Raw genomic sequence first — 49,012 nt, 5'->3', positions numbered from 1 at the left:
ATTTTTAATTATATCAGATGTCACTAGCTGACCCTATACTTGGTACTATTGATCAAGACATTGTTGACATGGGAAATGTCGACCGGAAAAAGTATGCTCAAAAAATTAATCTAATAAAACAGTTATACGAAAATGGCCCGTCTTCTATACTAGAACTATTTACAAAACTAGGCATAAGCCATCCCACGTGCCAAAATCTGGTAGCGGAACTTGCCGATCTTGACCTGATTGAAAAAAAAGGAAAGGGTTTATCTGTCGGTGGAAGAAAACCGGATCTCTATGGATTGAAGGATGGCTCTTACTATGTCGTGAGCATAGACATGGAGCGTTTCCACGTACGGGCAGCCATTTTCGACAACAACAACAATAATGTTAGCGGCATTAGGCAACTACCGCTTTCCATTTCCAAAGATATATCCGTCCTAAATACGATTCGAGATTTTATTGATGCGCTGATCCGGGATTCAGACATTGATACCAGCAAAATACTTGGAATCGGAATGAGTATGCCCGGCTTGATCAGCAGTGAGGAATACATCAATTATACTTATCTTTCGGAAGGGAGGTTTAACCTGAAAGAGAATCTCGAACAGGTGTTTCCTTATCCGGTATTTATTGAAAACGACGTTAAATCGGCTACTATTGCCGAATCTCGTCACGGATTGGCCAAAGACCGAAAAGACGCACTGGTTGTCCTATTGGATTGGGGAATTGGTTTGGGCATTATCATGGATGGAAAGGTCAGAAAAGGAGCCAAAGGATTTTCCGGTGAGATCGGCCACATGCCTTTTGTAGATGACGGCGCCTTGTGCTATTGCGGCAAGCGAGGCTGCCTGGAGACCGTAGCTTCCGGAATCGCACTTGCCAGAATGGTAAAAGAAGGAATTAAGTCGGGACAGCACTCTCTACTAAACCGCTTATCCGGACAGGAAATCAATGAAATAGAGCCGCATATCGTTATCGAAGCCGCTAATCAAGGTGATCAATTTGCAATAAGCATGTTGTCCAAACTAGGAAACAGCTTGGGCAAAGGTATTGCCACCCTTATACAACTGTTCAATCCGGAGGTAATCATACTCGGTGGGAAAATTGCAGAGGCCAAGCAGTACATTACCATTCCCATTATCCAATCAATCAACACTTATAGTATGGCGAAGATTCGAGAAGACACGAAAGTCACGCTCTCGGAGTTACGGCGCGATGCAAGTTTAATGGGAAACATCAGCATTGTCATCGACGGCATACTGGAAGCACAGATGAGGAAAGCAAGTATCTAAACTTGTCCTCAGCATGTTTTATATTCAATCCCTAGATTGTCACACAATTGTTGGTATTTTGCAGGTATACTATCGCTGATAATCATATCTACTTTGGACAACGAAGAAATTTTACCCAAACTCTTTCGGTCAAACTTGGAAGCGTCTGCCAAAACGATGACCTTGTGGGCGGACTCCATCATCCTGCGATTTAATAAGGCTTCTTGTGCATTTGTTGTGGTAATTCCAAATTCTGCATCAATACCATCTACACCAATAAATAACTTAGAGCAAAAAAAGTCACCCAATAAATCTTCGGCATAACGCCCGGTAATAGAAGAAGATGTCTTTCTTACAGGCCCACCCAATTGGATAATATCGACATTTTCATGTTTGATGAGTTCCATTGTCACGTTGATCGCCGATGTAATCACCGTTAATCGCTCTTGCGGCACGATCTCCATGGCAAAATACTGCATAGTAGTACCGGAAGCGATAATAATGGAATCGTTTGGTTCCACCAACTTAGCTGCTGCTATCCCTATACATTTCTTAGCATCCGAATGTAAGAGCGCCTTTTCGTTTATAGAACGGTCTTTTTGATACGGGTTCACATTGGTTGCTCCGCCATGGGTACGGAACACGATGCCTTCATCTTCTAAAAATTGTAAGTCCTTGCGAATAGTGACAGAAGAAACTTTCAGTTCTTCACATAAATCAACTACAGAAACATGTCCATTTTTTTCAATCTGCTTGATTATAAACTGATGGCGTTCTACATTATTCATAGCCCCAAGATACACATTCCATCTGAATAGTAAATCAAAATATTATAAAAACTTCAAAAAGTTTCGTTTGTTTACGTTTTTTCTTATTTTTACAGCAAAAGAAAAATATTAACGAAACGAATCAAAATGATTTTCACACGAACCGAAGCCATACATACAGTAGAAAACAATAACACATGGGATATTGTCATCATCGGTGGCGGGGCAACTGGACTAGGCATTGCAGTCGATGCCGCCTCCCGAGGTTACAAAACACTTTTAGTAGAAAAGTACGATTTTGCTAAAGGTACTTCCAGCAAGAGCACTAAACTGGTTCACGGCGGTGTACGTTATTTAGCCAATGGCGATGTCAAACTCGTGTATTCGGCACTAAAAGAACGCGGTCTGATTTTCCAGAACGCGCCACATGTTTCTTTTGTTCAGAGCTTTGTTATTCCCTCCTACAGCTTATTTAGCAAATTAAAATTTCTCATCGGCCTTAAGCTATATGATTGGATGGCGGGGAGCCTACGTATTGGCAAATCCTCCTTGTTAAGCAAACAGGAAGTAGTAGAAAAACTCCCGAAAGTAAAAACCAAGGGGCTGCGCGGCGGCATACAGTATTTTGACGGACAATTTGACGACGCTCGTCTTGCCATAAACCTTGCCCAAACAGCCACCGAGTATGGCGCTGTTACGCTCAACTACGCCGAAGCAACCGCCTTCCAGAAAGACGCTAACGGAAAAGTAAACGGGCTTTCGTTCGTGGACAAAGAAAGCGGAATAACGCATGATGTACAGACGAAGGTGGTTATCAATGCTACCGGAATTTTTGTGGACGATATTCTTAAACTGGACACGCCCACACATAAAAACCTTGTACGACCTAGCCAAGGCGCACATATTGTCATCGATCAAAAGTTCTTGGGTAATCAAGATGCTCTCATGATACCGGAAACCAGTGACGGGCGTGTTCTTTTCGGTGTTCCCTGGCATGGAAAAGTCTTATTGGGAACGACAGACACACCACTAAACGAGCATCAAATTGAGCCCCGACCGCTGGAAGAAGAAATTGAATTTATCCTTTCTACCGCCGACGAATACCTGGAAAATGCGCCTACCCGCGCAGACATACGTAGTGTATTCGCCGGTTTAAGACCGCTTGCCGCCCCTACAAACGGTGACGGTAACAGTACGAAAGAAATTTCCAGAGACCATAAACTCATCAAAAGTGAATCCGGACTCATTACCATAACCGGAGGCAAATGGACGACCTACAGGAAAATGGGTGAAGAAACGGTAGATTTAGCTATTAAAACAGCGAATCTTACCGAAAGTCCCTGCAAGACCAATCACCTACCACTACATGGATACACGGCTGACAAACATCCAGGACATTGGCAAGTATATGGTTCGGACATGGTGGCTATCCAAAAGTTAATGGATAATAACCCATCCTTTGCCGAAAGAATTCATCAGGATTATCCTTTTACGGTTGCCGAAGTTATTTGGGCCTGTAAAAATGAGATGGTGGTAAAAGTAGAAGATTTTATGGCCAGACGTGTTCGATTGCTGCTATTGGATGCGCAAGCTTCCTTAGAAGCCGCTCCACTAGTCGCCAAAATTATGTCTGAAGAATTAGGTAAAGACGACGAATGGATAAATAGAGAGTTGGCAGATTATGAACTCTTGGTAAAAAATTATACATTGTATCCCGAAGTAAGCAACCACAGTAATCCCACGTTGGGATAAAGCCTTAAACATGTTATTCGGATGAAAAAAGAATTTATTTTAGCGCTAGACCAAGGTACGACAAGTTCCAGAGCGATCCTTTTCAATAAAAAAGGTGAAATTGAAAATATCGCTCAAAAGGAATTTACACAAATATTTCCTCAGTCGGGTTGGGTTGAACATGATGCGCAGGAAATATGGTCGTCACAGCTTAGTGTATTAACCGAAGTTATTGCAAAAGCTAATATAAAATTGGAGGCCATTAAAGCCATTGGCATAACCAATCAACGTGAAACAACGGTTGTTTGGAATCGAAAAACCGGCGAGCCTATACATCATGCTATTGTTTGGCAAGACAGACGTACCGCAGCCTATTGCCAGTCAATTGTAGAAAAGGGCTTGGCCAACACTATACAAGAAAAAACCGGCCTCTTAATCGATGCTTATTTTTCAGCTTCCAAAATCAATTGGATTCTTACGCATGTCAAAGGAGCACGCAAATTGGCCGAAAAGGGTGAGTTAGCTTTTGGGACAATAGATTCTTGGCTTGTCTATAACCTGACCGACGGCAACAAACATATTACAGACGTCACCAATGCATCCCGTACACTGCTCTTCAACATGCACACGTTAGCGTGGGACGAAGAGCTCCTGGATATCTTTGATATTCCTGCATCCATGTTGCCTACCGTATGCGATAGTTCGGAAATATATGGAGAAACGAGCACGACTTTAGGTGCTCGACCGATCCCTATTGCTGGTATTGCCGGCGATCAGCAGGCCGCTTTATTTGGCCAGCTTTGTACGCAAAAAGGCATGGTAAAGAATACGTACGGAACAGGTTGCTTTTTGCTGATGAATATTGGAAATAAACCCGTTATCTCCACCCACAAATTGGTGACGACTATCGCGTGGAAAATTGGCAAAGAGGTCAACTATGCTCTGGAAGGAAGTATCTTCATCGGCGGAGCAGTTGTTCAATGGTTACGCGATGAATTGGGCATTATCAAAAAAGCGAGTGAGATCGAGCAATTAGCCATGAGCGTAGAAAGTACGGACGGTGTATACTTAGTTCCGGCATTTTCAGGCTTAGGTGCACCACATTGGAATCCTAACACCAGAGGAACATTACTGGGACTATCCCGTGGCTCGAATGATGCCCATATTGCACGCGCGGCATTGGAAAGTATTGCCTATCAAACATACGATATACTCAAAGCAATGGAATTGGATTCCAAATCTAAAATCCGCGAGCTTCGGGTGGATGGGGGCGCCACACAAAATAGTTTCCTCATGCAGTTTCAGGCCGACATTTTAAAAACCAATGTTATTCGTCCGGCTATTACGGAAACAACTGCGATGGGCGCAGCATTTCTGGCAGGGTTAGCAGTCGGTTTTTGGAAGGACATTGATCAATTGCAATCTTTGTGGCAAGAGGAAAGAACATTTGTTGCCGACAAGAAAAAGAAATATCAACCGCTACTTCAGGAGTGGAAAAGAGCGACAGATACCGCGAAGTTCTGGGCAGACTATAAATAAGATAATCCTTTTTTAATCTCATTACTATGACACCTTTTTTAGCAGAGTTGATTGGTACAGCTTCCATGATTTTATTAGGTGGAGGCGTTGTGGCAAATGTCGTATTAAAAGACACCAAAGGCAATAGCAGTGGCTGGATGGTCATCACAACAGCTTGGGCAATGGCCGTATTTGTGGGCGTGACTATTGCGGGTCCTCATAGTGGTGCACATTTGAATTGGGCAGTTACCATAGCCAACCTTGCCCTCGGAAAACTTGATTTAGCGACTTCTTTATCCTATATGGCGGCACAGCTTATAGGTGCAATGACCGGTGCTTTTTTGGTATGGTTAATATATAAAGATCATTTTTCTCAAACGGAAGATGCCGGAGCAAAGCAAGCAGTATTTTGCACCGCACCGGCAATCCGAAACCTGCCCATCAATCTCGTCAGTGAAATTGTAGGTACGTTCGTTCTTATATTTACCATTTTGCATTTCACGGATGCATCACTTGGGGGAGAAGAAACCACGCCTATCGGTTTAGGTTCTATAGGCGCGATTCCAGTTGCTTTTCTGGTATGGGTAATTGGTCTTTCGTTAGGTGGTACAACGGGCTACGCTATAAATCCTGCGCGCGACTTAGGTCCACGTATCATGCATGCTATCCTTCCTATTCGAAATAAAGCATCTTTTGATATGGCTTATGCCTGGGTACCGATCGTTGGCCCTATCCTCGGTGCGCTTATAGCCTGCACCCTTTATCTAGCTCTTTACTAACATACTGATACCAATTTCTATATTGCGAAGAATGACTATAAAGAAAAAACATTTTAAGACAACCCTCGCCATGGGCGCCCTAATTTTATGCAGTGCTTGTGGTTCTTTGTCTTCATTCCCCACATTCTCTTATGAGGGGCATCGAGGTGCACGAGGGCTTTATCCGGAGAACTCCATTGGTGCTATGAAAACAGCGATTGATCTGCCAAAAGTTACTACACTGGAAATGGATTGTCACCTTACAAAAGACAATAAGGTTGTGGTGTATCACGACCATTATTTAAACCCAAAATTTGTTCAATATACGAACGGTAAGCCTCTTTCTGGAAAAGACAACAAAGGAATCATCTACCATTACAATTATGCCGATTTAGCCCAATTTGATATTGGAAGTAAATTCTACGAAGACTTTCCCGACCAGAAGAAAGTGCCAACAAGCATTTCGTTATTGTCCGACCTTATCGATGAGGCCGAAAATTACGCGAAAGAAAAAAGAAATACACCGATGTATTACAACATCGAAACAAAGAGTAAAGAGGGAAAAGACGGTGAATACCATCCTGATCCTCAGGAATTTTCTGATCGGCTACTGCAAGTCATCATCGACAAAGGGATAGCTTCTAGAACAGTTATACAATCCTTTGATAAACGTACCATCCAATATATCAATCGGGTCTATCCCCAGGTAAAAACATCTTATCTGATTGGAGAGAGAAACAAAAAATCAATAACGGAACTCGTAGACGAATTAGGATACAGTCCTTTCATCATTAGCCCACATTATTCGTTGGTTACACCCAACTTCGTCAAAGACGCCCGTAAAACCGGTATCAAGATTATTCCGTGGACGGTGAATGATAAAAAAGAAATAGAAAAAATGGAAACTCTTCAAGTGGACGGCATTATTAGCGATTACCCTAACTTATTTTAACAAGAACCAAGAATCTATGTTTAATATTTTCAAGCCAGCGATACACAAACCGCAATTACCAGCCGATAAAGTAGATGCCGAATATAAAAAGTTACGCCTGCAAGTATTCATCGGCATATTTATAGGATATGCTGCATATTATTTCGTTCGCAAGAATTTTTCATTTGCTGTCAAAGACCTACAGGATTCGTTAGGCTATAGCAAGGCTGAATTGGGTTTTGCCATGTCAGCCATATCGATTGCTTATGGTCTGAGCAAATTTCTCATGGGCAATGTTTCCGATCGAAGTAATGCCCGGTATTTTCTGGCAACAGGGTTGGTCCTTTCTGCCTTAACCATGATATTTATGGGCTTCTCGCCCTTTGCCACGTCGTCTATAGGAATCATATTCGCTCTTCTATTTATCAACGGTTGGGTACAAGGTATGGGCTGGCCGGCATGTGGCCGTGTGGTGGTACACTGGTATTCTATTAAGGAACGGGGTACCGCCATGTCGATCTGGAACCTTGCACATAATGTAGGTGGTTTTTTAGTGGGTCCGTTGGCTATACTTGGTGTTGAATTGTTTATGGATTGGCAGGCACGTCTTTATTTTCCGGGTTTAGCGGCAATACTAGTAGCTTTCGTGTCGATTTTGCTCGTACGCGATACCCCTCAATCGTGTGGTCTTCCACCTATTGAGGAATATAACAACGATTACCCCAAAACGTATGACAAATCGCAGGAAAAAGAATTTAGTGCAAAGGATATCTTTTTTAAATATGTTTTTAACAATAAAATGTTGTGGTTTATAGCTATTGCCAATGCTTTTGTCTATTTGGTTCGTAACGGAATTATCAACTGGGCACCGACCTATCTGCAAGAGGCCAAACATTTCACGGCATCCGAAGCGACCTGGTCCGCTTCCATTTATGAACTTGCAGCTATACCCGGCACCATCCTGTGCGGATTAATGAGCGATAAGCTCTTCAAAGGACGCCGTGCCCCTGTCACGATAATCTATATGGCGATCACTTTACTGGCGGTATTTCTTTATTGGGTAACTCCCGGAGAAACAACTTGGCTTGTAAATGGTTCTTTATGGGCTATCGGCTTCCTAATTTATGGACCGGTAATGCTCATTGGCGTACAAGCATTGGATCTGGTACCCAAAAAAGCCGCAGGTACCGCAGCGGGACTAACTGGGTTGTTCGGCTATTTTATTGGCGATCTGTTGGCGAATGCAGCACTTGGAGCTGTCGTAGACCACAGTGGCTGGAACGCCAGTTTTGAAATCATATTATTATCTTGTGTATTGGCAATTTTGTTCACCGCCTTTACCTGGAACAGGGAGAAAGTTCTTCTACAGCGATAGTTAAGAAGGATGTATCTTCCGAAACAAACAGCTCGATAAAACGTTTTATCGAGCTGTTTGTTTATTCTATATTGTAGTCCAAATAGAAAGTGTCATGGCAAAAAGTATTTTCCGTCTTTTGAACAAACTGAATAAAGTGGTATTACCTAAATTATCAGGAAAAGACCCCGGTAAATTGACTAAATGGGAACAGGCCTTGCTGGCTTATCGCTATTATGTTCTTACGCGCTCTTTGGATTGATATTTTTGATAGAAACAAACCTTTTTCCTTATCTTTAACCTTATGTCATGGATATACTTGGACAACAACGCCACTACGAAAATAGATCCCCAGGTTTTAGATGCTATGCTTCCCTTCCTACAGGAATCTTACGGGAATGCCTCCAGCGTTCAGCATCGTATCGGGCGTGAAGCCAACCAAGCCGTAGCTTTAGCGCGCCAACAAATTGCACAAAAATTCGATGTGAAAGACAGTGAGATTTTCTTTAACTCCGGGGCAACGGAAGGAATCAACACGGTACTTCGAGGAATAGCCTATGCTTACGTCCGAAAAGGAAAACACATAATTACCTGCCAAACTGAACATAAGACGGTCTTGACAACCTGTTCCCAATTAGAGCGGAACGGTATCGAAATCACCTACCTACCCGTCAGTCAAAGCGGGGAATTAGATTTACAGTTACTCCGAGATAGTATACGACCAGATACCATACTGGTATGTATCATGGCCGCAAATAACGAATCAGGTGTGGTACACCCTATCTCTGCTATTGCACATATCTGCCAGGAAAAGGACGTCTTGTTTTTCTGCGATGCTACACAGCTGGTTGCGAAACAAGAAGTAAACTTAAAACAAATACCTATTGACATCCTCACCTTTAGTGCACATAAATTCCACGGCCCTAAAGGTGTGGGGGCATTATATGTACGTCGCAAACGTAAGCCTATACAGATACCGCCGTTAATATCCGGTGGCCAGCAGGAAAATGGCTTCCGTGGAGGGACATTGGATGTTCCAAGTATCGTAGGATGTGGAAAAGCGTTAGAAATAGCCAATTCCCATCCGGAGATCCGCCAATACCGTGATTATTTAGAGGATCAGATTAGGCTTAAAATTCCGGAAGTCATTATTCATGGCGAACAGGTTTCACGATTAAACAATACCAGTTTCATCGCCTTTCGACACATCAAAGCCGCTGAACTCATGACCGCCCTCCCCCATATCGCACTTTCTTCAGGATCTGCCTGTACCTCCGGTCTTTTGGATCCATCCCATGTATTAAAAGCGATGGGTGTCCGTGATGATGACGCTTTCGCTAGTATCCGTTTTAGTTTTAGTAAATTCACCACAAGAACGGACGTGGAACAAACGGTAAACGATCTTGCTCAAACCGTTCAGCGCCTCCGCTCCTCTTCTCCCATTTGGCAGCTTTTTAAAGAGGGGGTCATTGATTGATGCTTTTCGCGATGTGTTTATCAATTTTTGACATTCGTTCAACCACTAAAAATTGGAAGTAAAAAAAAGAATAACGATTTTTGTAAACTCAAGAAAGGAAAACGATGAACGAATTGGTAACAATCACAGATAAAGCAAAGCTGCGCATCGAGCAGATTATGCAGAAAGAAAATTACGACCCCAGCTACTTTGTGCGTGTTTCAGTGGAAAGTGGCGGATGTTCTGGTCTTTCCTACAAACTATCGTTTGACAATGAAGAAAAAAAAGGAGACCAGTTTTGTGAAGATAAAGGTATTAAGATTTGTTTAGACATAAAATCTTACCTTTACTTAGCAGGAACAGAGCTGGATTACTCGGATGGACTTACAGGTAAAGGGTTTGAATTTCATAACCCTAATGCATCCCGTACCTGTGCATGCGGGGAGAGTTTCTCCGTATAGCCCTATTCTACAGCACCTTATTAAAAGGGAATTGTACGAACAATTCCCTTTTTTAGTAAAATTTTCAAAACATCATTTGTTTTGTTAATAAAACCTTTATTTTTGCTTATAAAATTTAAAAAAATATCAATCTTCAATAACTGGATTATGATATTTTGAGCGCTAACATTTTTATGGGACGTAACTTACTAAAAACGGAACAAGCTATTACGTTTGTTAAGGACATTTTTTCGCAGAAACTAATTCAGGCATTAAATCTCATTCCTGTTTCCTCGCCTTTGGTCGTATTGGACGGTACGGGGATAAATGATGATCTCAATGGCATCGAACGCCCCGTAGGGTTTCCTATTAAATCATTAAATGAACAGCGTGCTGTAGTCGTACATTCCTTAGCTAAATGGAAAAGGGTGCGATTAAAAGAATTGGAAATACATTCCGGAGAAGGCATATTGACCGATATGCGTGCTTTACGCCCAGATGAAGACTATAGCCCCATCCATTCTATCTATGTAGACCAATGGGACTGGGAAAAACATATCGACAGCCAAAATCGCACGTTAACTTATTTAAAAGATACCGTATTAAAGATCTATCAAGCGCTTTATGAAACAGAACGCAAAGTAGCGCAACGATATCCTGAAAAACAGGCTGTACTTCCTAAGGATATTCATTTCATTGCTTCCGAAGAACTCTTGGCGAAATACCCAGATTTAACCCCAAAGGAACGGGAAAATGCAATTGTCCGTGAATATGGTGCTGTCTTTATCTATGGTATCGGAGGCGAGCTTAGTAACGGATTTCCCCATGACGGGCGTGCAGCCGATTACGATGACTGGAGCACCGATAATGAAAATGGACACAGCGGTTTAAATGGCGATATATTGGTATGGAATCCTATCTTACATACGGCGTTTGAACTTTCTTCCATGGGGATTCGGGTCGATAAAAAAGCACTGCTGCACCAACTGGAACTCAGAAGTAGCTTAGAACGAGCAAAACTCCCCTTTCATACCATGTTATTAAACGATCAGCTTCCCCCATCTATCGGTGGCGGTATCGGTCAATCACGTGTTTGTATGTTTATGCTTAAAAAAGCGCATATCGGCGAAGTACAAGTAAGTATATGGGATCATGAACAACGAGACCTGTTGGCATTACAAAATATTAATTTATTGTAAAACAGCCTTAAGCTGTAGGTATCAAGCACTTTCATTATCCTAACTGGGAGAGCCCATTGGCTTGCGGTTTATAGCCTATGGCTAATAATTATTATATTTGCGGTATTATTTGAAATAGAATAGAAAACGATATGATTATACAACCCCGTGTAAGAGGCTTTATCTGCTTAACCTCGCACCCAGAAGGAACTGCACAACATGTTAAGCAACAGATAGACCATGTGAAATCCAAGGGCAAAATAGAAAACGGTCCTAAAAAAGTTTTGGTAATCGGTGCATCTACCGGTTTTGGTTTGGCTTCACGTATTACGGCTGCCTTTGGTACCGACGCTGCCACGATTGGCGTATTCTTTGAAAAACCAGCCGCACCAGGTAAGCCAGGTACAGCCGGTTGGTATAATACGGCTGCTTTTGAAAACGAGGCGCATGCTGCTGGACTTTATGCAAAAAGCATCAATGGTGATGCCTTTTCAGATGAAATAAAAAGGCAAACTATCGATCTGATTAAGGAAGATCTTGGACAAGTGGATTTGGTTGTATATTCATTGGCTTCTCCGCGCCGGACGCATCCTAAAACCGGTGTAGCCTATACTTCTGTCTTGAAACCTATCGGACAAGTTTTTACCGATAAAACGGTAGATTTCCACTCTGGTGTTGTTTCAGACATTTCCATCCAACCTGTCGAAAGTGAAGAAGACATCAATAAAACCATTGCGGTTATGGGGGGGGAAGATTGGAAGTTTTGGATAGAGCAGCTGAAAGATGCAGGTGTATTGGCAGACGGCGTAAAGACAGTTGCTTATTCCTATATAGGACCAGAGCTTACTTATCCGATTTATCGAAACGGTACCATCGGCAGGGCAAAAGATGATCTGGAAGGTACTGTGCCAGTTCTCAACGATCTATTGGAAGGTATAGGCGGTATTAGTTATGTTTCCGTTAATAAAGCATTGGTAACACAATCAAGTTCTGCTATTCCCGTTGTCCCACTCTACATCTCTTTACTCTATAAAGTTATGAAAGAGAAAGGTATACACGAAGGTACGATCGAACAAATGCAGCGATTATTTGCGGAGCGTCTCTATGCTAACGGAGAAATTCCATTAGATGAAAAAGGTCGTATCCGGGTGGACGATTGGGAAATGCGGGAAGATGTACAAACGGAAGTCGCGAAATTATGGAAACAGATTACAACAGAAAATCTGGAACAAATCTCCGATATAGCCGGCTACCGCAAAGATTTCTTTAACTTATTCGGTTTCAGTTTTGACACTGTAGATTACGATAAAGACACCAACGAAGTCGTCAAAATACTCAGTATAAAAGAATAGATAGCATCTACTATAAAGCTGGATAAAGGCAGTAAGGATAATAATTCTTACTGCCTTTTTTATTCTTCTCTTTTTCCGTTTTTTTATTTTGTAATAGAAGAAATAAATTAAGAATTAATCAGCAAAATTTCATCAAAATAATTGCAATAACATCTTAATACACAAGCAACAAAATAAAGAAAAAAAAATTTTATCTATTTGATATTTCCAATATAAATAGCCAACTTTACAAAGTATAGGATAATAATAGATAAAAAGAAAAACATACCATGGCGAGAAAGAAAAATAAAGCTATTGAAGCGTCAGAAGTTGCTCCTGCAAAAAAGCCCCGCAAAATTGTAGCTGGCCCCATACGGGATAAAGAACGAACCAAGCGTAGGTTAATAGCAACAGTAGGCAAAGTGTTGCAGAAATACACATATTCAGGGCTTACCATTACCAATATAGCGAAAGAGTCTGGTTTAAACCCGAAACTCATATATCTCTATTTTGGAAATTTAGATGGATTGATAGAGGAATATATTCTGGAAAAAGATTTTTGGGCAGGAAAGCTTAAAACGCAAATTGCGGAGTTTGCAGAAAATCCAAAACCTATCAATGCACAGGATACCGGTGATTTATTCCAATTACAGTTCGATTCGTTCCTAAAGGACAAGTCCATGCAACGTATTATTCATTGGGAAATGGGTGTAAAAAACAAATTATTACGAAAAATCGCTGAAGACCGAGAAGAAGTCGGTAAAAGTGCTCTTGATCTCATAGCAAACCAGTTTTCGGATACAGATATCGATATCCAAGCCACCCTCGCCATTATTCTCGGCGGAATTTACTATTTGACTTTACATGCTAAAAACAATGGAAGTACGGTAAGCGGTATCGACATTAACGAAGACGAAGGTCGGGAGCGCATCGAAAAGACCATTGAAAGATTGATCTTTCGGGATTTTGAAGATGCCAAAAAGAAAAAAACAACCAAGGGAAAAAAATAAAGGCGTAATTTTGCCGTATGTCTATATTAAACAAACAATTCAATACGGCGCATGATACAGCTCCGTTTTCACAAATAAAAAATGAAGATTATATTCCAGCATTTGACCTAGCTATTGAAAAGACGAAAGCGGAAATCGATGCAATCATTAACAACCCGGATATCCCTACTTTTGAGAACACCATAGCTGCGATAGCATATTCCGGCATGGAACTAGACCGTATCTCCAATATATTTTTCAACCTACATGCTGCAGAAACCAACGATGAGCTCGACAAGATAGCGCAAGAAGTAGCTCCAAAACTGGCTGAGCTTGCCAACGACATCACATTAAATCCATTATTATTCGAACGGATAAAAACTGTATATGAGCAGAAAGACAAGCTTTCATTAGATGGGGAACAGCAAACTTTATTACAAAAATCTTATCGCGATTTCGTTAGAAACGGTGCCTTGTTGGATAAAGAGAAAAAAGAAACGCTGCGCCAGATAGATACTGAACTCGCTGTATTAAAGCTAAAATTTGGAGAAAATGTATTGGCAGAAACGAACACCTATCAACTGCACATTACGGATGAGCAGGATTTAGCCGGTCTGCCGGAAGGAACGATCGAAGCGGCTCGAGGACTCGCCGAAGCGCAGGACAAAGCGGGTTGGATATTTACGTTGGACTTTCCAAGCTACATCCCCTTCCTAACGTATGCGGATAACCGAATGCTTCGTCGAGAAATTGCGATCGCCGCCGGACGAAAAGCGTTTCAAAATAACGAATATAACAACGAGGAAAATATCCTTAAAATTGTACGATTACGTTTTCAACGTGCCCAATTGCTCGGTTACGATGCCCATGCCCATTTTGTATTGGAAGAGCGTATGGCACAACATCCTTTAAAGGTGGAGACATTTTTAAATGACTTATTGCACAAAGCAAAACCAGCTGCAGAACGAGAGTTTCAGGAATTAAGCATTTTTGCGAATAAACTACACGGAATAGAGCAACTCGAAAAATGGGATACAGCGTATTATAGTGAGAAGTTAAAGCAGGAAAAATTTGATTTAGACGACGAGCTGCTGAAACCTTACTTTCAACTCGAAAAAGTACTTGACGGTGTTTTTACCATTGCCCAGAGACTTTACGACTTGTACTTCCACGAAGTGCAGCATATCGACAAATACCACGACGAGGTACGCACATTTGAAGTCAACGATAGCAACAACAATTTGATTGCCGTATTTTATGCTGATTTCTTTCCGAGAAAGGGTAAGCGTAATGGCGCGTGGATGACATCTTTTAAACCACAATACCGTAAAGAGGATAAGGATGAGCGACCACACATATCCATTGTATGCAATTTTACGCGCCCGACAGCTACCAAACCGTCTCTACTGACCTTTAACGAAGTGACCACCCTCTTTCACGAATTTGGCCATGCCCTGCATGGTATGTTGGCCGACACCACCTACCCTAACCTATCAGGGACTTCTGTTTTTTGGGATTTTGTAGAGCTACCCAGTCAAATCATGGAAAACTGGTGCAACGAAAAAGAGGCGCTCGAGCTTTTCGCCAAACATTATCAAACAGGAGAAACCATCCCGATGGAGCTTATTGATAAGATCAAAGCATCAGCTTCGTTTATGGAAGGGATGGCTACTTTACGCCAACTGGGCTTCGGATTATTGGATATAGGTTGGCATGCACAAGACCCAAGGCATATCGACAATGTAAAATCATTTGAAAATAGTTGCTTTGTCTCTACCCAGCTACTACCCGATGTTAAGGAAAACGCGATGAGTCCTTCGTTTTCACATATTTTTAATGGTGGATACTCTTCGGGATACTACAGCTATAAATGGGCGGAAGTATTGGATGCTGATGCCTATGCTTATTTTCAAGAAAAAGGAATTTTTGACAAGACCGTTGCCGACAAATTCAAGGAAAATATTCTTTCTAAAGGAGGTATCGAACATCCAATGACCCTATACAAACGTTTCCGTGGAAAAGAACCTAGCGTAGATGCCTTGTTGAAACGTGCAGGGTTAATCAAATAATCACTACGCCTAGGCGATGCATTCACAACATTAAAAAGCTCGATTCTGTTCAATAGAATCGAGCTTTTTTCTTTCGACGCAAACATGACATCTCTACTGTGCGGTATTGTTTTCGATGCTTGCTACGTTATTCCGTTTAGGATACCGCAACGACACTAAATAAACGGTCAATACCGCGAGCGGGAAAGAAATCAATGCCGGATTTTCCAATTGGTGTACTGCATTCGTTGGGTCTAACCCATACTTATCCCACATCGTGGGTGAAGTAAGAATAATTAACAAGGAGGATACAATGCCCACAATAATGGATGCAGCTATTCCTGTTTCTGAAGTTTTCTTCCAGAAAAGTAAGAATAAAATGGCCGGTAAATTTGCTGATGCAGCAATAGCAAATGCCCATCCCACCAGAAAAGAAACGTTTATTCCTTTAAATGCCATTCCTAACAAGATAGCAAAAATGCCAACGGCAAAGGCGGCAATTTTTCCAACTTGAACCTTCCTATGGTCGCTCAAATTTTTCTTTAGATACACATCAATAAAATCATGTGCTATTGCTCCCGAGGACGCGACAATCAATCCGGCTACTGTACCCAATACCGTGGCAAACGCCACTGCCGAGATAATGGAAAATAGAACCGCACCAAATGCGCGCGCCAATAAAGGGGCAGCCATATTGCTTGATTCCACATCTAAAACACCATTCACCGCAGCCCCAAGCCCCATAAATAAGGTAAGGATATAAAAACCGCCGATGGCAGCTATAGCCAGAATCGTAGATTTGCGTGCATCACGCGGTGTTTTGACCGTATAATAGCGAATCAAGATATGAGGTAGCGCAGCTGTTCCCAAGAACAGTGCTAACATCAAGGAAATGAAATCCAGTTTGCTCCATAAATTCGCATCACGACCAATCTTGTATTTGAGACCAGGAAGCATAAAGGCTTCTCCGGTTGTGGGTTCCTGATAATAAAGTGACACCTGGTCTGTCCCATCCGCAAATTTTACTTGCATAAACCGAACAATCTCACTTTCTTGTAGCGTCGATAGGAATTCGAACGGACCAACGGGCCCTGTTTGTGGCACTTCCTCCCCATTGACCACAATCTTGCTCATATGTCCGACTTGATAAAAACGGCGGTTTTCCTTAGGCTCCCCATTGTACAATGCCTGCCCATCAACCTGTTGTGTAACGGTTAGTGTCTCTCTCAATAAAGGCCCGCTCTGATCCTGCGTCCAATCAAACCATCGTTCAACCCCATTTTGCGAAAGTTTGACAAACGTTTTATTTCCCACGTTTTGCTGCACAACGACGTCCCAGTCAGATACCGCTATCACTTTGTCATTTTCCACTTGTGGTGTTAGCTCCATGAAAGTATAGTGGCTACTACTGCCTTTGAAGTCCGGCGTTAGCGTCAATCCGTTTTTCAAAATGAAAAATGTAAGCACCACCGAAAGCACAATCAGTAAGCCGCCCTTTAAAAACTGCACATAGGTCGTTGAAGCCATACCGGCACTAGCTACGATGACGATGACGATTGCTCCAACCAATAGCACACCGGCCCAGTGCGGCATACCAAGAAGTGGCATCACCAAATCACCAGCCCCCACCATTTGGGGAATGAGATAGAAGATCGATACGATCAAAGTACTGACAGATGCTGACAGCGTTATTGCCCGCGAATTAAACTTGGCATTCAGGGCATCGGTAAAAGTATATTTCCCTAAGCGTTTGAATGGTTCCGCAATAAGAAATAAAGCGACAATCCAACCTCCGAGGAAACCGATAGCGTACAAAAAGCCATCAAACCCCGATATGGCAATCATCCCACAAATCCCCAGAAAAGATGCTGCCGATAAATAATCGCCTGCAAAAGCAATTCCATTGACCCCCCAATGAATCTGTCCGCCCGCAGCGTAATAAGAAGAAGACGAACTGGTCTTCCTTCCGAAATAAAAGGAAAGCCCTACGACCAGTCCAACAAAAATAAAGAAGAATATAAGTGCGGTGTACGAAATTTCATAAATCATACAGCCCCCCCCTCTTCATTAGTTTGTTCAGCTTCCACTTCATCTTCGTATTTTGTGCAGTAATAATTGTATACCACCCCTAGAATAACGGCAAATACAATAAGTCCAATCCCATATGCTAGAGCCAAATTAAGCCCACCGAGTACTTGAACAGCCAATAATTCGTACTGGAATACGCCAATTAGTACAAAACCGGCGTAACAAATAAGGTAAATGAAAAATAAGCGTATGCCTAGGGCAGATTTTCGCTTAGTCAGACTTTCTTTTTCTGTAGACGAGTTGTTAACGTGCATAATAATTTTTGGAACGGTTTATGAATTGAAACATCGGCTGCAGAATTATACTATGCAGCCGACACACATAAACAAATGTAACCAAAAACAGGAACAGTTTATATATTTTTTGAAATTTTAAGTTTAGCGTTAATTATTACCCTCTGAAGGATAGTAGGCTTTGATAAAATCATCTAGATATTCAGCGCCAATGGATAGTGGTGTATCGTAATCCAGCAAATAAAACTGTCGCATTGCGCGTGAAAATTTCATAACTCTGTGGATATTGACGACGTAACTACGATGCGCTTGGATAAATATATTGCAGGGCAATACGGATAGCAATTCTCGGAGTGTCGTACGGGCTCTTATCTTTCGCTTATCTGATAAATGGAAACAGACATAATTTTTGTCACTTTTAACCAAGCCGACCTCTGCAAAGACGATTTTTGCATCAAATCCCTCCCTTACATCTTTCACAAACATAAAATCTTTCACGGAGATTTCCGAATGGGCAGCTTTCCACATTACCCGGTTTATCGCCTCTGCCAAACGGGCATAATCGACAGGTTTTGGAATGCAATCGTCTACTTGTATTCCAAAAGCATCCATGGCACGCTCCGCATATGCTGTTACCAAAATCACCGCTGGGCGGGGCTGAATAGATTTGACTAAGGAAATGCCGTCGAACCCATCCATAACAATGTCTGAAATCAAAAGGTCTACGGGATTGTTGCGCATATATTGGAGTGCACGGATACTATCCGTCTCAGTTCCAACAACGATCACACGACTATCCGTTTGCAAATAGCTGTATAATACACGTAGCATGACGGGATCGTCATCCAAAAGAAACACACGTAATCTAGCGCTAGGCTGATCCATGTTCACTTTGTTTAATTGTTAATTCCACAAAGAAATACCCTAAACGCTTGCCATAGCGCAAGCTATATCGCTGTTGTGCTAAAAGATCTAAACGCTCTTGAACACTGGACAACCCAATACCACTACTGCGCCTAAACCGTCGTTTACCTTCAAATTTGTTGATGGCAACGAATGTAAACATATCGTCTTGACAGTCTATTTTTATTTTGATGGAACGCCTGCTCCCCTTAACGGAAGCATACTTTAAGACATTATCCATGAAACTCAATAATAAAACAGGTGGTACTTTATGCCCTTCCACCGTTCCTTTTTTCACATATTCCACCACATCATTACTCCCGTACTGGAGTCGGATGACATCGATCAGACTTTCTACTTGATTGATTTCCTCCCGCAAACTTATCATCGAAAGTCGAGCCTGGGTTTTCTCATAGCTATAACGCTGAACACTTCCCAGTCTACCCAATGATCGTGCAAATTCCCAATTTCCTTTCAGCGCAAGCTGGTTTGCTATTGCCGAGAGGACATTGTATTGAAAATGACCATCCAATACAAAGCGCAGTTGTTGCTCTTTTAGCTCACTATTCTCGCTTTTCTGTTGCTTGAGAATAGCGATGGATCGAATTCCCCATATAATTAACCTAAATAAAAAAACATGTCCTAGCAATTTACAATACTCCACAATTAATGTAGAAAAAAGATCACCCCACGTTAGTCTGTAATCACTGTTATAGAATACAATGTCGTATAGCGGAAATAACTTATAAATCATCAAATAAGTTATGCTTACCAATGTCGGGTAAAATAAGAGCAGTATCAAAAAGCAAAATTTCCAAGCACGTCGCGTTGCGCAGTATCCGAGAATAAACCAAACAGTATAAAAAAGTGGAATGTAGAGCAAAAGGAAACTCGCGGCTGCGAGGTATGTATTCCCTTCAAATTCGCTTGTTTGATTACGTGAAGCTGTTAACCAATAGTAGGCAATCCACCCTAAAAGATGGATGAGGACATGAAAAGGAACTTTAAGTTCAGTAATTTTCTTCATCGCGGTTGAATATGGTAGTGCTTCTACCGCTAAAATTACTAAAAAAATTTAATTCTTCATCTGTCTTGTTAAACGTTTCCATTTACGCATACACAAAAAAGACAATTTTCCGATCTCCTGACAGGTATATCGAGGGCTGATCATCATATAATACCGAGTTCCGACACGGCAGGGCCAGTATGACTGATATCGTCTCCTTTTGTTGCTCCATTCCCGTCTTCCAGGCATCGTATGGACATATAACCATCCCTCCCACATCTCAGGTTTAGGGGAAATAACTTCCTGTAAATGTCCATATAGCGTCCGAAATACCCGCGATGTATAGTGTTCCAGCGGTTCTTCGCTATCTGGAGAGATAGTGGGATAGCTGTGATACAATGTTTCGTTCTCATCGTCCAAAGAGGAAAGGATAGGATAAATCGGAATATTCCGTTTATGGGATAGTACAGCGAGGCCTTTACGTACAAGAAGATTACAATTGAAAAATGGCACTTCCTCGTTATCTGATTCATCCTTAGTAGGTGCAGCGCCATGATTTCCATCCATATAAACTACGATATGGTAGCCGTCCCGCAACGCTACCAACATCTTTATGAGACAGTTACCTGCATCCGCATCAATCAGTTGTAATGCGCCAACGTCTTCCATTTTCGCATGTTGTGCGAATAGATATTCGCCCTGTTCGGCTAAAATCTCACTAGACATAACCACCGCCACGTTTGCCCCCTGCATGTACATCACACGACTAAGTTGACGATACGAACCGGTATGGAAGGTGGCAACAATACCGGGTCGATTCTTTATCTCATGGATGTATGACGTCAGACCAGCTAAAACTTCTTGTTTGACCGGCAGTACTTCCGATAACTGATCATCTGAGGCACGATACCTAGACGCCACTAATCGGTGATAAATATCAGGATAACTGACCGTATCTATCTGTGGGCAGAATCTATACAGATTAGCGGCAAATAAGGCGTAAAGCCAAGATGTTGCCACATCGTTCTCGCTTGCAGTGTTTCTTTCCAAATAATCCATTATCATACAAGTTCTTATTGAAATATCCGAAATTTAGAATCCAAAAAAAGAAAGCCTGCCCTCCGCTATGCCAAGCCAGGCTTTCTATCTCTAATTTAGATTGTTCTGAAAAAACATTTGGGTTCTTTCCTAGAGGAAGCTTCAAGATCCCAAAATGCCACCATCGTAGGTAAAGCTACCTGTGTGCGACGCACTGTAAGCCCTTTTGCTTTGCGTAACCATACTTTTAAAATCTTCATGTTTTTCAAATTAAAGTGTTAATTATTAAGATTTCATAGTGGTCAGTTCCCTTGGCCATACCCCGTCCGGATCGGAGCTCCATGAAATACACCAAAAAATTAAGTAAATCTTTTGAAGATAAAGACATATAGGGATAATGTTGATAATTTTAGTGATGAAAGTATGAAAGAATGCGATAAAATAATTTATACCTGTAAAAAAGTCTTTAGTCACTAATTTGAGAACATTTACCCCAATAGATTTTGTTAGGCTCCCCCTGAGGAGTTTTTTTTGATATCACAGATATTTTCACCCCAAAATATTAGCCATACAACCCCAAAAATCTATCTTCTCCAGTTTTATTTGGTGGTAAAAATGTAAATATGCAATTTGGCTTTACTATAAAAAGAACGCCATTCAGTATGTTTCTGATGCCAAGACAAATAAAAGACTGAATTATGATTGCGGAGGCATCTTATAGAAACATCGCATGAGGAAGCAAAAAAAGTCAAGGTGTCGTTATGGGCGTGGCACACCTGACTGCTTCCTTTTCATTTTACGAATTACGAATCGTAATCGCTTCGAGACATATACTACCCCTGTAAGTTTATTTCTCCCAAATTTGGAACATCTTTTAAGTCAAACGGAGTTGCTTGGTAAACATAGTAATTCAACCAATTATTGAACAATAAGTTCGCATGGCTTGTCCAGCGCACCAACGGGGGATTATTAGGATTATTATCTACATAATAGTCCAGTGGCATCACAATATTTAGTCCCTTTTCCAAATCCCTTTTATATTCATCATCTAATGTGAGCGGAGCATATTCAGAATGGCCGGTAAAATAGAACTCGCGTCCTCCTCTGGAAGAGAGAATAGCAAGACCAGCGTCGCCTGATTCAGACAAAATAGAAACTTCTTGTTTATCTGCTACCGATGTTTTCAAAATAGTGGTGTGACGACTGTGTGGAATAAAAAATTCATCATCAAATCCCCTGAAAAGTGGATGACGTTTCTCCATAACCGTATGTTTGAACACACCGAACAATTTTTTTTCTAATGGGGATTTCTCGACACCGTAGAAATGATAGAGTGCTGCTTGAGAGGCCCAACAGATATACAAAGTGGAGGTAACATGGGTTTTCGCCCAATCAAATATGCTCTTGATCTCCTCCCAATAGGATACGGCCTCAAAATCCATCATCTCAACAGGTGCTCCGGTGATGATCATTCCATCATAAAAATCATCACGCACTTCATTGAATCCCTTGTAAAACATCTCCAAATGTTCCTCGGGCGTGTTTTTTGAAATATGGGTATCCAGACGCACAAATTCTATTTCGACTTGTAACGGGTTATTGGATAACAGCCTTATGAAATCAGTTTCTGTCGTTATTTTAAGTGGCATCAGATTAAGAATAAGGACACGTAAAGGGCGAATGTCCTGTGCGGCCGCCCTTAAATCGCTCATCACAAATATATTCTCTTTCTCCAAAAGTTGAATAGCTGGAAGATTATCTGGTATCTTGACTGGCATACTATTTCCCTCGCTTAAGTTGATCTAAAAACTGACTGCAAAAATATAAAGAATTAATCGGAAGAAAAAACATCCGATCGTAAACACCTTTCAAACTCTCTGGAGGAATTATACGTCCGCATACGCACACCTTTTGTTCATATCCGAACAATCTAAAAAACAAATAGAACCACAAACAGCTCATAATGAACCATTTTATTTTTTGGCAATACGATTGGATAGTACGAACAAAAAGATATGAACAAAAAAATAATCACGATAATCGGTAAAAATTTCACCGAACATTATACCGGCTTTACCGAGAAATATCAAATACTGGTCTAATTAGCATTTCGCTTTATGCAGTATGAAACTACTTTTGAGTCATCACAACAGATAAAAAGACAAATGATAAAAAAATAAATATTAACAACATTAAAAACTTACTACAATGAAAACGACAATCGCAACCATCGCAACAGCATTTATCATGATGATATCATTCAGTTCTTTTGCGGCAGAAAAAGTTAACCCGTTGAAAGATCTTAATTCCATGAATATCATCGCTACTTATCTAGAGGCTGCCACTGCCGGCAGTATCGAATTCAATAAGTTTCTGTTTTCGGAAGATTTTGAGTACCGAAACACAGCCAACAATGTATGTTACAATAAAAAAAAGTACACTAATTTTTTAAAGGCAAACAAAGGTTTGAAATTCAATTGTGAAACGACTTACGAAATGCTGGATGAAAGTGGCAAAGCATGCGTCGCCAAAGCCATTATGAAATTCGACAACTTTACACGCGTAGATTATATTACGCTAAACCACAGCCAAGACGGGTGGAAAGTAAGTAAAGTGGTAACGACTTACCCATAGGAACCGGGTATTTGTTTCAATGTTTAGTTTAGTGAAAAGCCTACGAAATGTAGGCTTTTTTATCCATTTTAAAACGGAGCATCGTCAGGCATATCGTTCATTCGCGAAGGCATCGTAATACCTCCGCCGCCGAAACCTGCGGCTCCGCCAAATGCATCAGATGGGTTCATTGCAGAAAAGTTATCCGCTCCACCTCCAAAAGAATCCGCACCTCCAAAATCCTCTTCCAAATCCACGAACTTAACGTATTTACCGATAAAGCGTAACGGCACAATACCTGTTTCACCATTCCGGTGCTTCGCGATAATCACCTCACCTACACCAGCCGTCGGACGCCCTTCTTCGTCTTCGGTAAGCCCATAATATTCTGGTCGATAAAGGAACAATACCATATCGGCATCTTGCTCAATAGACCCAGACTCCCGCAAATCAGATAGCATTGGTCGTTTACTATTTCCCGGCCGGGATTCCACAGCACGACTCAATTGGGAAAGAGCCAATACGGGAATATTCAGCTCTTTCGCGACGGATTTCAATGCACGCGAAATACTACCTATCTCCTGCTCTCGGTTTCCACCACCTTTGCCCTCACTCTTTCCATGCATTAATTGCAAATAATCCACAATAACCATTTGAATATCGTGTTGCGCTTTCAAACGACGACATTTTGCCCGAAACTCAAAAACATTTAATGCAGGCGTATCATCAATGATAAGGGGTGCTTCCGTTAGTCTCCCTATCCGCGAATGTAATTGCTGCCATTCGTGGTCAGCCAAATTTCCTTTTTTTAATTTTTCTTGTTCAATTTCCGTTTCTCCGGCTATCAAACGATTAACCAGCTGTACAGATGACATCTCGAGCGAAAATACGGCCACCGGACGTTGATGGTCTACCGCAGCATTTCGTGCGACCGATAATACAAAGGCCGTTTTCCCCATCGCAGGACGTGCCGCAATAATAACCAAGTCAGACGGCTGCCAGCCAGACGTCATACGGTCTAACGCGGTCAGTCCAGAAGGAATACCCGTCAATCCATCTGTACGGTCACGAAGCGCCTCCAAATTCGTAATTGCTTCGCGCATAATATCGTCCATCTTCCGCGAATCACGGCGCAAATTATTCTGTGCGATATCAAACAGTGATTTCTCGGCATGATCCAATAAATCAAATATATCCGTCGTTTCGTCGTAAGAGTTATTTATAATTTCTGTCGATACCTTAATAAGCTCCCGTTGGATGTATTTTTGGGAAATAATACGCGCGTGATATTCTATATTCGCAGCGGAAACAACCCTATCCGTTAGTTGGGTAATATAATAAGCTCCTCCCACCATTTCCAACGCGCCCATTTTTCTGAGCTCAGCGGTTACCGTCAACAAGTCAATAGGCGATGTGTGTTGAAACAAATTAAAAATGGCCTCGTATATCTTTTGATGTGCTTCTTTATAGAATGAATCTGGTTTAAGAATGTCGATTACCTCGCTAAGTGCATTCTTCTCTAGCATCAAAGCCCCCAGAACAGCTTCTTCCAAATCTAAAGCCTGTGGAGGTAATTTACCCAATCCACTGACTAAATTATTAAGGCTAGTTCGTTTCTTAGCAAAATTAGTTCTGCCCCCCGCATTGTTCGAAAATTCATTCTCTATCGCCATTCCAAAAAATTTCTTCTGTTTATTGTTAGTGCTGATCGTAACGAATAACAAAAATATAAAAAATAAACAGGAACAATCCAACTATTTGTACACACCCCGAAGTGCTGCAAAAAAGATCAGTTATAACTCCTTTACGGATACGGGTTTTCATACACACGTTTTCCACACATCTTGTTAATAACGTGTGGAAATCAAAAAAAGTCTCTTTTAGACCAATAGGTTGTACGAATGTTAATAAATCTAGACGGTGTTGAAAACTGTTATAACAGCTATTACTTATTATATGAAAAATGGTGTCCTAACCTATCGAGATTAAAAACGGTTCTAGCAGGATAAAATTCAATATCGTATCTTTGCTTTATGGCAAATGATACCCGCACGATAAAACCTTACAAAACAGAGGAAGGTGGAAAGAAAGAACAGGTAGCGAATATGTTCAACAACATATCTAAAACATATGATATGTTGAACAGGATGATGACCATGGGGATCGACACGATTTGGCGTAAAAAAGCGATTCGTTCGTTACATAGCATCCATCCACAGCTTATTTTGGATGTGGCGACGGGTACCGGCGATTTTGCTTTGGAGTCCATCCGGATACTGAATCCTAAAAAGATTATCGGCGTGGATATTTCTGCGGGTATGCTCGACGTGGCTCGTGAAAAGATTGAGAAAAAAGGGCTACAGGAGCAGTTTGAAGTACAGCTTGGCGATTCAGAAAAACTGCAATTCGATGATCATACATTTGATGCAGTTACGGTGGCTTTCGGCGTGCGTAACTTTGAAAATCTAGAACAGGGTCTTGCTGATATTCGGCGTGTATTAAAACCGGGTGGTAAGGCTGTCATCTTGGAATTATCCAATCCGACCACATTTCCCATAAAACAATTGTATCATTTTCATTTTCATAGGTTGACACCGGCATTGGGTAAACTGATATCCAAAGATTCGAGCGCTTATTCTTATCTTCCGGAATCTGTGGCAAATTTTCCGGACGGCGAGCAGTTTGCTGCTATTACACGGAAAGTAGGTTTCAGGGAAACAAAAGTAAGACCCCAAACGTTCGGGTTCTGCACCATCTACGAATGCACGAAATGATAATTTCAACAACAATGAGAACAGTACTTATAACAGGAGCAAGTTCAGGAATTGGCGAAGCTTGTGCAGAGGTTCTGGCAAGTGAATTGAAATACAGGTTGTTGCTTTGCGCTCGTCGTTTGGAAAGATTGGAAGAATTGAAGAAGAAAATTCAATCTGCCTATCCCACTTGCGAAGTGTTTTGCTTTCAACTTGATGTACGTAATAACAAAGACATAGAAACGACATGGGGCAATCTTCCAGCGGAATGGCGAAACATTGATATCTTGATAAACAATGCCGGGCTTAGCCAGGGGCTGGAGCCTATACAAAATGGGAATATAGGCGATTGGGACAGGATGATAGACACGAATATCAAGGGATTACTCTATGTTACTAAACATACCATCCCATTGATGGAGCAAAGTAAAGCACCGCATATTATCAATCTAGGCTCTATTGCTGGAAAGGATGTCTATCCTAACGGAAATGTCTATTGCGCGACCAAGCATGCCGTGGATGCATTGACAAAAGCTATGCGGATCGATTTGCTGGAAAAAGGTATTAAAGTAACTTCTATCGATCCGGGGATGGTCGAAACGGAGTTTTCGGAAGTCCGTTTCAAAGGTGATAATGAACGTGCGAAAAGTGTATACCGTGGATTGACTCCACTCTCTGGGAAAGATATAGCAGAGATTATCGCATTTGTACTTTCAAGACCGGCTCACGTCAACATCAATGATCTTTTGGTTATGCCCACCGCACAGGCTAACGGAACGGTTATTGTTCGAGGTTCATAAAATCCCGTCAAAATTTATAATTCATCATTTATAATTCATAAAACATGTCATTAGAGCAAAAAATCAACCAGGATATTAAAGCGGCCATGATTGCCAAGGACAACGCTAAATTACGTGGCTTACGCGCCATCAAAGCGGCTATATTATTAGCAAAAACAGAAAAGACCCAAGTGGAAGAGCTTAGTGAAGATGCAGAAATTAAGGTGTTACAAAAACTGGCGAAACAACGTAAGGAATCGGGAGATATCTACAAAAACCAGAATCGAGACGACTTGTATCAAATCGAGATAGAAGAACTGCAAGTCATCGAGGAATACCTACCTAAACAATTGGACAGAACTGCTATTGAAGAAGTTGTCAAAGGTATTATAGCGGAGGTTGGAGCAACATCCATCAAAGAAATGGGCAAGGTAATGGGTGCCGCAAACCAGAAACTTGCTGGACAAGCAGATGGAAGGACTGTATCGGAGGTAGTAAAAGGGTTGTTAAGCTAATAGCTTAACCTTTTACCCTCACTCCTTTATCTTTATCTCGCTCGTATGTGTTCATATGTCGCTCTTTTTTGGCCGGATAAATGTCTTCCAAAGTAATCATGATGCCCGTTTCTTCTACCTCTCCAAATTCATCATTCAATGCGGTACCGAACGTACGCATGGTAGGAGATAAATTCATATAGGTATTAATAAGCGGTGGGATATTTTCACCTAGTTCCCGAATTTTCGTATTGAGCAACTTGTATCCTTCTTTATAGGCCAAATCATCAAACAGACCAACAAATGGCGTAATATCTGTTTTATATTTTAAGTGGAGTTGTTCAAAAGGAACGACTAACTGATCTTTGTCTGGAAAATAATATTCCATAAAATAAATCAACAGATCGCGCGCGGTTTCATTGTAATGCGGATACATGGTCACTTTTCCGAACAAATACTTCACATCGGGATTAATGACAACCAATGCACCTAAACCATCCCACAAGTTATCCAAAGAAAATAGTCCTTTTCTGTTATCTATAGATGGTTGAAACCGAGGTTGTACCCAAGAGCGCCCAAGTTCCAGCGTATAAGGCAAAAACTCTTTTTTAAATTTATCCGAAAAATGGAAGTAATGTGCAGTAGAGAGATGAAGATTCCCCTCCTTATCCATTGCATCCAAACATTTAATAACGCGGTATCCCGCAATGATTTCCTCCTCTTCTGGATTCCACGCGATAAGTTGGTCGTAGTTATGTTCGCATGTATCGTTCTCGTCAATATCGAGCGGCAGCCCTGTACCACCTCCTGCTCCGCGAAAAGTGACCTCCCGTAGGCGGCCGATTTCACGCATAATATGGGGAGCTGTATGATAGTTGATTAAATAAACCTCATTATTTCCATTATTGGTATAGCGCACGAAAGCATCTTCTGTCAATTCCGCTTTAATTAACGCTCTATCTACCGGTGGTATAATCTCCTGCATATATTATTTTTTGTCTCCCATTCTGTATACTATCTCTCTCACATGATGAGCCCATTCGCGTTCGCTCTTCGATCGGTCAAATTCCTGATAAGAAATTCGTTTTCCTACACGAATGGTTACCGTATGGTTTCGTTGTGAAAACATCTCGTCCGGCAAATATAACATCTCTATGTTTACTTTTAATCCTAATTTTTGTCTTAGTCTAGCTAAATTATAGAAAAAATTAGAATTTTTACCATCAATGTACACAGGTACAACGTCTCTTTTATATTTTTTTGCTTTTGAAATAAAGCTCTTCTTCCACTCTAGATCCGCAATCTTTCCCCGTATTTTTCGTGAAACCAGACCTGCAGGGAATACCAATAATGCATTATCGGATGCATAAGCCTGGTCGATTGCCATAATTCCGCTCTTTGCCTGCCCTCCTACTTTGTTGACTGGCACAAAAAGAGGTTCCAAATTCCGTATATTCATCAGTATGTCATTCACCAAAAACTTGACATCACGCCGATGTCGGCCTATTGCCTGCATGATGGCAATGCCATCCAATCCTCCCAAGGGATGGTTAGAAGCAAATATGACACTGTCTTCGATGGGAATATTCTCTGCTCCCTCCAAAACTACTTCTACGCCCAAATCGTCTATCAAGGCATTAACGAAATCCAATCCGTATAAATCCCGGAATCTGGTCATAATATCGTTAATCTCGTCTTCATGGAGGACACGCTCCAGATACCTTATCAAGGGGCCGGGAATCCATTTGGCCACCTTCGGACTTTTCTTTCGAATTACTTCACGAACCTGAATAAACTTTACCTGCTCTTCTTCTCTGGCCATTTGCTTTTTAATAAGTTCCGTGTTTCCATAATTATTGGTGTAAAAATAATAAATTTAAATTTTAATGATGTAAAAAGTTATTTACATGAATAGTATACGGAATAAAGGTAATATTGTTAATTTAGCATATAATTAAACGGGGAAATAGAAAACGGTTTAAGGTTTTCTTTGTTTAATTTTTAAAACAGCTCATCATGTATATAGGTGAAATTCTAGCTAAGAACTATTTTAACGTCCAATCCGACGATAGCATTGCGTTCGCATTAGATAAAATGAATGAGCTCCATACGACACAACTTCCTATTGTTGACGGACGGGACTTACTGGGAATCCTGACAGAAGACCATTTGCTTTCCGCACATGATGAAACACAAACGGTAAGTAGCTTAATGGTGTCGTTGCGTTTTGTATATCTATACGAATATCAGCATATCTACGATGCACTCCAATATATGGACGCGCATCAATTGGACATTCTGCCCGTTTTGGATAAAGAAAATGGTTATATCGGTGTTGTCACAACGATCGACCTATTATCCGCCATTAACGAGACGCTGGGTAATAAAGATCCCGGGGCCATCATTGTACTGGAATTGGGAAAAAATGACGTATCGTTTTCGCATATCGCCCATATCTTTGAATCAGAAAATGTGCGCATACTCAATACAGCTGTCCGTGATATTCCAGATACCACCAAAATAGAAATGACCATCAAGGTCGACAAACAAAATATTTCAACTGTGATCGCTTCTTTATGGCGTTTTGATTATGTTGTCAAAGCTACATTCAACGATGGTAGTCAAGACTCCGACATCAAAGAACGCTATGATATCTTAATGAATTACCTAAATTTATAAAACTCACCTTAATTTTAGCATCTTTGCGTAAGTTTTGGTAAAACCGCTTTTTATGCAACAAAAATCCATCGCTATATATGGCAGGGCTTTCAATTCGTCCGTTGTTCCTCATGTCGAACAATTGTTCTCCTATTTGAAAGAAAAAGATATCACCATTTATATTTATTCTGATTTCTACGATTTTTTAAAAAAACAATTGGACTGTCCGGATACTTTTCTCCGTTATTATAACCATCGCGATCTTCCACAAGATATTTTGTTTTTATTGAGTCTCGGTGGCGATGGCACGATGCTATCCGCGGTATCACAGGTTCGGGATTCGGGTATTCCAATTGCTGGAATTAATTTTGGACGCCTCGGTTTTTTGGCTTCTATCCACAAGACAAAGATAATCCAGGCACTCGATGATATTTTTGCAGAACGTTACACATTGCAAGCCCGGGATTTGCTAGCGGTAAGTAGTGATCAACAACGGATTTTTGGAGAGGCCAATTTTGCATTGAATGACATCACGGTTTTCCGCCATGATACGTCGTCTATGATCACGATCAATGTCGCCCTTAATGGAGAACTTTTAAACTCTTATTGGGCCGATGGTATTATCATCGCCACACCTACTGGATCTACGGCGTATTCCCTAAGTTGCGGTGGTCCCATTATCATGCCAGGAAGTGGGAATTTCGTGATCACACCTGTTGCCCCCCATAATTTGAATGTACGACCGATTGTGATCTCGGCAGACAGTGAGTTGGAACTGGAGATTGAAAGTAGAACCGATAAATATATCCTCAGTTGTGACTCTCAAAATGAAACGGTAGATACGACAACCAAGCTACGCATTAAGCGCGCCCCTTTCCGCGTAAATCTCATCCGTTTATCATCGGATAGTTTTTTCAGTACATTACGTGAAAAGTTGCTGTGGGGATTGGACGTCAGAAACTATTAACAACATATTTTAACACAATTTAATGCATCCTTATTGTTCTAAAACGCCTATCTTTACACCATAAAATCCCATATAGGGAAGTCTGAGAAAAAATGAGTTTCAAACAACAGATAAATCCGAAAGCGTTACCACAGCACGTAGCTATTATCATGGATGGCAACGGAAGATGGGCTAAAGGCTTTGGAAAGTTACGTATCTTTGGTCATCAGAATGGTGTAACCGCCGTTCGGGAAGCACTGGAAGGATGTATAGAGATTGGCGTACCGTATTTAACGCTTTATGCTTTCTCATCTGAAAACTGGAATAGGCCGAAGATAGAAATCAATGCATTGATGGAGCTCCTGGTTGATACGTTAGCAAAAGAAACCAAAACTTTTATAGAAAATGATATCCGTTTAAACGCTATCGGGAATATCGAGGATTTGCCTAAAAACTGCCAAACAAAATTGGAAGACACCATCGCACTAACAAAAAATAACAACAAGTGTGTACTGACGCTCGCATTGAGTTATGGCGCCCGAACGGAAATTATTGATGCGACTAAATCTATCGCTAAACAAGTGGCAGAAGGGAAGTTGAAAGTAGACGATATTGACGAAAAAATATTCTGCAACAATCTGTACACCGTTGGTATACCCGATCCCGATCTTATGATCAGAACAAGCGGTGAGCAACGGATCAGCAATTATCTTCTTTATCAAATGGCGTATACAGAATTTTGTTTTTTACAGAAAATGTGGCCTGAATTTACACGGGAGGATCTCTTCGAAGCAATTTACAATTATCAGCAAAGGGAAAGAAGGTTTGGTAAAACAAGCGAACAGCTATAATATTATATTTATTACCTTTGCACCATCAAATTAGAGCCTAATTTAAAAGGCTGGTTATTAATTATTTCTTTTAACAAAAATTAACAAGAGATTGGTGTACTTTAGCACCGAGAAAATAGAATAAATGAAGCGCTTACTATATTTAATAACATTTACACTAGTTTTCGGAGGGCAATCCTTATTCGCTCAAATCCAAGGAAACAACCCGATTAACCTGAACGACCCTGATGACATCAGCTATTTGGACCCTAAAAATTACATTATCGGCGGCGTACGTGTTTCCGGTACAGAGTATCTGGATAATGATGTATTGATTACCATTTCTAAGCTTGTAGTGGGTCAATATATCGAAATCCCAAGTGAAGAAACGGCAAATGTTATTAAAACCTTAATGGCGCAGAACTTATTCGACGATGTACAGTTATATGCGGAGAGGTTTGAGGGAGATAATGTTTATCTGGAAATCCGTGTTCGGGAACGTCCGCGTCTTACACGTATTGAGATTGATGGTCTGAAAAAGGGAGAGAAAGAGGAAATACAAAAACGCTTGAACACCAGTTCAGGTAGGATTGTCAACGAGAACCTCCTGAAAACAACCCGTTCCACCATCCAGAAGTTTCTTCGGGAAAAGTCGTTCCTTTATCCGGAAATAGAAATTACCACAAAAAAGGACAGTGCAGAAGCAAACAATGAAATTGTCATTGCCAATGTAACCAAGAACAAAAAAATAAAAGTTCACCGTGTATATTTTGATGGAAACAAAGATTTTTCAGATCGTCAGTTACGTAAATATTTAAAAGGGGTGAAACCGCGACGTTGGTATCGTATTTTTGGACCGGGTAAATTTAAAGACGACAAATACAAAGAGGCAAAAGAAAATTTGGTTGCCAAGATGCAAGACAAAGGGTATCGGGATGCCCAAATTCTTGTTGACAGTATTTCCCGGTATGATAACAACGAGGTGGATGTGCATATCAACCTTCACGAAGGCCCTCGTTACTATATGGGGAATATTCAATGGTCTGGAAACTCCAAATATACCGACTCTGTTTTGAACCTGTTGCTGGGAATCGAAAAAGGAGATGTGTATAGCGAAGAAAAATTAACGACGAAGCTACAAGGACCTACCCGGAACAGTGATGACATTAGTTCATTGTATCAAAACGATGGTTACCTTACTTTCGGTGTACAACCCATTATTAAACGTATTTATAACGACACGGTGGATGTGGAAATTGTGATAAGTGAGGGGAAACAATTCACGATTAACAATGTCATCGTCAAGGGAAATGATGTAACCAATGATCGTGTTGTATTACGATCTATCTATTCTAAGCCTGGACAAAAATACTCACGCGAGCTGATTATGCGTAGTATCCGTGAAATCTCCCAATTGGGTATGTTTGATGAACAGAAGATCCAACCTGACATTCCGCAATCGTCTATGAACTACGAAGAGGGAACAACGGATATTGTATTCAACGTTGCTGAAAAGCCATCCGATCAGGTAGAGCTTTCGGGAGGGTACGGTGCCGGACAAGTAATTGGTACATTGGGATTAACATTCAATAACTTCTCCACGAGCAATTTCTTTAAGAAAGATGCATGGAAACCGCTGCCTCGTGGAGATGGACAAAAGTTGAGCGTCCGTGGTCAGACATCGGGGAAAAGGTACCAATCGTATAGTTTCTCTTTCTCTGAACCCTGGCTAGGTGGTAAGAAACCGATTTATTTCGGTTTAAGTGCGTATACCTCCAGTTCGGCTATGTTCGGCTTTGATCCCTGGACCGGTAGACAGGTGGTTGCAGATTCGGACCTCAGTCGTATCTGGATGACCGGGGTAACGGCTACATTGGGTAAGCGCCTGCAATGGCCTGATAACTATTTTCAAGTAAACACGTCGCTGTCTTTCCAACGTTATAAATTGCAGAATTACGCTGGTTACTTTTTATTTGACAATGGTACTTCCTACAACATGAACATCACACAGGAAATCAGCCGAAATTCGGTGGATGCACCTATCTATCCGACTTCGGGTTCCCATTTCAAATTTTCTGTACAATTGACGCCTCCGTATTCTGCTTGGAATAATATTGACTATCAAAATGATCCTAACGAGGTAAAATATAAATGGACAGAGTATCACAAATGGAAATTTGATAGCCAATGGTATACGCGCATCGTCGGAAAATTGGTATTAAAAAGCCAAGCACAATTTGGTTATTTAGGGAATTACACCAACAAAACAGAGACCTCTACTTTCGAACGATTTAAGCTTGGTGGTGATGGTATGATGGGTTTTGACTTCCTTCAGGGCTCCGAAATTATTGCCATGCGAGGTTATGCGAATGGTACTATTATCCCCGAATCAACCGGCTCACAAAACAATGGTACGGGTAGAGCCATCAACTCCGGTAGCCCTATTTATGCAAAATATCAGTTAGAGCTTCGCCACCCAGTCATGCTGAACGAGCAAGCGACCGTATTTGTTCTTGCTTTTGCGGAGGCCGGTAATACCTGGAATAAATTCAGCGAGGTCAACCCGCTTAAAATGCGTCGCTCGGCCGGAATAGGTGCACGTATTTTCTTACCTATTTTTGGTATGTTGGGTATCGATTACGGCCACGCCTTCGATCCGATTCCAGGGTTACAATCTAGCCAATGGAAACAGAATTTCACATTCAGCATATTGCAAAATATGGGAGGCTTTTAAACTTTTTGGAACTATAATTGTCCTAAAATTTAGAGAAATAAGTAGCTATTGGGATACACGTTACGTTTGAATAGAAAATATTTCAACAATAGCATAATATAGAAGAGCAAAGGAATGCTCATAAAATTTAAAAGTATATGAAAAAGGTAATATTTGTCATCAGTTTGATTGTAGCTTCAGTAACCCTAGCTTCCGCTCAGCGTTTGGCTTATGTAGATTCTGAATATATTTTAAAACATATCCCGGAATATACTGCGGCACAAAAACAATTGGATGATCTCTCCACGAAATGGCAAACGGAAGTAGATAACCAATATGAGGAGATTGAAAAGCTGTATCAAGCCTATCAAAATGATCAGGTATTGTTAAATGAAGATATGCGTCGTCGTAGAGAAGACGAAATCGTCAATAAAGAAAAACAAGTAAAAGATTTTCAACGTCAAAAATTTGGCTTCGAAGGTGATCTTTACAAAGAGAGAATCCGTTTAGTCCAGCCCATCCAAGATCGTGTTTCAAACGCAATACAGGAAATAGCAAAAAGTGACAGTTTGGATTTGATATTGGATAAAGGTAGTGAGGTAGCCATTTTATTTGCAAACCCCAGTTTGGACAAAAGTAATGACATCATTACAAAATTAGGTTTAAAACCGAATCCGAGCTTGGCGAATTGATTTTTTTATTATACTTGTGCAACAAATTGCAATTAATTATTAACGTTATATTTTATAAAACAAAAAATGTATTGGTTGATAAAAGAGAACCAAACAAAATGATTAAAATGAGAAGAATGAAAAATTTATTTAGAAGTGTAGCTTTAGTAGCGGTGGTATTTTTGGGCGTACAGCATGTGAGCGCTCAACAGAAGATTGGTCATATCAATGCTGATGAAATTTTTCAGTTAACTCCTGAATTTAAGACGGCTAATGATCAGTTGAGAACACTAAACGATACAAAGACGCAAGAATTACAGGGCATGTATGCGGAGTTTCAAAAGAAACAAACTGAGGCTAACGAAAAGTACAGAAGCCGAAGTGAAGCAAACAAAGAAACCATTGATGCAGAACTTCAGACGTTGGGACAGGAACTTCAAGACATTGAGCAACGTATACAGGATGTACAGCGTGTAGCACAAGAAGATTTACAGAAGAAGCAACAAGAGCTTTTAACTCCTATCCAAACAAAAGTAATGAACGCCATCAATTCTGTAGCGAAAGAAAAAGGATATGCTTATGTACTTGATACTTCAGCTGGAAACGTAGTTTACTTCCAAGGTGGAGACGACATATCGATGGATGTACGTACAAAATTAGGTATTAGCCCAGATGCTAAGCCCGTGACGCCAGCTGTGCCTACAGAAGGGCAACCTCAACAGTAATAATAAGAGCGTATAAAGTATAAACAAAAAAAGGAGCCTAATAGGCTCCTTTTTAAGTATCTAACAAATTGATAACGGGTTAAAAACTTTATTTTACGGTATCAACTACGGCTTTAAAAGCATCAGGATTGTTCATGGCTAAATCAGCCAACACCTTACGGTTTAGACCGATGTTTTTAGCATTTAACTTACCGATCAACTGTGAATAAGAAATCCCATGTTGACGTGCACCTGCATTGATACGCTGAATCCATAAAGCTCTGAACTCGCGTTTCTTGGTTTTACGGTCGCGGTAAGCGTACTGTAAACCTTTTTCTACTGTATTTTTAGCAATAGTATAAACTTTGCTTCTTGATCCGAAATAGCCTTTGGCCATTTTCAAGATTCTTTTTCTTCTTCTTCTCGAAGCTACTGCGTTAACCGAACGTGGCATATTATTTTAAATTTAGTTTGGTATGAGGTGTTACGTTTTGCAGCAATCTTACGACCTAATACCCGGTTAAAAAATTATTTGTTTAAATGGGAGATAAAACTTATTTACCGATGCCAAGCATACGTTTCACGTTGCCCATATCCGCATCAGAGACATAACTTGTTTGTGTCAAGTTACGTTTTTGTTTTGTTTCCTTCTTCGTCAAGATATGGCTTTTATAAGCACTCTTTCTTGCAATCTTACCTGTTCCAGTCAATTTAAAGCGTTTTTTCGCGCTGGAATTGGTTTTTACTTTTGGCATAATGAATTAAATTTTATATCAACCTGTTAGATTCTCGTATTTTATTTTTTTGGAGCAGCTTTTGGAGCAAGCGTTAAAAACATCCGCTTCCCTTCTAGTTTAGGCAACAACTCTACCTTTCCGTAATCCTCCAATGCCTGAGCAAAGCGCAACAATAAAATCTCTCCTTGTTCTTTAAAAACGATAGCACGTCCTTTAAAGTGCACATATGCGCGGACCTTCTCTCCGTTTTCTAAAAACTTTATAGCGTGTTTCAGCTTAAACTCAAAATCATGATCGCTGGTGTTTGGTCCAAAACGGATCTCCTTTACAACGGTCTGTTTAGCATTCGATTTAATCTCCTTCTGCTTCTTCTTCTGCTCGTATACAAACTTACTATAATCAATGACCCTACAAACAGGAGGATTGGCATTTGGCGAAATTTCCACTAAGTCAAGTTCCAGTTCGTCTGCCATTTCTAAAGCTTTACGAGTAGGATAAATGCCTTGTTCAACATTATCACCCACCAAACGCACCTCTGGTACTCTGATGAATTCATTAATGCGATGTTCTGGTTCTTTCTTTCTCATTGGCGGTCTAAAACCACCTGATCTTTTTAATGCCAAATGTTTAAATATTAAACGGTTATTTCTTTAATTAATAATTCCTTAAATGCCTGTGGGCTCATCGAGCCTAAATCTACAGACCCGTGTTTACGAACAGAAACTGTGCCATGTTCGACCTCTTTCTCCCCTACAATCAACATATAAGGGATTTTTTTCAATTCCGCATCACGAATCTTACGACCAACTTTCTCATCACGGAAGTCAATCAGTCCGCAAATATCGGAATTATTTAGCGAATTTAAAAGAGTTTTTGCAGTTTCTTCGTATTTTTCGGATACAGGCAAAATTATAAATTGCTCTGGCGCAAGCCATAACGGAAATTGGCCGCCACAGTGTTCTATAAGTACCGCAACAAATCGTTCCAATGAACCAAACGGCGCACGGTGTATCATAACAGGACGGTGTTTTTGGTTGTCACTTCCAGTATACTCCAGCTCAAAACGCTCCGGCAGGTTATAATCTACCTGAATGGTTCCCAACTGCCATTTACGGCCCAACGCATCCTTCACCATGAAATCTAATTTAGGCCCATAGAATGCAGCTTCCCCATATTCTATAACAGTACGAAGTCCTTTCTCTGCAGCAGCTTCAATAATAGCCGCTTCCGCAAGATCCCAATTTTCATCCGTACCAATATATTTTGTTTTATTCTCTGGATCACGCAACGAAACCTGCGCAGTATAGTCATCAAACCCTAACGCTCCGAAGACGTATAACACGAGGTCAATAACTTTCTTAAATTCCTCCTTAACTTGATCTGGACGGCAGAACAAATGTGCATCATCTTGTGTAAACCCACGTACCCGTGTCAATCCGTGCAGTTCTCCCGATTGTTCATAGCGATAAACTGTGCCAAATTCAGCATAGCGTACCGGTAGGTCTTTATACGAACGAGGTTTTGTTTTGTAAATCTCACAGTGATGCGGACAGTTCATCGGTTTCAGATAGAACTCTTCTCCTTCAACTGGGGTATGGATAGGTTGAAATGCATCTGCTCCATATTTTTCATAATGCCCCGAAGTGATATACAATTGTTTGTGACCGATATGTGGTGTCACCACCGGTTCATAACCGGCTTTTATCTGTGCTCTTTGCAAGAAATCTTGCAATTTCTGGCGCAAAGCAGTGCCTTTAGGCAACCAAAGTGGTAAGCCTGCTCCCACTTTTTCCGAAAAGGCAAACAGCTCTAATTCTTTTCCAAGCTTACGGTGGTCACGTTTCTTCGCTTCCTCAATAAATTTTAAATATTCTGTTAACTCAGATGCTTTTGGAAAACTTACACCATAAATACGGGTCAGTTGCTTGCGTGTTTCGTCCCCCCGCCAATATGCTCCGGCTACGTTTGTCAATTTAATGGCCTTGATAACGCCCGTGTGGGGAATATGTGGTCCACGGCAGAGATCCGTAAAATCACCCTGTGTATAGAAGGTAATCTTGCCATCTTCCAAGTCCTTAATTAAATCCAGTTTGTATTCGTCTCCTTTTTCGGTAAAATACGCTAAGGCCTCTGCTTTCGAAACAGATTTACGTTCAAACGTTTCCTTTTGCTTCGCCAATTCCAACATCTTGTCTTCAATCTGCTTGAAGTCATCTGAAGAAAATTCACGGTCACCAAAATCCACATCGTAATAGAATCCGGTCTCAATTGCCGGTCCTATACCAAATTTTATCCCCGGATACAACGCCTCCAATGCCTCCGCCAATAAATGGGCAGACGAATGCCAAAAGGTAGATTTCCCTTTATCGTCGTTCCATGTCAATAATTTAACAGATGCATCCTCTTCAATCGCTCGGGATGCATCCCATACTTCACCGTTTACTTCGGCACCTAACACGTTTCTGGCTAAACCTTCAGAAATCGACAGGGCTATCTGCATGGCAGTAGTCCCTTTTTCATACTGACGAACAGATCCGTCAGGTAATGTAATGTTAATCATCTACGAATATGATTTTAATTTTTTAATAAATTGAAATTTAACTACTTCCAGACCGCCAGCATACTACGCTGTAAATTATCTGTAGCGTTTCGAACGCAAAGATATTCAATATATACAAGAAACGGAAGCCGCACAGGTACATTCCCACGTCGTTTTTTTTTCGTATCTTTGCCCTCTCAAAAGGAAAAGCAATGTCAAATCAAGTTCCGGAAGACGGCACACTGCTTCCACTTATGGAAGAATTTTACACGATACAGGGCGAAGGATATCATACCGGAAAGGCAGCATACTTCATTCGTTTAGGAGGGTGTGATGTGGGATGTCATTGGTGTGATGTAAAAGAAAGCTGGGACGCTGAACTGCATCCGCTCACGTCAGCACACGCGATTATAGAAAACGCAAAAAAATTCCCAGCAAAAACCGTTGTTATAACAGGTGGAGAACCCTTACTCTATAATTTAGATTACCTCACAAAAGGCTTAAAAGAAGCGGGCATACAGACATTTATAGAAACATCAGGCGCTTATCCGTTATCTGGTTATTGGGATTGGATATGTCTATCTCCTAAAAAATTCAAAGGTCCACGTCCGGATGTATTAAATGCCGCTGGCGAACTAAAGGTCATTGTTTTTAATAAAAGTGATTTTCAATGGGCGGAAGAGCACGCGAGGTTCGTCGGCAAAAACTGTAAGCTATATTTACAACCCGAATGGTCTAAAAGTGCAGAAATGACACCGTTGATTATCGAATACGTTAAAAATAACCCACAATGGGAAATTTCTCTCCAAACACATAAGTACTTAAATATACCGTAAACACTTCATAATTTCACAACTCCACCCGTTTTAACAGATTCGTCGCAGGCAAAAGCAATTCGTAAACTGTTGATTGCATCTTCCATAGATTTGGATAAATCTAAATCCTCCCTTATAGCACGCAGAAAATGCAATTGTTCTCGATCGCATAGCTCTTGATGGCTTGGTTCATCCGTCAAATCTATCCATTCATCGGGTCTAACGAACTTGTTGTTTTCGTCTATATCCGCATAATGCACACGTAACGACTCTGTTTGGGTATGTGCTTCCACAGAATCGGATTGACCTCTCCCACCGGCTTTATTAGCGACAATAGATACGGAACCTTTAGGACCAATGACATCTTTAACAAAAAATGCCGTTTCACTTATCATGGGCCCCCACCCCGCTTCATACCAACCTACCGAGCCATCATCAAAATGGATCTGTAGCTGCCCATAGTTATAGTTATCCAATGGTATATCTTTCGTTAAACGGGCACCAATAGCAGATACTTGAATGGGACGCGCTTTGGTCATCTGGCACATCACATCTATATAATGTACGCCACAATCCACAATAGGGCTTAAACTCTTCATCAGATTTTGGTGCACATCCCACATGTACCCCTGACTCTGTTGGTTTAAATTCATACGGAACACCAACGGAGTACCCAATGTCCTCCCTATTTCTATAAATTTGATCCATGAGGGATGGTAGCGAAGAATATATCCCACCACCAGCTTCTTACCCGATTCTTTGGCTGCCTGAATCACTCGTTTGGCTCCCACCACACTGTCTGCCAACGGTTTCTCCATAAAAACATGTGCATCGGCTGCAAAGGCTTTTAACGCATATTCCTCATGTGTATCGGGATACGTCGCAATACATACTGCATCCGGTTCCGTTTGACGCAAAGCGTCATCATAGTGATCGAATGTCGGATAATTAGCCTCAAGCATGGTGTTAACGCGATGTTTACTATCTCCTCTGGACACCAATCCAACAATCTCAAACCCAGCCAATTTATGATAGGCGGCCGCGTGTGATGCCCCCATATTACCACAGCCTACAACCAATATCCTTATTTGTTTCATCCTTACGTAAACTTATAGTGGCCCGGTCTCGGAATCGTCAATTCATCTATTTGCATATCCCAGTTATAGTCCTCCGTAGGTGGTCCTAAAACTTCTTTCGAATGGATAACCTCATCGTAAGATAACGTTCTGCCTGAATAGGCCGATAATCTCGCCCAAATCGCCATCAGCGTTGAGTTGATCATGAAATCACCATCATTGATAACCTGCTTCTCTCTTATGGCTTGAAAGAGTTCGTCATGTTGTGTTTGGTACATATTGTTAAGACGTTCGGTATTACGCCAAGGTTGATCTCCTAAAATCTCATAGTTGGTGTTAATCCCCACATTGACATATCCTTTCGTTCCCATGGCTTCCACGGTATTACGTGGCGTCGTACCATTCTGTTGGCGACCAAAATGGAACGTACGGAATCCATTTTCGTATTCATACTCTACCGCAAAGTGATCGTACACATTTCCGAATTTATTCCAAGGACGGCTCTGGCGTCCACCGGTAGCGGTTACTTTTTGCGGAAGCTCATTATTCAATATCCACGACATATAATCTACACTATGTATCGTCTGTTCTACAATCATATCGCCCGAATATCGTTGGTAATAGTACCAATTCCTTAGTTGATAGGCTAAATCATTCCATTCTGGTTGTCTTTCTTTATAGCTCAACTCACCGCCGTGGCGAAAAGAAGAAATCGCTTTGATTTCTCCGATGGCACCATCTTGCACACGGGAAATAATCTCTCTGTTCGGAAAAGAATAACGAAAACAAAATCCACTTACCAAACATAATTTCTTTTCTTTTGCCAACTTGATGGCTGCTTCTACCTCATGTAGCCCCGGTATATCTACAGCAACAGGTTTTTCACAGAAGATATGTTTTCCTTCTTTTACGGCTAATGCCAAATGAGCGGGTCTAAAATTTGGTGGTGTGCACAATAATACAACATCCACTTTCGATTTAATCAGCTTTTCATAAGCATCAAAACCGAGAAAGGAAGTTTTTTCAGTTACGGCTATACGATCACCGTATTTTTGTTTTAAAGCAGATAACGTATTATTTAGGTTATCTTCAAAAATATCCGCCAATGCCGTTACGTGTACATGAGGGTCGGCTTCCAGTGCTTGAAATACTGCCCCGGTTCCTCTTCCCCCGCATCCGATCAATCCCACTCGGATGATCTTTTTCTTTGTTTCTGCAACAGTGCCGAAGATTGGGGTACTCATAGCTGCCGAGCCGATAACCAGCCCGCTATTCTTGATAAAATCTCTGCGATTAATCATCTTATATGTTACGGTTTCAAAAAAAGATTATATAAATTCACAAGCAATTTAGCAATTACCACAAAATATGCAAAATGCTATCAGAGAAGTTACACCACTCATTACGGATAATGCCGCTGTACTGGGATTATTAATGGTCGTCTTAGGTCTTGTCTTTTATACGGCAAACCTCAAAAATAAATATATAGCAAAGTTTTATTCGGTCATCCCACCGTTGTTACTTTGTTATTTTATTCCCGGCGTACTTAATTCTATCCATATTATAGATGGCGAAAACTCTCCTCTTACAAGTATCGGTAGTCGTTTTTTTCTACCAGCTTGTCTCATCCTTTTCACGTTAAGCCTAAATCTCAAAGAAATGTGGAATTTACGCAAGGGTGTGGGTTTGATGTTTTTCACAGGTATGATTGGCATCATTATAGGTGGTCCGTTGGCTGTTTGGATGACATCTCTTGTTGCACCGAGCGTCGTAGGTGGTGCGGGGCCCGATGAAGTTTGGCGAGGACTAGGAACACTTGCCGGTTCATGGATTGGAGGAAGTGCTAACCAAGCAGCACTCCGAGAAATACTCCAACCTTCACAAGAGTTATTTTCTGCCACCATTGCCGTCGACGTATTTGTTGCTTATATATGGATGGCATTTCTCTTGTATGGAGCGTCAAAACAGCAGAAATTTAATCAGTTTTTTAAAGCGGATACCACCGAAGTAGACGCCTTGACAAAAAGGATGGACGAACAGCAGAAAGCAAGTATCCGTATACCGGAAACGAAGGATTTAATGCTCATGCTGTCACTCGCCTTAGGTGGCACGGGGCTAGCATCGCTCTTAGCAAATCCCATCACATCCTATATGGAAGTCCACTTTCCGGAATTGGAAAAATTCTCGTTAACAAACAGCTTCTTTTGGCTTGTTTTATTTGCGACTATAATCGGTATTATCCTTTCTTTTACATCGGCACGCAAACTGGAAAGCGCCGGAGCATCGAAAATAGCAACTGTATTATTGTATATGCTAATTGTCACCATTGGTATGCAAATGGACGTTACCGCTATTCTGGAAAACCCGGGCTTATTTATGGTTGGAATCATTTGGATTAGTATTCATGCACTACTCCTATTATTGGTAGGAAAACTAATGAAAGCACCTTTTTTCTACTATGCTATAGGCAGCATGGCAAATGTTGGTGGCGTAGCCTCCGCCACCGTTACCTCCGCTGCTTTTCATCCTTCTCTTGTTTCTGTAGGGGTAATCCTATCGGTGTTTAGCTATGCTGTTGGCACATACGCAGGATGGTTGACGGCCATATTGATGCAATTAGCTTCTCCTGGTTAGTAAATTACAAATGACGAATAACAAACAACAAAATCAACATGAAACAAAATATTTATTATGAAGGACAAGTGCTTTGGGCTCAACTAGACCCGAACATGCATCTTAGACATTCCGCATACGCCGACTTTTGTGCACAGGCACGAAGTAATATGTTGACCAAGGCAGGACTTTCACTGGAAGAATTTGCAAAATATCATATCGGCCCTATTTTATTTCGGGAGGAGCTCATCTATTATCGAGAAATCGGGCTTGACGAACGCATATCCGTAAAAGTGGAAATGACAAAGCTTAACCTTAAAAATTTTCGATTCTCGTTTCGCCACGAGATTTATAAAGAGAATGGCATAAAGGCAGCGACAGTTGAGATAGACGGTGCTTGGTTAGATCTTCAAAAACGAAAACTAACAATCATTCCAGAAGCGTGGCATTCCATTTTTGACGCTATTCCAAAAGCGGATGACTATACCGTGTATTCCGAATGATAATAGCGATGAATCTTCTTATTTTAGAAGATTCACCGCATATAAATCTTTTCTTCTATCTTTTAATATTTTTACCGTGCCATACTCATGCAAATCCCGAAGGGCATATAAATCCACATCCGCTATCAGTACCATTTCTGTGTTGGGAGTAGCCTCTGCTTTGATACCATTGTTAGGGAAAGCAAAATCTGACGGCGTAAAGACGGCAGATTGCGAATACTGAATATCCATATTATTCACACGAGGTAAATTGCCCACACAGCCTGCTATCGCTACATAACATTCGTTTTCGATAGCTCTTGCCTGTGCACATGCCCTAACGCGCAAATAACCATTCTGGGTGTCGGTCATGTATGGCACAAAAAGTATTTGCATGCCTTGGTCGGCCATAATCCGGCTGACTTCCGGAAATTCTACGTCATAACATATCAACAGCCCAACCTTTCCGCAATCTGTATCAAATACATTGATTTCATTTCCTCCCACCATCCCGTAATATTTAAACTCATTGGGTGTGATATGAATTTTTTTATGTACATCTACTTTTCCGTTTCGATGACATAGATAAGATGCGTTATAGAGTTTTTTATACTCCATAATAGGCATAGATCCGGCAATAATATTGACATTATAAGACACCGCAAATTCCTGGAGCTTTTCCACAATTTCACTCGTCAGTTCCGAAAGCTTCTCCATGGCGGCACGCTCCGGCAGATCATTGTATGGGCTCATCAATGGCGTATTAAAAAACTCCGGAAACATGACAAAGTCCGATCCATAGTCGCTGACCGCATCTACAAAGAATTCCACTTGATCGTAAAATTCATTTATGTCTTTAAATGACCGCATCTGCCACTGCACCAATCCCAATCTCGTGGTTTGTTTAGAAGCAGAAGAAGATTTTGCATCTGGGTCATAATAGATATTATCCCATTGCAATAGGGTCGCAAATTCATTTGATTCCTTATCTTCCGGAAGATAATTCTTCAGAATCTTGGAAACGTGAAAATCATTGGACAACTGAAAGGTAAGGGTCGGGTCAAAAATCTCTTTTCGCTTTACTTTTTCAATATAGGTCCGCGGTGTTATTTTATCTGCATAGGCATGGTAGTTTGGTATACGCCCGCCCGCAACAATCCCACGAAGGTTCATTTGCTCACACAGCTCTTTACGGGCATCATACAGACGTCTACCTAAACGCAGAGACCGGAAATCAGGATGTACAAATACCTCAATTCCATAAAGAATGTCTCCCTCATAATCATGGGTCGAAAACTTTCCATCATCTATAATCTCATAATATTTCTTGTAAATATTGGTCTTCTTCGAATCGATGATTAACGAAAGCGCACAGGCTACTACACGCCTATCGACTTCCACACACAGTTGCCCTTCAGGAAAGACCTCTATCAAATCCACGATGTTTTCACGTGTCCACACATCGCCCGTATCCCCGCCATAAGCCTTCTCCATGGAGCGCTTTAAATCCTTATAGTCCTCTATCGTTAAATTTCTAACCTGTATATCCATACCCCTATGCTTCTCCTTTTGGACCTCCAAAATTTAGCGGCAGCCCTGGCTCCCCTGCTTTGATCGCACCATTGGCTGCCTCAAACCGATTCACATTATCCTGTAATGCTCCTAACAGTCTTTTAGCGTGCTCTGGTGTTAAAACAATTCTGGATTTGACCTTTGCTTTGGGTACTCCAGGCATAATACGGATAAAATCCACTACAAATTCAGAGCTTGAATGTGTGATAATCGCTAGATTACTATAAATGCCTTCCGCGATTTCTTCACTCAATTCTATACTCAATTCATTATTCTCTATTTCTTCGTTATTGTTGTTCTTCAAGTCCATAAAATTACATCCGTTTTATTTCTTTATAATTTTTGATATTATCTACACAATAAACGACCTAAAATCCTGTCCATCCTCTATCTTGAGCAACACCTCATAAATAAGCCGTATCACGTTGTCCAAATCTTCTTTATGCACCATTTCTACTGTCGTATGCATATAACGCAAAGGCAATGATATCAAGGCTGAAGGCACGCCACCGTTTGAATAAGCAAAAGCATCGGTATCCGTTCCGGTGAAACGAGAGGATGCCTGCCGCTGAAATGGAATATCGTTCTCCTTCGCCACATCTATCAAAAGCCGATTCAGATTAATCTGCACGGCAGGCGCATAGGATAACACCGGTCCCTGACCACATGCTAAGTCGCCCTGCGTAATTTTATTAATCATTGGTGTTTGTGTATCATGCGTTACGTCCGTCACGATGGCAAGATTAGGCTTGATGTAGTGCGTAATCATCTCCGCTCCGCGTAAACCGATTTCTTCCTGCACCGCATTCACGATATATAAACCGAAAGGTAGTTTTTTCTTATGCTGTTTTAACAAACGCGCTACTTCCGCGACCATAAAGCCTCCGGCACGGTTATCTAGCGCACGTCCTACATAATAACGGTCGTTAAGCACCATAAATTCATCTTCATAAGTCACCACACAGCCTACATGAATCCCCAGCTCTTCCACCTCTTCTTTGGAAGTGGCACCACAATCCAAAAAGATGTTCTTCAAGGAGGGTGCATCCTCCTTCTCACCCGAACGCGTGTGTATAGCAGGCCATCCAAAAACTGCCTTTACCATACCATTATCAGTATGGATATTTACACGCTTCGAAGGCGCGATCTGATGGTCAGAACCACCATTCCGAATAACATATATCAGCCCTTCTTTAGTGATATAATTAACAAACCACGATATTTCATCGGCATGCGCTTCAATGACTACTTTATATGATGCCTCCGGATTGATAATCCCTACTGCCGTACCATAATTATCGATATAGGTTTTGTCTACGTAAGGTTTCAGATAATCTAACCATAAACGCTGTCCTTCCCATTCAAAACCGGTTGGCGACGGATTATTGATATATTTTTCAAAAAACTTCAGTGATTTATCCGTTACAACGGATACATGATTCTTTTTTTCTTTTGTTTTTTTATTTGCCATATATTCTATCTATATCTATAACCATGCAATCCTCCGGATTGCATGGTTATCAAAGTTAGGAATTTCACTCAAATAGCATAAGAAATTTTATATGCATATGCTTATATTGCATATAAAAATAAATTTATTTAGGTTTACCGCACAATTGAAGACTTATGCACGCAATATTAAATGTTATCCATTGGAATATAGACCCTGTCATTTTTGAAATAGGTTCTTTTGGTCTACGCTATTACGCGTTATGCTTTTTAGCAGCCTTTGTGGTATCGTATATCCTCATGTTGAAAATTTTCAATAGAGAGGGCAAAACACAAGAACTACTGGATCAATTAAGTATTTATATCTTTTTAGGCACGTTAATCGGAGCACGGTTGGGCCACTGTCTTTTCTATGAATTTGACTATTATAGCCAGCATCCGCTGGAAATGATTCTTCCTTTCCGTATGGTAAATGGCAGTTTTGAACTTACCGGATTTCAAGGACTTGCTAGTCATGGCGGGGCTATTGGTATTCTATTGGCATTATGGTTGTTCTCCCGAAAAACGAAAACCGATTTCATGTGGATTACCGATAGATTGATTATTGTCGTCCCACTTGCAGGAGCATTTGTACGATTGGGCAACTTCTTCAATTCGGAGATTATCGGGCTTCCGACCTCCGTGCCGTGGGCTGTAGTGTTTGAAAGAGAAGATATGCTACCACGCCACCCGGCGCAACTTTATGAAGCAATCGCTTATATTATCATCTTTATCATTTTATGGACGATGTACCAAAAGAATGCAAAACCCAAAGCAGGTTATCTATTTGGTATATTCCTGGTTCTGTTATTTGGTGCCCGGTTTGTGCTTGAATTTTATAAAGAAAACCAGGAAGCTTTTGAAGACAGCATGAAGTTTAATATGGGGCAATTACTAAGTATTCCCTTTATGATTGGGGGATTATACCTTATTTTCCGAAAACCGAAACAGAAAGCATAAATCCATTGGGAATAGATGGTCTATAAAAAACTCTCTATTCCCAATTTATAACTGTTTAGGCCAAAACCGCAAATTACGCCAACACAGTTTTGGGCAAGATAGGAACGGTGGCGGAATGCCTCACGCTTGTGTACGTTTGAAATATGCACTTCCACGACTGGCGTTGTAATACCGGCAATGGCATCGCCAATAGCCAGAGAGGTATGCGTATAGGCTCCGGCATTGAGTACGATACCATCATAAGAAAAACCGATCTCATGCAATTTGTCGATAATCTCACCCTCGTGGTTACTTTGGAAATAAGACAGCTCAATCGTCAAATACCGCTGTCTTAATTCTTCAAAAAAAGATTGGAAATCTTGACTTCCGTAAATATTTTTCTCCCGTATCCCTAATAAATTTAGATTAGGGCCGTTTATGATCATGAGTTTCTTCATAGACTACCTAAATACTGTGTATAAAGATAACAATATCCTAAATATCTCCATAAAAATTACGGAACGAAGAACGAAGCCCGAAACTTATAACACCGGATTTCTCTGTA

General features: G+C 41.0%; 48 protein-coding genes (1 of these 48 only partly in view). 27 read left to right on the top strand and 21 right to left on the bottom strand.

The window, feature by feature from the left end:
* Positions 1 to 17: 17 nt before the first annotated feature.
* A complete protein-coding gene (locus tag FXV77_RS15280) occupies positions 18 to 1,277 on the top strand; it encodes an ROK family transcriptional regulator (RefSeq protein ID WP_148920103.1) in 1,260 nt (419 codons plus the stop codon).
* A gap of 8 nt (positions 1,278 to 1,285) precedes the next feature.
* On the opposite strand, the gene FXV77_RS15275 is transcribed toward FXV77_RS15280, so the two are convergent.
* Entirely contained in the window at positions 1,286 to 2,044 is a 759-nt protein-coding gene (locus FXV77_RS15275; RefSeq protein ID WP_148920102.1) for a DeoR/GlpR family DNA-binding transcription regulator, read from the bottom strand.
* Between the two features lie 126 nt (positions 2,045 to 2,170).
* Between FXV77_RS15275 and FXV77_RS15270 the strand changes: the two genes are divergently transcribed.
* The 12 genes from FXV77_RS15270 (at position 2,171) to FXV77_RS15220 (ending at position 15,778) form a co-directional block, all read left to right on the top strand.
* Complete coding sequence (locus FXV77_RS15270) at positions 2,171 to 3,775, top strand: glycerol-3-phosphate dehydrogenase/oxidase (RefSeq protein WP_148920101.1); 1,605 nt, start codon at positions 2,171 to 2,173, stop codon at positions 3,773 to 3,775.
* 21 nt (positions 3,776 to 3,796) lie between these two features.
* Positions 3,797 to 5,293 carry a glycerol kinase GlpK gene (gene glpK, locus FXV77_RS15265; RefSeq protein WP_148920100.1) on the top strand — a complete coding sequence of 499 codons (1,497 nt, stop codon included), beginning with the start codon at positions 3,797 to 3,799 and terminating at the stop codon, positions 5,291 to 5,293.
* 26 nt (positions 5,294 to 5,319) lie between these two features.
* Entirely contained in the window at positions 5,320 to 6,051 is a 732-nt protein-coding gene (locus FXV77_RS15260; RefSeq protein WP_148920099.1) for an MIP/aquaporin family protein, read from the top strand.
* 31 nt (positions 6,052 to 6,082) lie between these two features.
* Positions 6,083 to 6,982, top strand: coding sequence for a glycerophosphodiester phosphodiesterase family protein (locus tag FXV77_RS15255; RefSeq protein WP_148920098.1), 900 nt, complete (start codon positions 6,083 to 6,085; stop codon positions 6,980 to 6,982).
* Positions 6,983 to 6,998: 16 nt separating this feature from the next.
* Complete coding sequence (gene glpT / locus FXV77_RS15250) at positions 6,999 to 8,336, top strand: glycerol-3-phosphate transporter (RefSeq protein WP_148920097.1); 1,338 nt, start codon at positions 6,999 to 7,001, stop codon at positions 8,334 to 8,336.
* Positions 8,337 to 8,430: 94 nt separating this feature from the next.
* Positions 8,431 to 8,577 carry a hypothetical protein gene (locus FXV77_RS22180; protein ID WP_187444151.1) on the top strand — a complete coding sequence of 49 codons (147 nt, stop codon included), beginning with the start codon at positions 8,431 to 8,433 and terminating at the stop codon, positions 8,575 to 8,577.
* 42 nt (positions 8,578 to 8,619) lie between these two features.
* Positions 8,620 to 9,792 (top strand): cysteine desulfurase family protein, encoded by a 1,173-nt coding sequence (locus FXV77_RS15245; RefSeq protein ID WP_148920096.1) that lies wholly within the window; start codon positions 8,620 to 8,622, stop codon positions 9,790 to 9,792.
* 113 nt (positions 9,793 to 9,905) lie between these two features.
* The gene (locus FXV77_RS15240) at positions 9,906 to 10,232 is read left to right on the top strand and encodes a HesB/IscA family protein (protein ID WP_187444152.1); all 327 of its coding nucleotides are present in this window, start codon (positions 9,906 to 9,908) and stop codon (positions 10,230 to 10,232) included.
* 173 nt (positions 10,233 to 10,405) lie between these two features.
* On the top strand, positions 10,406 to 11,410 hold the full coding sequence (gene asnA, locus FXV77_RS15235; protein ID WP_148920094.1) for an aspartate--ammonia ligase: 1,005 nt from the start codon (positions 10,406 to 10,408) through the stop codon (positions 11,408 to 11,410).
* A 131-nt stretch (positions 11,411 to 11,541) separates the two neighbouring features.
* Entirely contained in the window at positions 11,542 to 12,741 is a 1,200-nt protein-coding gene (fabV, locus tag FXV77_RS15230) for an enoyl-ACP reductase FabV (RefSeq protein WP_148920093.1), read from the top strand.
* A gap of 269 nt (positions 12,742 to 13,010) precedes the next feature.
* Complete coding sequence (locus FXV77_RS15225; protein ID WP_148920092.1) at positions 13,011 to 13,730, top strand: TetR/AcrR family transcriptional regulator; 720 nt, start codon at positions 13,011 to 13,013, stop codon at positions 13,728 to 13,730.
* 17 nt (positions 13,731 to 13,747) lie between these two features.
* The gene (locus FXV77_RS15220; protein ID WP_148920091.1) at positions 13,748 to 15,778 is read left to right on the top strand and encodes a M3 family metallopeptidase; all 2,031 of its coding nucleotides are present in this window, start codon (positions 13,748 to 13,750) and stop codon (positions 15,776 to 15,778) included.
* A 93-nt stretch (positions 15,779 to 15,871) separates the two neighbouring features.
* On the opposite strand, the gene FXV77_RS15215 is transcribed toward FXV77_RS15220, so the two are convergent.
* The 6 genes from FXV77_RS15215 to metA all read right to left on the bottom strand — a co-directional run bounded on the left by FXV77_RS15215 (position 15,872) and on the right by metA (position 22,803).
* Positions 15,872 to 17,806: a solute symporter family protein gene (locus tag FXV77_RS15215; RefSeq protein ID WP_148920090.1), complete on the bottom strand. Its 1,935-nt coding sequence runs from the start codon at positions 17,804 to 17,806 to the stop codon at positions 15,872 to 15,874.
* Entirely contained in the window at positions 17,803 to 18,099 is a 297-nt protein-coding gene (locus tag FXV77_RS15210; RefSeq protein WP_148920089.1) for a DUF485 domain-containing protein, read from the bottom strand. Before FXV77_RS15210 ends, FXV77_RS15215 begins: the two co-directional genes overlap by 4 nt.
* 129 nt (positions 18,100 to 18,228) lie before the next feature.
* Entirely contained in the window at positions 18,229 to 18,963 is a 735-nt protein-coding gene (locus tag FXV77_RS15205; protein ID WP_148920088.1) for a LytR/AlgR family response regulator transcription factor, read from the bottom strand.
* A complete protein-coding gene (locus FXV77_RS15200) occupies positions 18,950 to 20,008 on the bottom strand; it encodes a histidine kinase (protein ID WP_148920087.1) in 1,059 nt (352 codons plus the stop codon). Before FXV77_RS15200 ends, FXV77_RS15205 begins: the two co-directional genes overlap by 14 nt.
* A gap of 48 nt (positions 20,009 to 20,056) precedes the next feature.
* The gene (locus FXV77_RS15195; RefSeq protein ID WP_148920086.1) at positions 20,057 to 21,046 is read right to left on the bottom strand and encodes a lysophospholipid acyltransferase family protein; all 990 of its coding nucleotides are present in this window, start codon (positions 21,044 to 21,046) and stop codon (positions 20,057 to 20,059) included.
* An 812-nt stretch (positions 21,047 to 21,858) separates the two neighbouring features.
* Positions 21,859 to 22,803, bottom strand: coding sequence for a homoserine O-acetyltransferase MetA (gene metA / locus FXV77_RS15190; protein WP_148920085.1), 945 nt, complete (start codon positions 22,801 to 22,803; stop codon positions 21,859 to 21,861).
* Positions 22,804 to 23,233: 430 nt separating this feature from the next.
* On the opposite strand from metA, the gene FXV77_RS15185 reads away from it, so the two are divergent.
* Positions 23,234 to 23,659, top strand: coding sequence for a hypothetical protein (locus tag FXV77_RS15185; protein WP_148920084.1), 426 nt, complete (start codon positions 23,234 to 23,236; stop codon positions 23,657 to 23,659).
* Between the two features lie 68 nt (positions 23,660 to 23,727).
* Here FXV77_RS15185 and dnaB read toward each other — a convergent pair whose 3' ends face one another.
* Positions 23,728 to 25,311: a replicative DNA helicase gene (dnaB, locus tag FXV77_RS15180; RefSeq protein ID WP_148920083.1), complete on the bottom strand. Its 1,584-nt coding sequence runs from the start codon at positions 25,309 to 25,311 to the stop codon at positions 23,728 to 23,730.
* Between the two features lie 360 nt (positions 25,312 to 25,671).
* On the opposite strand from dnaB, the gene ubiE reads away from it, so the two are divergent.
* The 3 genes from ubiE to FXV77_RS15165 are packed head-to-tail and all read left to right on the top strand — an operon-like array spanning position 25,672 to position 27,685.
* Entirely contained in the window at positions 25,672 to 26,412 is a 741-nt protein-coding gene (ubiE, locus tag FXV77_RS15175; RefSeq protein WP_148920082.1) for a bifunctional demethylmenaquinone methyltransferase/2-methoxy-6-polyprenyl-1,4-benzoquinol methylase UbiE, read from the top strand.
* A 14-nt stretch (positions 26,413 to 26,426) separates the two neighbouring features.
* Positions 26,427 to 27,191 (top strand): SDR family NAD(P)-dependent oxidoreductase, encoded by a 765-nt coding sequence (locus FXV77_RS15170; protein WP_148920081.1) that lies wholly within the window; start codon positions 26,427 to 26,429, stop codon positions 27,189 to 27,191.
* Between the two features lie 44 nt (positions 27,192 to 27,235).
* A complete protein-coding gene (locus FXV77_RS15165; protein ID WP_148920080.1) occupies positions 27,236 to 27,685 on the top strand; it encodes a GatB/YqeY domain-containing protein in 450 nt (149 codons plus the stop codon).
* Positions 27,686 to 27,689: 4 nt separating this feature from the next.
* Here the strand turns inward: FXV77_RS15165 and FXV77_RS15160 are convergent, their stop codons facing one another.
* Complete coding sequence (locus FXV77_RS15160; RefSeq protein ID WP_148920079.1) at positions 27,690 to 28,649, bottom strand: GNAT family N-acetyltransferase; 960 nt, start codon at positions 28,647 to 28,649, stop codon at positions 27,690 to 27,692.
* 3 nt (positions 28,650 to 28,652) lie between these two features.
* Positions 28,653 to 29,486, bottom strand: a complete 834-nt coding sequence (locus tag FXV77_RS15155; RefSeq protein ID WP_148920078.1) for a 1-acyl-sn-glycerol-3-phosphate acyltransferase — start codon at positions 29,484 to 29,486, stop codon at positions 28,653 to 28,655.
* 194 nt (positions 29,487 to 29,680) lie between these two features.
* Here FXV77_RS15155 and FXV77_RS15150 point away from each other — a divergent pair, with 194 nt between their 5' ends.
* From FXV77_RS15150 to FXV77_RS15125, 6 genes are all read left to right on the top strand, one after another.
* Entirely contained in the window at positions 29,681 to 30,343 is a 663-nt protein-coding gene (locus tag FXV77_RS15150; RefSeq protein WP_148920077.1) for a CBS domain-containing protein, read from the top strand.
* Between the two features lie 52 nt (positions 30,344 to 30,395).
* Entirely contained in the window at positions 30,396 to 31,289 is an 894-nt protein-coding gene (locus tag FXV77_RS15145; protein WP_148920076.1) for an NAD kinase, read from the top strand.
* A gap of 92 nt (positions 31,290 to 31,381) precedes the next feature.
* Positions 31,382 to 32,119, top strand: a complete 738-nt coding sequence (locus FXV77_RS15140) for an isoprenyl transferase (protein WP_148920075.1) — start codon at positions 31,382 to 31,384, stop codon at positions 32,117 to 32,119.
* A gap of 124 nt (positions 32,120 to 32,243) precedes the next feature.
* Positions 32,244 to 34,832, top strand: coding sequence for an outer membrane protein assembly factor BamA (gene bamA, locus FXV77_RS15135; protein WP_148920074.1), 2,589 nt, complete (start codon positions 32,244 to 32,246; stop codon positions 34,830 to 34,832).
* Positions 34,833 to 34,969: 137 nt separating this feature from the next.
* Entirely contained in the window at positions 34,970 to 35,503 is a 534-nt protein-coding gene (locus FXV77_RS15130; RefSeq protein WP_148920073.1) for an OmpH family outer membrane protein, read from the top strand.
* 116 nt (positions 35,504 to 35,619) lie between these two features.
* Positions 35,620 to 36,207, top strand: coding sequence for an OmpH family outer membrane protein (locus FXV77_RS15125; RefSeq protein ID WP_148920072.1), 588 nt, complete (start codon positions 35,620 to 35,622; stop codon positions 36,205 to 36,207).
* A gap of 88 nt (positions 36,208 to 36,295) precedes the next feature.
* Here the strand turns inward: FXV77_RS15125 and rplT are convergent, their stop codons facing one another.
* The 4 genes from rplT to thrS form a co-directional block, all read right to left on the bottom strand.
* Positions 36,296 to 36,640 (bottom strand): 50S ribosomal protein L20, encoded by a 345-nt coding sequence (gene rplT / locus FXV77_RS15120; protein WP_148920071.1) that lies wholly within the window; start codon positions 36,638 to 36,640, stop codon positions 36,296 to 36,298.
* Positions 36,641 to 36,740: 100 nt separating this feature from the next.
* Positions 36,741 to 36,941: a 50S ribosomal protein L35 gene (gene rpmI / locus FXV77_RS15115; RefSeq protein WP_105715938.1), complete on the bottom strand. Its 201-nt coding sequence runs from the start codon at positions 36,939 to 36,941 to the stop codon at positions 36,741 to 36,743.
* Positions 36,942 to 36,982: 41 nt separating this feature from the next.
* Positions 36,983 to 37,510, bottom strand: coding sequence for a translation initiation factor IF-3 (gene infC / locus FXV77_RS15110; RefSeq protein ID WP_394344150.1), 528 nt, complete (start codon positions 37,508 to 37,510; stop codon positions 36,983 to 36,985).
* 47 nt (positions 37,511 to 37,557) lie between these two features.
* Positions 37,558 to 39,483, bottom strand: a complete 1,926-nt coding sequence (thrS, locus tag FXV77_RS15105; protein WP_148920069.1) for a threonine--tRNA ligase — start codon at positions 39,481 to 39,483, stop codon at positions 37,558 to 37,560.
* Positions 39,484 to 39,674: 191 nt separating this feature from the next.
* On the opposite strand from thrS, the gene FXV77_RS15100 reads away from it, so the two are divergent.
* Positions 39,675 to 40,298, top strand: coding sequence for a 7-carboxy-7-deazaguanine synthase QueE (locus tag FXV77_RS15100; RefSeq protein ID WP_148920068.1), 624 nt, complete (start codon positions 39,675 to 39,677; stop codon positions 40,296 to 40,298).
* A 5-nt stretch (positions 40,299 to 40,303) separates the two neighbouring features.
* Here the strand turns inward: FXV77_RS15100 and FXV77_RS15095 are convergent, their stop codons facing one another.
* Entirely contained in the window at positions 40,304 to 41,374 is a 1,071-nt protein-coding gene (locus tag FXV77_RS15095) for a Gfo/Idh/MocA family protein (protein WP_148920067.1), read from the bottom strand.
* 2 nt (positions 41,375 to 41,376) lie between these two features.
* Complete coding sequence (locus tag FXV77_RS15090) at positions 41,377 to 42,654, bottom strand: Gfo/Idh/MocA family protein (RefSeq protein WP_148920066.1); 1,278 nt, start codon at positions 42,652 to 42,654, stop codon at positions 41,377 to 41,379.
* A 67-nt stretch (positions 42,655 to 42,721) separates the two neighbouring features.
* Between FXV77_RS15090 and FXV77_RS15085 the strand changes: the two genes are divergently transcribed.
* Complete coding sequence (locus FXV77_RS15085) at positions 42,722 to 43,987, top strand: DUF819 family protein (protein ID WP_187444150.1); 1,266 nt, start codon at positions 42,722 to 42,724, stop codon at positions 43,985 to 43,987.
* Between the two features lie 38 nt (positions 43,988 to 44,025).
* Positions 44,026 to 44,469 (top strand): acyl-CoA thioesterase, encoded by a 444-nt coding sequence (locus tag FXV77_RS15080; RefSeq protein ID WP_148920065.1) that lies wholly within the window; start codon positions 44,026 to 44,028, stop codon positions 44,467 to 44,469.
* 18 nt (positions 44,470 to 44,487) lie between these two features.
* On the opposite strand, the gene FXV77_RS15075 is transcribed toward FXV77_RS15080, so the two are convergent.
* From FXV77_RS15075 to FXV77_RS15065, 3 genes are read right to left on the bottom strand one after another with little or no spacing between them, the layout of a single operon-like run.
* Positions 44,488 to 45,999: a bifunctional GNAT family N-acetyltransferase/carbon-nitrogen hydrolase family protein gene (locus tag FXV77_RS15075; protein ID WP_148920064.1), complete on the bottom strand. Its 1,512-nt coding sequence runs from the start codon at positions 45,997 to 45,999 to the stop codon at positions 44,488 to 44,490.
* Positions 46,000 to 46,003: 4 nt separating this feature from the next.
* Entirely contained in the window at positions 46,004 to 46,330 is a 327-nt protein-coding gene (locus FXV77_RS15070; protein WP_148920063.1) for a DUF3467 domain-containing protein, read from the bottom strand.
* A 42-nt stretch (positions 46,331 to 46,372) separates the two neighbouring features.
* Complete coding sequence (locus FXV77_RS15065; RefSeq protein ID WP_148920062.1) at positions 46,373 to 47,491, bottom strand: M42 family metallopeptidase; 1,119 nt, start codon at positions 47,489 to 47,491, stop codon at positions 46,373 to 46,375.
* 155 nt (positions 47,492 to 47,646) lie between these two features.
* Between FXV77_RS15065 and lgt the strand changes: the two genes are divergently transcribed.
* Positions 47,647 to 48,468 (top strand): prolipoprotein diacylglyceryl transferase, encoded by an 822-nt coding sequence (lgt, locus tag FXV77_RS15060; RefSeq protein WP_148920061.1) that lies wholly within the window; start codon positions 47,647 to 47,649, stop codon positions 48,466 to 48,468.
* Positions 48,469 to 48,488: 20 nt separating this feature from the next.
* Here lgt and aroQ read toward each other — a convergent pair whose 3' ends face one another.
* Together aroQ and FXV77_RS15050 are read right to left on the bottom strand one after the other, a co-directional pair.
* Complete coding sequence (aroQ, locus tag FXV77_RS15055) at positions 48,489 to 48,905, bottom strand: type II 3-dehydroquinate dehydratase (RefSeq protein ID WP_148920060.1); 417 nt, start codon at positions 48,903 to 48,905, stop codon at positions 48,489 to 48,491.
* A gap of 37 nt (positions 48,906 to 48,942) precedes the next feature.
* Positions 48,943 to 49,012, bottom strand: partial view of a gliding motility protein RemB gene (locus FXV77_RS15050; protein ID WP_246162482.1) — the 3' end only. 1,559 nt of this gene lie beyond the right edge of the window; the window shows 70 of its 1,629 coding nt (coding positions 1,560–1,629); its start codon lies beyond the right edge, outside the window; its stop codon occupies positions 48,943 to 48,945.

The sequence above is a fragment of the Sphingobacterium phlebotomi genome (assembly GCF_008180195.1).
Lineage (GTDB): Bacteria > Bacteroidota > Bacteroidia > Sphingobacteriales > Sphingobacteriaceae > Sphingobacterium > Sphingobacterium phlebotomi.
Note: the sequence above shows the minus strand (reverse complement) of the source record. Positions and strands in the feature narration are given on the sequence as shown.

What these genes read in the sequence shown, in the direction of transcription:
- FXV77_RS15280 (WP_148920103.1), top strand. Translation starts at nt 18, where the DNA reads ATGTCACTAGCTGACCCTATACTTGGTACTATTGATCAAGACATTGTT.
- FXV77_RS15275 (WP_148920102.1), bottom strand. Translation starts at nt 2,044, where the DNA reads ATGAATAATGTAGAACGCCATCAGTTTATAATCAAGCAGATTGAAAAA.
- FXV77_RS15270 (WP_148920101.1), top strand. Translation starts at nt 2,171, where the DNA reads ATGATTTTCACACGAACCGAAGCCATACATACAGTAGAAAACAATAAC.
- glpK (WP_148920100.1), top strand. Translation starts at nt 3,797, where the DNA reads ATGAAAAAAGAATTTATTTTAGCGCTAGACCAAGGTACGACAAGTTCC.
- FXV77_RS15260 (WP_148920099.1), top strand. Translation starts at nt 5,320, where the DNA reads ATGACACCTTTTTTAGCAGAGTTGATTGGTACAGCTTCCATGATTTTA.
- FXV77_RS15255 (WP_148920098.1), top strand. Translation starts at nt 6,083, where the DNA reads ATGACTATAAAGAAAAAACATTTTAAGACAACCCTCGCCATGGGCGCC.
- glpT (WP_148920097.1), top strand. Translation starts at nt 6,999, where the DNA reads ATGTTTAATATTTTCAAGCCAGCGATACACAAACCGCAATTACCAGCC.
- FXV77_RS22180 (WP_187444151.1), top strand. Translation starts at nt 8,431, where the DNA reads ATGGCAAAAAGTATTTTCCGTCTTTTGAACAAACTGAATAAAGTGGTA.
- FXV77_RS15245 (WP_148920096.1), top strand. Translation starts at nt 8,620, where the DNA reads ATGTCATGGATATACTTGGACAACAACGCCACTACGAAAATAGATCCC.
- asnA (WP_148920094.1), top strand. Translation starts at nt 10,406, where the DNA reads ATGGGACGTAACTTACTAAAAACGGAACAAGCTATTACGTTTGTTAAG.
- fabV (WP_148920093.1), top strand. Translation starts at nt 11,542, where the DNA reads ATGATTATACAACCCCGTGTAAGAGGCTTTATCTGCTTAACCTCGCAC.
- FXV77_RS15225 (WP_148920092.1), top strand. Translation starts at nt 13,011, where the DNA reads ATGGCGAGAAAGAAAAATAAAGCTATTGAAGCGTCAGAAGTTGCTCCT.
- FXV77_RS15220 (WP_148920091.1), top strand. Translation starts at nt 13,748, where the DNA reads ATGTCTATATTAAACAAACAATTCAATACGGCGCATGATACAGCTCCG.
- FXV77_RS15215 (WP_148920090.1), bottom strand. Translation starts at nt 17,806, where the DNA reads ATGATTTATGAAATTTCGTACACCGCACTTATATTCTTCTTTATTTTT.
- FXV77_RS15210 (WP_148920089.1), bottom strand. Translation starts at nt 18,099, where the DNA reads ATGCACGTTAACAACTCGTCTACAGAAAAAGAAAGTCTGACTAAGCGA.
- FXV77_RS15205 (WP_148920088.1), bottom strand. Translation starts at nt 18,963, where the DNA reads ATGGATCAGCCTAGCGCTAGATTACGTGTGTTTCTTTTGGATGACGAT.
- FXV77_RS15200 (WP_148920087.1), bottom strand. Translation starts at nt 20,008, where the DNA reads ATGAAGAAAATTACTGAACTTAAAGTTCCTTTTCATGTCCTCATCCAT.
- FXV77_RS15195 (WP_148920086.1), bottom strand. Translation starts at nt 21,046, where the DNA reads ATGGATTATTTGGAAAGAAACACTGCAAGCGAGAACGATGTGGCAACA.
- metA (WP_148920085.1), bottom strand. Translation starts at nt 22,803, where the DNA reads ATGCCAGTCAAGATACCAGATAATCTTCCAGCTATTCAACTTTTGGAG.
- FXV77_RS15185 (WP_148920084.1), top strand. Translation starts at nt 23,234, where the DNA reads ATGAAAACGACAATCGCAACCATCGCAACAGCATTTATCATGATGATA.
- dnaB (WP_148920083.1), bottom strand. Translation starts at nt 25,311, where the DNA reads ATGGCGATAGAGAATGAATTTTCGAACAATGCGGGGGGCAGAACTAAT.
- ubiE (WP_148920082.1), top strand. Translation starts at nt 25,672, where the DNA reads ATGGCAAATGATACCCGCACGATAAAACCTTACAAAACAGAGGAAGGT.
- FXV77_RS15170 (WP_148920081.1), top strand. Translation starts at nt 26,427, where the DNA reads ATGAGAACAGTACTTATAACAGGAGCAAGTTCAGGAATTGGCGAAGCT.
- FXV77_RS15165 (WP_148920080.1), top strand. Translation starts at nt 27,236, where the DNA reads ATGTCATTAGAGCAAAAAATCAACCAGGATATTAAAGCGGCCATGATT.
- FXV77_RS15160 (WP_148920079.1), bottom strand. Translation starts at nt 28,649, where the DNA reads ATGCAGGAGATTATACCACCGGTAGATAGAGCGTTAATTAAAGCGGAA.
- FXV77_RS15155 (WP_148920078.1), bottom strand. Translation starts at nt 29,486, where the DNA reads ATGGCCAGAGAAGAAGAGCAGGTAAAGTTTATTCAGGTTCGTGAAGTA.
- FXV77_RS15150 (WP_148920077.1), top strand. Translation starts at nt 29,681, where the DNA reads ATGTATATAGGTGAAATTCTAGCTAAGAACTATTTTAACGTCCAATCC.
- FXV77_RS15145 (WP_148920076.1), top strand. Translation starts at nt 30,396, where the DNA reads ATGCAACAAAAATCCATCGCTATATATGGCAGGGCTTTCAATTCGTCC.
- FXV77_RS15140 (WP_148920075.1), top strand. Translation starts at nt 31,382, where the DNA reads ATGAGTTTCAAACAACAGATAAATCCGAAAGCGTTACCACAGCACGTA.
- bamA (WP_148920074.1), top strand. Translation starts at nt 32,244, where the DNA reads ATGAAGCGCTTACTATATTTAATAACATTTACACTAGTTTTCGGAGGG.
- FXV77_RS15130 (WP_148920073.1), top strand. Translation starts at nt 34,970, where the DNA reads ATGAAAAAGGTAATATTTGTCATCAGTTTGATTGTAGCTTCAGTAACC.
- FXV77_RS15125 (WP_148920072.1), top strand. Translation starts at nt 35,620, where the DNA reads ATGAAAAATTTATTTAGAAGTGTAGCTTTAGTAGCGGTGGTATTTTTG.
- rplT (WP_148920071.1), bottom strand. Translation starts at nt 36,640, where the DNA reads ATGCCACGTTCGGTTAACGCAGTAGCTTCGAGAAGAAGAAGAAAAAGA.
- rpmI (WP_105715938.1), bottom strand. Translation starts at nt 36,941, where the DNA reads ATGCCAAAAGTAAAAACCAATTCCAGCGCGAAAAAACGCTTTAAATTG.
- infC (WP_394344150.1), bottom strand. Translation starts at nt 37,510, where the DNA reads ATGAGAAAGAAAGAACCAGAACATCGCATTAATGAATTCATCAGAGTA.
- thrS (WP_148920069.1), bottom strand. Translation starts at nt 39,483, where the DNA reads ATGATTAACATTACATTACCTGACGGATCTGTTCGTCAGTATGAAAAA.
- FXV77_RS15100 (WP_148920068.1), top strand. Translation starts at nt 39,675, where the DNA reads ATGTCAAATCAAGTTCCGGAAGACGGCACACTGCTTCCACTTATGGAA.
- FXV77_RS15095 (WP_148920067.1), bottom strand. Translation starts at nt 41,374, where the DNA reads ATGAAACAAATAAGGATATTGGTTGTAGGCTGTGGTAATATGGGGGCA.
- FXV77_RS15090 (WP_148920066.1), bottom strand. Translation starts at nt 42,654, where the DNA reads ATGATTAATCGCAGAGATTTTATCAAGAATAGCGGGCTGGTTATCGGC.
- FXV77_RS15085 (WP_187444150.1), top strand. Translation starts at nt 42,722, where the DNA reads ATGCAAAATGCTATCAGAGAAGTTACACCACTCATTACGGATAATGCC.
- FXV77_RS15080 (WP_148920065.1), top strand. Translation starts at nt 44,026, where the DNA reads ATGAAACAAAATATTTATTATGAAGGACAAGTGCTTTGGGCTCAACTA.
- FXV77_RS15075 (WP_148920064.1), bottom strand. Translation starts at nt 45,999, where the DNA reads ATGGATATACAGGTTAGAAATTTAACGATAGAGGACTATAAGGATTTA.
- FXV77_RS15070 (WP_148920063.1), bottom strand. Translation starts at nt 46,330, where the DNA reads ATGGACTTGAAGAACAACAATAACGAAGAAATAGAGAATAATGAATTG.
- FXV77_RS15065 (WP_148920062.1), bottom strand. Translation starts at nt 47,491, where the DNA reads ATGGCAAATAAAAAAACAAAAGAAAAAAAGAATCATGTATCCGTTGTA.
- lgt (WP_148920061.1), top strand. Translation starts at nt 47,647, where the DNA reads ATGCACGCAATATTAAATGTTATCCATTGGAATATAGACCCTGTCATT.
- aroQ (WP_148920060.1), bottom strand. Translation starts at nt 48,905, where the DNA reads ATGAAGAAACTCATGATCATAAACGGCCCTAATCTAAATTTATTAGGG.